The organism is Pseudomonas urmiensis (genome assembly GCF_014268815.2).
Lineage (GTDB): Bacteria > Pseudomonadota > Gammaproteobacteria > Pseudomonadales > Pseudomonadaceae > Aquipseudomonas > Aquipseudomonas urmiensis.
Genome location: NZ_JABWRE020000001.1, coordinates 1147461 through 1205131, shown reverse-complemented (window position 1 = coordinate 1205131; position 57671 = coordinate 1147461). Strand labels below are relative to the sequence as shown.

44 protein-coding genes, 2 tRNA genes, 3 rRNA genes and 1 pseudogene (2 of these 50 cut by a window edge) are annotated in these 57671 nt (G+C 60.2%); 20 read left to right on the top strand and 30 right to left on the bottom strand.

Translation table 11 applies throughout. The features are described 5' to 3' along the window. On the top strand, positions 1-116 hold the end of the coding sequence (locus HU737_RS05335; protein WP_186557174.1) for a LysR family transcriptional regulator. The gene continues 775 nt to the left of window position 1, outside the view; 116 of the gene's 891 nt are visible here — the last part of the coding sequence; its start codon lies off the left edge, out of view; the stop codon is at positions 114-116. A 105-nt stretch (positions 117-221) separates the two neighbouring features. On the opposite strand, the gene HU737_RS05330 is transcribed toward HU737_RS05335, so the two are convergent. From HU737_RS05330 to HU737_RS05320, 3 genes and pseudogenes are all read right to left on the bottom strand, one after another. Continuing rightward, on the bottom strand, positions 222-2657 hold the full coding sequence (locus HU737_RS05330; protein WP_186557175.1) for a TonB-dependent receptor: 2436 nt from the start codon (positions 2655-2657) through the stop codon (positions 222-224). A 114-nt stretch (positions 2658-2771) separates the two neighbouring features. Further along, a complete protein-coding gene (locus tag HU737_RS05325) occupies positions 2772-3653 on the bottom strand; it encodes a FecR family protein (protein WP_225915577.1) in 882 nt (293 codons plus the stop codon). Next, positions 3654-4164: pseudogene (locus HU737_RS05320) on the bottom strand (RNA polymerase sigma factor); the annotation flags it as partial. A 130-nt stretch (positions 4165-4294) separates the two neighbouring features. Between HU737_RS05320 and HU737_RS05315 the strand changes: the two are divergent. Continuing rightward, positions 4295-4783: an LEA/WHy family protein gene (locus HU737_RS05315; RefSeq protein ID WP_186557177.1), complete on the top strand. Its 489-nt coding sequence runs from the start codon at positions 4295-4297 to the stop codon at positions 4781-4783. 1 nt (position 4784) lies between these two features. Here the strand turns inward: HU737_RS05315 and HU737_RS05310 are convergent, their stop codons facing one another. Then, the gene (locus HU737_RS05310) at positions 4785-5048 is read right to left on the bottom strand and encodes a hypothetical protein (RefSeq protein ID WP_186557178.1); all 264 of its coding nucleotides are present in this window, start codon (positions 5046-5048) and stop codon (positions 4785-4787) included. A 131-nt stretch (positions 5049-5179) separates the two neighbouring features. Here HU737_RS05310 and HU737_RS05305 point away from each other — a divergent pair, with 131 nt between their 5' ends. Next, the gene (locus HU737_RS05305) at positions 5180-5500 is read left to right on the top strand and encodes an ElaB/YgaM/YqjD family protein (RefSeq protein ID WP_186557179.1); all 321 of its coding nucleotides are present in this window, start codon (positions 5180-5182) and stop codon (positions 5498-5500) included. Between the two features lie 31 nt (positions 5501-5531). Here HU737_RS05305 and HU737_RS05300 read toward each other — a convergent pair whose 3' ends face one another. After that, on the bottom strand, positions 5532-6149 hold the full coding sequence (locus HU737_RS05300) for a MiaE family protein (RefSeq protein ID WP_186557180.1): 618 nt from the start codon (positions 6147-6149) through the stop codon (positions 5532-5534). Between the two features lie 154 nt (positions 6150-6303). On the opposite strand from HU737_RS05300, the gene HU737_RS05295 reads away from it, so the two are divergent. Then, complete coding sequence (locus tag HU737_RS05295) at positions 6304-7167, top strand: universal stress protein (protein WP_186557181.1); 864 nt, start codon at positions 6304-6306, stop codon at positions 7165-7167. A gap of 81 nt (positions 7168-7248) precedes the next feature. On the opposite strand, the gene HU737_RS05290 is transcribed toward HU737_RS05295, so the two are convergent. The 6 genes from HU737_RS05290 to HU737_RS05265 form a co-directional block, all read right to left on the bottom strand. Continuing rightward, entirely contained in the window at positions 7249-8400 is a 1152-nt protein-coding gene (locus HU737_RS05290) for a DDE-type integrase/transposase/recombinase (RefSeq protein WP_186557779.1), read from the bottom strand. 201 nt (positions 8401-8601) lie between these two features. Beyond that, positions 8602-8717, bottom strand: a 5S ribosomal RNA gene (gene rrf / locus HU737_RS05285). A 129-nt stretch (positions 8718-8846) separates the two neighbouring features. Then, a 23S ribosomal RNA gene (locus tag HU737_RS05280) occupies positions 8847-11739 on the bottom strand. A gap of 238 nt (positions 11740-11977) precedes the next feature. Next, a tRNA-Ala gene (locus HU737_RS05275) sits at positions 11978-12053 on the bottom strand. A 125-nt stretch (positions 12054-12178) separates the two neighbouring features. Beyond that, positions 12179-12255 (bottom strand) — tRNA-Ile (locus tag HU737_RS05270). A gap of 79 nt (positions 12256-12334) precedes the next feature. Beyond that, positions 12335-13871, bottom strand: a 16S ribosomal RNA gene (locus HU737_RS05265). Together the 16S, 23S and 5S rRNA genes with 2 tRNA genes alongside form the textbook arrangement of a ribosomal RNA operon. 595 nt (positions 13872-14466) lie before the next feature. Between HU737_RS05265 and rhtA the strand changes: the two genes are divergently transcribed. Both rhtA and HU737_RS05255 read left to right on the top strand, forming a co-directional pair. Further along, positions 14467-15354: a threonine/homoserine exporter RhtA gene (gene rhtA / locus HU737_RS05260; RefSeq protein WP_186555785.1), complete on the top strand. Its 888-nt coding sequence runs from the start codon at positions 14467-14469 to the stop codon at positions 15352-15354. 192 nt (positions 15355-15546) lie between these two features. Then, on the top strand, positions 15547-15828 hold the full coding sequence (locus tag HU737_RS05255) for a hypothetical protein (protein ID WP_186555784.1): 282 nt from the start codon (positions 15547-15549) through the stop codon (positions 15826-15828). Between the two features lie 53 nt (positions 15829-15881). Here HU737_RS05255 and HU737_RS05250 read toward each other — a convergent pair whose 3' ends face one another. Beyond that, positions 15882-17690 carry an aminopeptidase P family protein gene (locus HU737_RS05250; RefSeq protein WP_186555783.1) on the bottom strand — a complete coding sequence of 603 codons (1809 nt, stop codon included), beginning with the start codon at positions 17688-17690 and terminating at the stop codon, positions 15882-15884. A gap of 172 nt (positions 17691-17862) precedes the next feature. Between HU737_RS05250 and HU737_RS05245 the strand changes: the two genes are divergently transcribed. Together HU737_RS05245 and HU737_RS05240 are read left to right on the top strand one after the other, a co-directional pair. Continuing rightward, a complete protein-coding gene (locus tag HU737_RS05245; protein WP_392465156.1) occupies positions 17863-18975 on the top strand; it encodes a DUF3182 family protein in 1113 nt (370 codons plus the stop codon). Further along, complete coding sequence (locus tag HU737_RS05240) at positions 18959-19729, top strand: alpha/beta hydrolase family protein (protein ID WP_186555781.1); 771 nt, start codon at positions 18959-18961, stop codon at positions 19727-19729. The genes HU737_RS05245 and HU737_RS05240 overlap by 17 nt, the downstream gene beginning before the upstream one ends. Here the strand turns inward: HU737_RS05240 and HU737_RS05235 are convergent. Further along, positions 19708-20088: an antibiotic biosynthesis monooxygenase gene (locus HU737_RS05235; RefSeq protein WP_186555780.1), complete on the bottom strand. Its 381-nt coding sequence runs from the start codon at positions 20086-20088 to the stop codon at positions 19708-19710. The two genes, HU737_RS05240 and HU737_RS05235, sit on opposite strands and share 22 nt — an antisense overlap. 86 nt (positions 20089-20174) lie before the next feature. Between HU737_RS05235 and soxR the strand changes: the two genes are divergently transcribed. Both soxR and HU737_RS05225 read left to right on the top strand, forming a co-directional pair. Beyond that, complete coding sequence (gene soxR / locus HU737_RS05230) at positions 20175-20645, top strand: redox-sensitive transcriptional activator SoxR (protein WP_186555779.1); 471 nt, start codon at positions 20175-20177, stop codon at positions 20643-20645. Positions 20646-20678: 33 nt separating this feature from the next. After that, positions 20679-21236: a cysteine hydrolase family protein gene (locus tag HU737_RS05225; RefSeq protein WP_186555778.1), complete on the top strand. Its 558-nt coding sequence runs from the start codon at positions 20679-20681 to the stop codon at positions 21234-21236. A gap of 3 nt (positions 21237-21239) precedes the next feature. On the opposite strand, the gene HU737_RS05220 is transcribed toward HU737_RS05225, so the two are convergent. After that, positions 21240-21803 carry a helix-turn-helix domain-containing protein gene (locus HU737_RS05220; RefSeq protein WP_186555777.1) on the bottom strand — a complete coding sequence of 188 codons (564 nt, stop codon included), beginning with the start codon at positions 21801-21803 and terminating at the stop codon, positions 21240-21242. A gap of 83 nt (positions 21804-21886) precedes the next feature. Between HU737_RS05220 and HU737_RS05215 the strand changes: the two genes are divergently transcribed. From HU737_RS05215 to HU737_RS05185, 7 genes are all read left to right on the top strand, one after another. Continuing rightward, complete coding sequence (locus HU737_RS05215; protein ID WP_186555776.1) at positions 21887-22846, top strand: DMT family transporter; 960 nt, start codon at positions 21887-21889, stop codon at positions 22844-22846. 149 nt (positions 22847-22995) lie between these two features. Continuing rightward, positions 22996-25926 (top strand): monovalent cation/H+ antiporter subunit A, encoded by a 2931-nt coding sequence (locus HU737_RS05210; protein ID WP_186555775.1) that lies wholly within the window; start codon positions 22996-22998, stop codon positions 25924-25926. Continuing rightward, positions 25926-26270 carry a Na+/H+ antiporter subunit C gene (locus HU737_RS05205; protein ID WP_186555774.1) on the top strand — a complete coding sequence of 115 codons (345 nt, stop codon included), beginning with the start codon at positions 25926-25928 and terminating at the stop codon, positions 26268-26270. Before HU737_RS05210 ends, HU737_RS05205 begins: the two co-directional genes overlap by 1 nt. Further along, positions 26267-27943, top strand: a complete 1677-nt coding sequence (locus HU737_RS05200) for a monovalent cation/H+ antiporter subunit D (protein WP_186555773.1) — start codon at positions 26267-26269, stop codon at positions 27941-27943. The genes HU737_RS05205 and HU737_RS05200 overlap by 4 nt, the downstream gene beginning before the upstream one ends. Further along, complete coding sequence (locus HU737_RS05195; protein WP_186555772.1) at positions 27940-28428, top strand: Na+/H+ antiporter subunit E; 489 nt, start codon at positions 27940-27942, stop codon at positions 28426-28428. The genes HU737_RS05200 and HU737_RS05195 overlap by 4 nt, the downstream gene beginning before the upstream one ends. Then, entirely contained in the window at positions 28425-28703 is a 279-nt protein-coding gene (locus tag HU737_RS05190) for a K+/H+ antiporter subunit F (RefSeq protein ID WP_186555771.1), read from the top strand. Before HU737_RS05195 ends, HU737_RS05190 begins: the two co-directional genes overlap by 4 nt. Further along, complete coding sequence (locus HU737_RS05185) at positions 28700-29065, top strand: Na+/H+ antiporter subunit G (RefSeq protein ID WP_186555770.1); 366 nt, start codon at positions 28700-28702, stop codon at positions 29063-29065. The genes HU737_RS05190 and HU737_RS05185 overlap by 4 nt, the downstream gene beginning before the upstream one ends. A gap of 22 nt (positions 29066-29087) precedes the next feature. On the opposite strand, the gene HU737_RS05180 is transcribed toward HU737_RS05185, so the two are convergent. Together HU737_RS05180 and HU737_RS05175 are read right to left on the bottom strand one after the other, a co-directional pair. Beyond that, positions 29088-29303 carry a hypothetical protein gene (locus HU737_RS05180; RefSeq protein WP_186555769.1) on the bottom strand — a complete coding sequence of 72 codons (216 nt, stop codon included), beginning with the start codon at positions 29301-29303 and terminating at the stop codon, positions 29088-29090. Then, entirely contained in the window at positions 29300-29770 is a 471-nt protein-coding gene (locus HU737_RS05175) for a hypothetical protein (RefSeq protein ID WP_186555768.1), read from the bottom strand. The genes HU737_RS05180 and HU737_RS05175 overlap by 4 nt, the downstream gene beginning before the upstream one ends. Positions 29771-29978: 208 nt before the next feature. On the opposite strand from HU737_RS05175, the gene HU737_RS05170 reads away from it, so the two are divergent. Beyond that, the gene (locus tag HU737_RS05170; protein ID WP_186555793.1) at positions 29979-30275 is read left to right on the top strand and encodes a hypothetical protein; all 297 of its coding nucleotides are present in this window, start codon (positions 29979-29981) and stop codon (positions 30273-30275) included. 8 nt (positions 30276-30283) lie between these two features. Here HU737_RS05170 and HU737_RS05165 read toward each other — a convergent pair whose 3' ends face one another. From HU737_RS05165 to exaC, 7 genes are all read right to left on the bottom strand, one after another. Then, on the bottom strand, positions 30284-30478 hold the full coding sequence (locus HU737_RS05165; RefSeq protein ID WP_186555767.1) for a hypothetical protein: 195 nt from the start codon (positions 30476-30478) through the stop codon (positions 30284-30286). A gap of 118 nt (positions 30479-30596) precedes the next feature. Continuing rightward, positions 30597-31823 (bottom strand): methyl-accepting chemotaxis protein, encoded by a 1227-nt coding sequence (locus HU737_RS05160; RefSeq protein WP_409456895.1) that lies wholly within the window; start codon positions 31821-31823, stop codon positions 30597-30599. 722 nt (positions 31824-32545) lie between these two features. Next, a complete protein-coding gene (locus HU737_RS05155; protein WP_186555765.1) occupies positions 32546-32950 on the bottom strand; it encodes a TraR/DksA family transcriptional regulator in 405 nt (134 codons plus the stop codon). A gap of 216 nt (positions 32951-33166) precedes the next feature. Then, complete coding sequence (locus HU737_RS05150; RefSeq protein ID WP_186555764.1) at positions 33167-34831, bottom strand: hybrid sensor histidine kinase/response regulator; 1665 nt, start codon at positions 34829-34831, stop codon at positions 33167-33169. Next, complete coding sequence (gene ercA / locus HU737_RS05145) at positions 34815-35978, bottom strand: alcohol dehydrogenase-like regulatory protein ErcA (protein WP_186555763.1); 1164 nt, start codon at positions 35976-35978, stop codon at positions 34815-34817. The genes HU737_RS05150 and ercA overlap by 17 nt, the downstream gene beginning before the upstream one ends. Before the next feature lie 108 nt (positions 35979-36086). Beyond that, positions 36087-36158 carry a pyrroloquinoline quinone precursor peptide PqqA gene (gene pqqA / locus HU737_RS05140; RefSeq protein WP_009394664.1) on the bottom strand — a complete coding sequence of 24 codons (72 nt, stop codon included), beginning with the start codon at positions 36156-36158 and terminating at the stop codon, positions 36087-36089. A gap of 104 nt (positions 36159-36262) precedes the next feature. Continuing rightward, complete coding sequence (gene exaC, locus HU737_RS05135; RefSeq protein WP_186555762.1) at positions 36263-37783, bottom strand: acetaldehyde dehydrogenase ExaC; 1521 nt, start codon at positions 37781-37783, stop codon at positions 36263-36265. 187 nt (positions 37784-37970) lie between these two features. On the opposite strand from exaC, the gene HU737_RS05130 reads away from it, so the two are divergent. Beyond that, the gene (locus tag HU737_RS05130) at positions 37971-42521 is read left to right on the top strand and encodes a DUF6543 domain-containing protein (protein WP_186555761.1); all 4551 of its coding nucleotides are present in this window, start codon (positions 37971-37973) and stop codon (positions 42519-42521) included. Between the two features lie 156 nt (positions 42522-42677). Continuing rightward, on the top strand, positions 42678-47219 hold the full coding sequence (locus HU737_RS05125; protein WP_186555760.1) for a DUF6543 domain-containing protein: 4542 nt from the start codon (positions 42678-42680) through the stop codon (positions 47217-47219). Positions 47220-47266: 47 nt separating this feature from the next. Here HU737_RS05125 and HU737_RS05120 read toward each other — a convergent pair whose 3' ends face one another. From HU737_RS05120 to HU737_RS05090, 7 genes are all read right to left on the bottom strand, one after another. After that, complete coding sequence (locus HU737_RS05120) at positions 47267-48040, bottom strand: enoyl-CoA hydratase (RefSeq protein ID WP_186555759.1); 774 nt, start codon at positions 48038-48040, stop codon at positions 47267-47269. 13 nt (positions 48041-48053) lie between these two features. After that, positions 48054-49181 (bottom strand): acyl-CoA dehydrogenase, encoded by a 1128-nt coding sequence (locus HU737_RS05115; protein WP_186555758.1) that lies wholly within the window; start codon positions 49179-49181, stop codon positions 48054-48056. Between the two features lie 8 nt (positions 49182-49189). Beyond that, a complete protein-coding gene (locus HU737_RS05110; protein ID WP_186555757.1) occupies positions 49190-50383 on the bottom strand; it encodes an acetyl-CoA C-acyltransferase in 1194 nt (397 codons plus the stop codon). A 12-nt stretch (positions 50384-50395) separates the two neighbouring features. Further along, the gene (locus tag HU737_RS05105) at positions 50396-51163 is read right to left on the bottom strand and encodes an SDR family NAD(P)-dependent oxidoreductase (protein ID WP_186555756.1); all 768 of its coding nucleotides are present in this window, start codon (positions 51161-51163) and stop codon (positions 50396-50398) included. A gap of 13 nt (positions 51164-51176) precedes the next feature. Continuing rightward, entirely contained in the window at positions 51177-52823 is a 1647-nt protein-coding gene (locus tag HU737_RS05100) for an acyl-CoA synthetase (RefSeq protein WP_186555755.1), read from the bottom strand. 128 nt (positions 52824-52951) lie between these two features. Beyond that, a complete protein-coding gene (locus HU737_RS05095) occupies positions 52952-57499 on the bottom strand; it encodes an NEL-type E3 ubiquitin ligase domain-containing protein (protein WP_186555754.1) in 4548 nt (1515 codons plus the stop codon). Between the two features lie 76 nt (positions 57500-57575). Beyond that, positions 57576-57671, bottom strand: the 3' portion of a protein-coding gene (locus HU737_RS05090) for an AraC family transcriptional regulator (protein WP_186555792.1). Its footprint extends 930 nt past the window's final position; 96 of the gene's 1026 nt are visible here — the last part of the coding sequence; its start codon lies off the right edge, out of view — the gene reads right to left on this strand; its stop codon occupies positions 57576-57578.

Below are 57671 nucleotides of genomic sequence, written 5' to 3'. Positions count from 1 at the left end.
CATTGGATTCGGGGTTGGATTTCGTCGTGCCGTTTACCCTGGCGCGTCATCGCGGGCAGGTGCCGGGGGACACGCAGGAAGCGTTTGTGCAGGATCTATTGGCGGCGTTCGCTTGAGACAGAGGTGTCAGTCGCCGTCATCGCCGGACAAGCCCTACAAGGTCAACTTCGATCCTGTAGCAGCGGGCTTGTCCCGGGATGACGATGCCCTGCCGATCCCTATCAGTAGGCCAAACTCCAGGTCAAGGTATAGGTCCGCCCACGGCCCTGATAGTCATACAGGTAGGCTGGTCCATAGGTCGGCGAATAGAACAGCGTCGCCCGCTGCCCCCAGACCGTGCTGTACTGCTTGTCGAACAGGTTCTGAATACCGGCGCTGAAGGTGCCAAAACCGGTGTCCTGACTGCCCAACAGGTCAAAGGTGGTATAGCCATCGATCTGCTGGTCCTGATCGTCTTTCAAAGTGAAGGCGTGGTTGGCTTGCAGCCGTGCGCTGCGCCCATCGCCCTTCCAGCCGACAAACGCCGTGGCCTTGGACAGCGAGGCGTAGCGGGCATCACGCTTGATCCAGTCGCCGTCCTGATCTTCCTCTTGCGACTTGACCACATGCACGGTGCCGCCGGTTTCCCAGCCACTCTGGAAATGACGGGTCAGAGCGCCTTCGAAACCAAAGTCGCGCTTCTTGAAGTCCACCACGTCAATGGTCAAGGTCGCAGGATCGGTGGTGATGGTCTTGTCGGTCCAGATGTAATACAGCGCAGCCTGGGCGTCCCAGTCCAGGTCGGCATAGCGCCATCCCAGTTCGACCTGACGGCTCTTGATCCCGGCCAGGGGGTTGTCGTCAACGCTCAGCCCTTGCTTGCCGTAGTACTTGGCCGGATCAGGCAGTTCGAAGCCTTCGCCGTAGTTGCTCCAGACCTGGTGGCCATTCTTGAAGTCGTAGATGGCGCCGAGGTTGAACAGGTTGACCTGATAGTCGTTGTTGCCGCCCGGCACCGTCTTGAAGTCGCTGACCTCAACGTCCATCTGCTGACGCCTGGCACCGCCAGACAGGGTCAGGTTGTCGGTCAGGCGCCAGTCGAGCTGCGCGTAGGCCGAGACGCCATCGACTCGATAGCTGGGATAGCGCGGCGCCTCGCTGAGTTTGTCCAGGTCAAGGCCGCCACTTTGCGAGGAAGTCAGTGGGTCGAAGGTGGTTTGCTGGGCGTTGAAGCGCTCGCGATCCAGGTCGACGCCATAGGTGAGCTTGAGCGTGTCCCACTGCTTGGCGAACAGCGCCTTGAGGCTGCTGACCTCAAAATTTTGCTGGGAGGCCGCAAAGTACACGCCGCGCGAACCTGGCACCCCACCACGGTTGTAGTAGGGGAACGGGTAGAAATTGTCGTCCTCCTTGCGGTAGGAGGCCTGCAGGTAGAAATCCTGACCGAGGACATCGCTGTGGTGGTAGTTTGCGTTGAGCAGCAGGCGCCGGGTCTGAGGTTGTAGATCAGAGGAGTAGCCGCCACGCAGCTGCGCATCTTCAAGGTCCGACGGCGCGTTGTGGTTGAGGTTGGGAAAATAGATACCTGTGCTGCCATGGTTGCCGGAATCGTAGTACTGGGCCAGCAAATCCAGGCTCTGCTCATCGGTGAGCTTCAGGCCGACGCTGCCCATGACGTCGATCGCCCGGTTGTACTGCAGGTCGGTCTGGGTGTTGTCGATGAAAATCTGATCGCCGGCGCCGTCGTAGAAGGCTTCGTTCTGCTCGGCGGAAATACCCAGGCGAGCGTTGATCCGCTCGTTGCCGCCACTGACCGACTGGGCTATGCGGGTGGCCAGGTCGTCACTGTTGTTGAAGCCACTGCTGGCGCCAATCTGGGTTTCGAAGCGGGCCGCTCCTGGCTCGCCCTTCTTGGTCACGATGTTGATGATGCCGCCCGTTGCACCGCCGCCATAGACCGCGTTGGCGCCGGACAGCACTTCGACCCGTTCGACGTTAAAGGGCGAGATGCTGTCGAATTGGCGCGAAAGCCCGCGCGAGCTGTTCTGGCTAACGCCATCGATCATCACCAGTACATCGCGACCGCGCATGTTCTGGCCATAGTTGGTCCGGCCTTCCGGCGCCAGGTCAAGGCCTGGCACCAATTTGCCGATGGCTTCCTTGAGGCTTACACCGCTGTCGAGCTGCTCGCGCAGTTGCTGCTGGTCGACCACCCAGACCGTTCCGGGGATTTCGCTGATGGCGGTGCTGGTACGCGAGGCGACGGTGACTTCGGTGGGCTTGAGGCTGACGCTCTGCGGCGCAGCATTGGCCTTACGCAAGGTCACCGTGCGCGCATCGCTGAATTGCCAGCTCATGCCGCTGCCGGCGAGTAACTGTTGCAGCGCCTGCTCGATGCTGTAGTTGCCTCGCAACGCAGGGCTTTGCAGCTCGGCGACGTCGCGGGTGGTGTACAGCAAGTGCAGACCGGCCTGGTCGGCGAAGCTGGTCAGCGCCTGATCCAGGGCCTGGGCGGGCAGATCCAGCTGGACATGACGCGCTGCGACCTGAGCGTCACCGGCGGCGTGCACCGCAGCGATGGGCAGCGGCCCGGCTAGCATGGCCAGGGCGCTGCAAGACAACAGGGCATGATTGAAACGACCGCCGCGGCGGTGCAGGGGTTTGAGCGTGGCCTTCACGAAAGGGCTTCCAGACAAGGCGTAAATGAGAATGGGTTGCTGATCAGTCCCACTACGACGTTCTGGCTTTCATCAACTTGCAGTGCGAGATGAAAAATATTTCGCTTTATCGCTTCAGTGGACCACGGCGAGCCACGGCAGGTAGGTGATTTTCAGGTTGTAGCGCTGCTCCAGGGTGCGCAATAGCGCTTCTGGCTCGTCGAGATCGAACACGCCGCTGACTTCAAGCGCAGCCAAGGTGTGATCGGAAATCAGGATGCGCCCATGCTGGTAACGCTCAAGCTCGCTGAGTACCTGGCCCAGGGGCTTGCCGTTGAAGATCAGCTTGCCACGCTGCCAGGCGGTCAGCGCCCGGGCATCATTGGCGACCGCCACCGCTTGCGTACCAACCCGTGCTTCACCCTCGGCAAGCACCACGCTAGGGCCACTGGCCAAACGCCGGACGCTGAACACCGCCTCGCGGCCCTGCACGGGCTCACCGCCGGCCTCGACTACGAACGGACGCAGGTCGCTTGCCGTTTCGAACAACGCCTCGCCCGCTTTGAGCACGACTTTGCGCTCGCTGTCGCTAAAGGCGAGCGACAAGGCGCTGCCACTGTTAAGCGTGACCCGTGAGCCGTCCGCCAGGGTGATGACCTGCCGCTGACCGATGCCAGTGTGGTAATCGGAGGTCCACACCGGCACTTGCTGCCAACCAATGATGCCCGCCACAGCGAGCACCGCGGATGCAGCGATTGCCAGTGGCCAACGCCGTATGCGCGGCGCAGGTTCAGCAACGAAGATTTGCGCAGCGTTGGTCTGCCCGATGTCTGCCCACAACGCCTCAGCTTCTCTCGCGGCCTCGGCATGCGCCGGGCTCAACTGACACCAGCGCTGGTAACGCGCCTGGTCAGCCGCGCTGGCATTGCCCGAATGCAGCAATACCTGCCAGTCGAGAGCATCATCGGAAAGATCGCTGAGCGGATGTAGCTCGGGCATGGCAGATAGGTCAGTCATGGTTGTGTTTGAGCCAGTCGCGGCAATGGCGCAGGGCTTGGCCGATGTATTTTGCCACCATGCTCTCGGAAACGCCCAACCGTTGTGCGATTTGCGCCTGAGTCAGGCCCTCGACGCGATTGAGCAGCAACGCCTGCCGCGCATTGCTCGACAGCTCAAGCAGGGCCTGGTCCAACATCTGCAGGCGTTCACTGGCCAGCAGCGCCGCTTCAGGTGGCGGCGCCGGGCACGGTAGCTCGCCAGCGGCTTCACTAGTCTGGTGATTGGCGGCGATGCGCTGTTCGCGACGCAGCGCATCGATAGCCAGGTTGCCAGCAACACGGAAGATGAAGCTGCGGGCGTGCAGCACCGGAATCGCTTGTTGCTCGATCTTCACCAGCTTCAAGTACGTCTCCTGAGCCACGTCAGCGGCGCGCTGGCGGTCGCTCATGCGGCGGGTCAGGAACTGCAACAGGTCGTCGTAGTGCTCCTGGAAACTTGCCAGCAGCCCAGACACGGGAGACGTCAGCATGAAGGGAGAAAGCCAGTAAGAAAAATTATCGGACGTTAATGAGAGTATCTTTCATTAAGCCCAACACTTTCAACGTCGGCGTGCATTTGCCACACTGGCCATTCACCTGTCATGCACAAGGCCCTTCCCCATGACGCTGCGCTTATCCCGTCACCTGCGGCTTTTGTTGGTCGCTCTGTTGGCCTGCACAGTTAATGCGTGCGCGCTGTTTCAGGCGCGCGACCCGTTGAACATCAGCGTGATCGGCATAGAACCGCTGCCCGGCCAGGAGTTGGAGCTGCGCATGGCCGTGAAGATTCGCGTGCAGAACCCGAACGAGACGCCGGTGGATTTCAACGGCATCGCGCTCAATCTGGAGGTCAACGATCAGCCCTTGGCCGCGGGCGTGAGCGATCAGCGCGGGCATATCGGCCGGTATGACGAGACTGTGATCGTGGTGCCGGTCAGCGTCACCGCGTTCGCTTTCCTGCGCCAGGCCTATGGCTTGAGCCAGGTGCAGTCGCTGCAGGGCCTGCCCTATGTGCTGCGCGGCAAGTTGGCCGGCGGTCCGCTGGGGACGGTGCGTTTCACTGACAAGGGCAAGCTCGACCTGCCCCAGGCCAGCAGCGCGAACTGGTAGATCAGCGGTTGCTGTTGGCGGCGGCCATCATCTTGTTGACTTCGCTGCGCACCATATTGGCGAAATCGGCCGGAGTCATGGCATCCAGTTCGGCACGCACCCATTCGGCCCACTTGCCTTTGCGCCGGGATTTTTCGGCGATCAACCGCCCGGCCTCGGCCTTGGCCTTGCCCAGGTTGCTTTGCCAATACTCGAACAGCCGCGCTTTCTCGCCTTCGATCTGCGCCCGTTCCTCAAAGCTTCTGTTGGCCAGATTGAAACTCATGAAGGTCTACCCTACCGCTTGGAATTGGGCGCTATCTTACACTGATGCAGCGCCCGCCCGGAACGTTGGCGCAACTTTCCAGCCTCTGCGGCATCCATTGCTTTAACCCACCCATCGACGAGGACGTGTTCATGGCCAGGAAAACTGCCACGCAAACCGATAGCGATCAGATCAAGGACCAGGTGTTCAGCGAATTGCAGTCGTTGATCGAAGAATCCGAAAGGCTGCTCGAACAAAGTGCGACCCTGGTGGGCGAAGAAGCCGACACCCTGCGCGCGCAGATCAGTCTGAAACTGCGCCAAGCACGCCAGGCGGCGGGCTCAGTGCGCGACAAAGCGCAACCGGTGGTGGATGCCACGCAGGATTATATCGGCGGCCATCCCTGGCAGACGGTGGCAGTCTCGGCCGGCTTCGGCCTGGTGATTGGCCTGCTACTGGGCCGCCGTCACTAGCCTCGTTCGATCCGCTGGCGCCAGATCAGGCTCAGGCCGCCTGGGCCAGCGGAATGCCGCTGTGAAAGCGCAACTCCTGATCTGGGGAGGTGATCAACTCAGCCTCAGCTTCACGCACTAACGCCACGACGCGAGCGATGTCGGCCTCGTCGCCGTACTGGCGGGCGAGCTTGAGATAGCCCAGAAAATGCCGTGCTTCGCTATTGAGTAGACCGTGATAGAAGGTCCCAAGCTCTTCATCGAGGTGCGGCACCAGGGCGGCGAATCGCTCGCAGCTGCGCGCTTCGATAAACGCGCCTACCACCAAGGTGTCCACCAGCTTGACCGGCTCATGGGCGCGCACCAGGCGGCGTAGACCCGAGGCATAGCGCCCTGCCGAAACCGGACGCAATGGCACGCCACGGCGCTTCATCAGGCGCAGCACCTGTTCATGGTGGACCAATTCTTCACGAGCCAATCGCGACATCATGTTGATCAGATCAAGGTGGGTGTTGTACTTGGCAATCAGGCTCAAGGCGGTGCTCGCTGCCTTGAACTCACAGTTTTTGTGATCGATCAGCAAGGTCTCCTGGTCGGCGAGCGCCGCTTCGATCCAGGCGTCAGGGGTGCGGCAACCGAGAAAGGCGTCGACTTCGGGAATCAGGGACATAGGCTCACAATCACGCAACAACGGCAGGGCCGGCGATTATACCGGGGGTGGCGGCGATCGCCAGCGACTATGCTTGATACACGTCAAGCGGCATTGATAGGGACGCCGACTATAGTCAGGCACAGGCCAAACAATCCGAGGGGAGCCCATGTCCATGCAACAGGTCCGTAGCATCCTGGTCGTACTTGATCCCGATCACGCCCATAGCCGCGCCCTGACCCGGGCGAAACTGATCGCAGGCGTTACCGGCGCCCGCTTGCACCTGCTGATGTGCGACAAGAAGCACGATCACAGTGCGCTGCTAAGTCTACTGGCGAGCCAACTACATGATGACGGCTACGACAACGTGACTCATGAACAGGCCTGGCACGACACTTTGCACGAGTCGATCATCGCTGTGCAGCAAGCCGAAGGGTGTGATCTGGTGATCAAGGAGCATCGGCCAGACAACCCGCTGAAAAAGGCATTGCTGACGCCCAGCGACTGGAAACTGCTGCGCCAGTGCCCGTCTGCGGTACTGATGGTCAAGAGTGAGCGGCCTTGGACTGGCGGGGTGATCCTCGCGGCAGTGGATGTAGGCAATCATGACGAGGCGCACCGCCTGCTGCATACCAACATCATTGACCATGGCTATGCCATCGCTGCGCTGGCGAAGGGTGAACTGCATGTGATCAGCGCCCACCCCTCCCCCATGCTCTCAGCGGCAGACCCGGTTTATCAGAACTCGGATACCATTGAGCAGCGCTATCGTGAGGCTTGCAAGGCTTTCCAGGCTGAGTTCGATATCAGTGATGAGCGCTTGCACATCGCTGAGGGGCCAGCGGATGTGTTGATTCCCTATACCGAGAAGCACTGTGATGCGGTGGTGACGGTGATTGGTACGGTTGCACGGACGGGCATCTCCGGGGCCTTGATCGGCAATACGGCGGAGGTTGTGCTTGATTCGCTGGAGGGGGATGTTCTGGTGCTTAAAAGTGAAGAGGCCAGGGAGCACTTGGAAGAACTAGCGCGGGGCTGAGCCCTCTTTGTTGTGTCAGTTGCCATGTCTTCGCGGTGTACGACCGGGGACATCCTTTACACCGTAAACCGGGGACATGGTTTACACATTTGAGGCTTGGACGCGGCTCTCGCCCCGCCCAAGCCTCCCCAGGAGATGGTCACACAGAAACACATCCCAAATATCATCTTCTACTTCTTTCAGGCCTATTTGCTCGCCAGCAAGAGCCTCGCTGATGAACAGCAGCTTACCTTTCCATTTGATCGAACCATTTTGTCGGACGCTCCGAACCGTCATTTCGGCGGGGTACTCCACAACCGGCAGGCATCCTGGATAAGGTCGATTGGACGGCACGTACAGCTCATACGGGCGCTTCATCCCCAGTGCCTCATGCGGGCGCACGTAATTGAATTCATGGCGAAAGTGCTCCAGCAGCAATTGCTGGTCAACCAAGTTGCTCCCCAATGGCAGCTCAAGCTTCAAGCTGCGATGCATCCGCTCGTGGCGGCCATTCTGATCAGGGCGACCAGGCATGGTGCGTTCGGGATAGATGCCCAGGCGGATTAGCCAAACAGCGATGGTGGACATCCTGGCCAAGCCCGTCGAAGCAAATGGACTGCCGTTATCAGACCGGAGTACGTCCGGCATCCCGTGCTCTTGAAAAAGCCATTCCAGCGTCTGCTTGACCGGTTGGGTCATGATGTTTTTGTGGGCTCTGCAGGCCAGGATGAGGCGCGAAGCGTGATCGGTAACCGTCAAGGGGTAGCACCACTGGCCGTTAAGCATCTTGAACTGGCCTTTATAGTCGATGCACCAGGTCTGGTTCGGCTCGTTGGCCTCGCGCATTTTTGTGGGGCCTTTGGCGTATCGCCGTTTTGGCCCGCGTTTGTGGACTCTACCCATCCGGTCCAACCACTGGCCAGCCGTGCTTGGGGATGGCCAGTCGATTGAAGGGTCTTCGAGGCGCAGCAACTCGATAAGCTTCTTCGGCCCCCACTTATCGTGCGCATCTTTCATCGCAGCAATGCGGGCCAATAGCTCAACATTGGTCTTATTCGGACTGTTATGGGGACGCCGGGAAGCATCAGAGAGAGCGTCAAAACCGCCTGCGCAATAGCGAGATATCCACTTATCGACGGTGGGGCGACTGACGTTGTAGCGGCGGGAAAGCTGGCTTTTGGTGTAGTCACCGGAAAGCCACTCGCTGACCAATCTGACTCGTTGATCCATTGGGGACTCTTGATTCCAGGGCATGATCAGATACCTCCTGATCATGCGTATTAGCCTGTAAACCATGTCCCCGGTTTGAAATGTAAACGATGTCTCCGGTTTGTACCGCGGGCAAGCCCGCTCCTACAGGGGGCGTGGCAAGCCCGTATTAGGCGCGGCGATATAGCAAGTCTGGAAAGACAAAACCCCTACCTGCTCGCGCAGATAGGGGTTTTGCGAAATGAATCTTGACGATGACCTACTCTCACATGGGGAAACCCCACACTACCATCGGCGATGCATCGTTTCACTACTGAGTTCGGGATGGGATCAGGTGGTTCCAATGCTCTATGGTCGTCAAGAAATTCTGTAGCCAGAATGTCCAGATGGACAGCCCAGCGAATTCGGATATGCGATAGTTGTGAGTACGAACTTTCGGGTCTTTCGTCTTCACCACCGCAATTCGCGCTAGCAAATTGCTTGGGTGTTATATGGTCAAGCCTCACGGGCAATTAGTATTGGTTAGCTCAACGCCTCACAGCGCTTACACACCCAACCTATCAACGTCGTAGTCTTCGACGGCCCTTTAGGGGATTCAAGATCCCAGTGAGATCTCATCTTGAGGCAAGTTTCCCGCTTAGATGCTTTCAGCGGTTATCTCTTCCGAACATAGCTACCCGGCAATGCCACTGGCGTGACAACCGGAACACCAGAGGTTCGTCCACTCCGGTCCTCTCGTACTAGGAGCAGCCCCTCTCAAATCTCAAACGTCCACGGCAGATAGGGACCGAACTGTCTCACGACGTTCTAAACCCAGCTCGCGTACCACTTTAAATGGCGAACAGCCATACCCTTGGGACCGGCTTCAGCCCCAGGATGTGATGAGCCGACATCGAGGTGCCAAACACCGCCGTCGATATGAACTCTTGGGCGGTATCAGCCTGTTATCCCCGGAGTACCTTTTATCCGTTGAGCGATGGCCCTTCCATACAGAACCACCGGATCACTAAGACCTACTTTCGTACCTGCTCGACGTGTGGGTCTCGCAGTCAAGCGCGCTTTTGCCTTTATACTCTACGACCGATTTCCGACCGGTCTGAGCGCACCTTCGTACTCCTCCGTTACTCTTTGGGAGGAGACCGCCCCAGTCAAACTACCCACCATACACTGTCCTCGATCCGGATAACGGACCTGAGTTAGAACCTCAAAGTTGCCAGGGTGGTATTTCAAGGATGGCTCCATGAGAACTGGCGTCCCCACTTCAAAGCCTCCCACCTATCCTACACAAGCAAATTCAAAGTCCAGTGCAAAGCTATAGTAAAGGTTCACGGGGTCTTTCCGTCTAGCCGCGGATACACTGCATCTTCACAGCGATTTCAATTTCACTGAGTCTCGGGTGGAGACAGCGCCGCCATCGTTACGCCATTCGTGCAGGTCGGAACTTACCCGACAAGGAATTTCGCTACCTTAGGACCGTTATAGTTACGGCCGCCGTTTACCGGGGCTTCGATCAAGAGCTTCGCTTGCGCTAACCCCATCAATTAACCTTCCGGCACCGGGCAGGCGTCACACCCTATACGTCCACTTTCGTGTTTGCAGAGTGCTGTGTTTTTAATAAACAGTCGCAGCGGCCTGGTATCTTCGACCAGCAAAAGCTTACGGGGCAAGCCCTTCACCTTCGCCGGCGCACCTTCTCCCGAAGTTACGGTGCCATTTTGCCTAGTTCCTTCACCCGAGTTCTCTCAAGCGCCTTGGTATTCTCTACCTAACCACCTGTGTCGGTTTGGGGTACGGTTCCCGATTGTCTGAAGCTTAGGAGCTTTTCTTGGAAGCATGGCATCAACCACTTCGTCGCCTAAAGGCAACTCGTCATCAGCTCTCGGCCTTGAGATCCCGGATTTGCCTAAGATCTCAGCCTACCACCTTAAACTTGGACAACCAACGCCAAGCTGGCCTAGCCTTCTCCGTCCCTCCATCGCAACAATCGGAAGTACAGGAATATTAACCTGTTTTCCATCGACTACGCTTTTCAGCCTCGCCTTAGGGACCGACTAACCCTGCGTCGATTAACGTTGCGCAGGAAACCTTGGTCTTTCGGCGTGCGAGTTTTTCACTCGCATTGTCGTTACTCATGTCAGCATTCGCACTTCTGATACCTCCAGCAAGCTTCTCAACTCACCTTCACAGGCTTACAGAACGCTCCTCTACCGCATCACCAAAAGGTGATACCCGTAGCTTCGGTGCATGGTTTGAGCCCCGTTACATCTTCCGCGCAGGCCGACTCGACTAGTGAGCTATTACGCTTTCTTTAAAGGGTGGCTGCTTCTAAGCCAACCTCCTAGCTGTCTAAGCCTTCCCACATCGTTTCCCACTTAACCATGACTTTGGGACCTTAGCTGACGGTCTGGGTTGTTTCCCTTTTCACGACGGACGTTAGCACCCGCCGTGTGTCTCCCATGCTCGGCACTTGTAGGTATTCGGAGTTTGCATCGGTTTGGTAAGTCGGGATGACCCCCTAGCCGAAACAGTGCTCTACCCCCTACAGTGATACATGAGGCGCTACCTAAATAGCTTTCGAGGAGAACCAGCTATCTCCGAGCTTGATTAGCCTTTCACTCCGATCCACAGGTCATCCGCTAACTTTTCAACGGTAGTCGGTTCGGTCCTCCAGTCAGTGTTACCTAACCTTCAACCTGCCCATGGATAGATCGCCCGGTTTCGGGTCTATACCCAGCGACTAAACGCCCTATTAAGACTCGCTTTCGCTACGCCTCCCCTATTCGGTTAAGCTCGCCACTGAATATAAGTCGCTGACCCATTATACAAAAGGTACGCAGTCACCTAACAAAGTAGGCTCCCACTGCTTGTACGCATACGGTTTCAGGTTCTATTTCACTCCCCTCTCCGGGGTTCTTTTCGCCTTTCCCTCACGGTACTGGTTCACTATCGGTCAGTCAGTAGTATTTAGCCTTGGAGGATGGTCCCCCCATGTTCAGACAAAGTTTCTCGTGCTCCGTCCTACTCGATTTCATTGATAAGAGATTTTCGTGTACGGGGCTATCACCCACTATGGCCGCACTTTCCAGAGCGTTCCACTAATCTCAAACCAACTTAAGGGCTGGTCCCCGTTCGCTCGCCACTACTAAGGGAATCTCGGTTGATTTCTTTTCCTCAGGGTACTTAGATGTTTCAGTTCCCCTGGTTCGCCTCTTGCACCTATGTATTCAGTACAAGATACTCAGCTTATGCTGAGTGGGTTCCCCCATTCAGAGATCTCTGGATCACAGTCTGTTTGCCGACTCCCCAAAGCTTATCGCAGGCTACCACGTCTTTCATCGCCTCTGACTGCCAAGGCATCCACCGTATGCGCTTCTTCACTTGACCATATAACCCCAAGCAATCTGGTTATACTGTGAAGACGACATTCGCCGAAAATTCGTTCGCTCTTGCGAGCATTCACAAATTTTACCTTAGCCTGATCCACTGCCAGTGAAAGCAGCGTTCAGTCTATTTCTATCACATATCCGAATTTTTAAAGAACGATCTGACAAAAGTCAGAAATCAACATTCACATTGGAATGCTCATTTCTAAGTTCTAGCAGTGCTGCGAAACCTGAAAGAGTGGTGGAGCCAAGCGGGATCGAACCGCTGACCTCCTGCGTGCAAGGCAGGCGCTCTCCCAGCTGAGCTATGGCCCCGTATTACCTAGGCTGCACCAAGTAATTGGTAGGTCTGGGCAGATTTGAACTGCAGAAGAGCCGTCCTCACCACTCTTTATCCAGGAGCAGGGGGCGCGCTCGACGTTTCCAGCATTACCAATAAATGGTAGGTCTGGGCAGATTTGAACTGCCGACCTCACCCTTATCAGGGGTGCGCTCTAACCAACTGAGCTACAGACCTATAAACAGGTCGCATCGTCTTTATACAAGTGAATCAAGCAATTCGTGTGGGAGCTCATCAGCAGGCTGATGTCTTCGATTAAGGAGGTGATCCAGCCGCAGGTTCCCCTACGGCTACCTTGTTACGACTTCACCCCAGTCATGAATCACACCGTGGTAACCGTCCTCCCGAAGGTTAGACTAGCTACTTCTGGTGCAACCCACTCCCATGGTGTGACGGGCGGTGTGTACAAGGCCCGGGAACGTATTCACCGCGACATTCTGATTCGCGATTACTAGCGATTCCGACTTCACGCAGTCGAGTTGCAGACTGCGATCCGGACTACGATCGGTTTTGTGAGATTAGCTCCACCTCGCGGCTTGGCAACCCTCTGTACCGACCATTGTAGCACGTGTGTAGCCCAGGCCGTAAGGGCCATGATGACTTGACGTCATCCCCACCTTCCTCCGGTTTGTCACCGGCAGTCTCCTTAGAGTGCCCACCATAACGTGCTGGTAACTAAGGACAAGGGTTGCGCTCGTTACGGGACTTAACCCAACATCTCACGACACGAGCTGACGACAGCCATGCAGCACCTGTGTCAGAGTTCCCGAAGGCACCAATCCATCTCTAGAAAGTTCTCTGCATGTCAAGGCCTGGTAAGGTTCTTCGCGTTGCTTCGAATTAAACCACATGCTCCACCGCTTGTGCGGGCCCCCGTCAATTCATTTGAGTTTTAACCTTGCGGCCGTACTCCCCAGGCGGTCAACTTAATGCGTTAGCTGCGCCACTAAAATCTCAAGGATTCCAACGGCTAGTTGACATCGTTTACGGCGTGGACTACCAGGGTATCTAATCCTGTTTGCTCCCCACGCTTTCGCACCTCAGTGTCAGTATCAGTCCAGGTGGTCGCCTTCGCCACTGGTGTTCCTTCCTATATCTACGCATTTCACCGCTACACAGGAAATTCCACCACCCTCTACCGTACTCTAGCTTGCCAGTTTTGGATGCAGTTCCCAGGTTGAGCCCGGGGCTTTCACATCCAACTTAACAAACCACCTACGCGCGCTTTACGCCCAGTAATTCCGATTAACGCTTGCACCCTCTGTATTACCGCGGCTGCTGGCACAGAGTTAGCCGGTGCTTATTCTGTCGGTAACGTCAAAACAGCAAGGTATTATCTTACTGCCCTTCCTCCCAACTTAAAGTGCTTTACAATCCGAAGACCTTCTTCACACACGCGGCATGGCTGGATCAGGCTTTCGCCCATTGTCCAATATTCCCCACTGCTGCCTCCCGTAGGAGTCTGGACCGTGTCTCAGTTCCAGTGTGACTGATCATCCTCTCAGACCAGTTACGGATCGTCGCCTTGGTGAGCCATTACCTCACCAACTAGCTAATCCGACCTAGGCTCATCTGATAGCGCAAGGCCCGAAGGTCCCCTGCTTTCTCCCGTAGGACGTATGCGGTATTAGCGTTCCTTTCGAAACGTTGTCCCCCACTACCAGGCAGATTCCTAGGCATTACTCACCCGTCCGCCGCTGAATCGAAGAGCAAGCTCTTCTCATCCGCTCGACTTGCATGTGTTAGGCCTGCCGCCAGCGTTCAATCTGAGCCATGATCAAACTCTTCAGTTCAATACTGCTTGGGTTTTTAAGAAACCCTAAACTTGGCTCAGCAATCTCAAATGACTACTATGATTGCTCATGTGGCCACTTGTGATGCTGATAATCTTGGCGACTATCAAACCGTACTCACAAGCACCCACACGAATTGCTTGATTCAATTTGTTAAAGAGCGTTTGGTTAAGAGCTTTTCGTCTCAACCGAGGCGCGCATTCTACGCTTTCCTCTGTGTCTGTCAAGCGTTTATTTCGAAGTATTTTGCGAGAAACTCGTTCAACTTCAAACACTTGACTCGCTTGCGATCTCTCGTAGCGGGAGGCGAATTCTACAGCGTTACAAGCTGCTGTCAACTACCTTTTTCACCGCTGCCGATCAGAAGATCGAAGCACCTCCAGTACTGCCTGAAACATCTAACTCGTTGATACTCAAGGAGTTTTCCGTTCAAACTACGCTGGAAGTGGGGCGCATTATAAGGGGATCTGAGAGGGCGTCAACCCTTAATTTCAATAAACCTCAATTAATGTTCAAAGTGCCGCTTGCGGTCCCTTGCAGCTATTGCGCACTATAGTGCTCAACCGCACGATCACCCATGGATCACCCCCTAGACATGAGCACTCAACCCCGCAGCCTGGCCACCACCCTATTCCCCATTGGCCTGCTATTAATAGCCATGGCGTCGATCCAGTCCGGCGCCTCCCTAGCCAAGAGCATGTTCCCCATGGTCGGCGCGCAAGGCACCACAACCCTGCGCCTGGTATTTGCCAGCATCATCATGCTGCTTCTATTGCGCCCCTGGCGGGCACGCATGAACAGCAGTACCTGGCGCAGCGTGATCATCTACGGCATGGCCTTGGGCGGAATGAACTTCCTCTTCTATATGTCGCTGCGCACGGTGCCGCTCGGCATTGCCGTCGCGCTGGAGTTTACCGGGCCCTTGGCGGTTGCGATTCTCGCCTCACGCCGGGCCATCGACTTTGTCTGGATCGCATTGGCCATCGTCGGCCTACTGCTGTTGATACCGGTCGGCCAAACCGGCAGCGCCATTGACCTGGTAGGCGCCGGCTACGCGCTTGGCGCCGGAGTGTGCTGGGCGTTGTATATCCTTTATGGACAGAAGGCCGGAGCCGAAAATGGTATTCAGACCGCAGCCCTGGGCGTAGTGATCGCGGCACTGTTCGTTGCCCCCATCGGCGTTGTGCACGCGGGCAGCGCTTTGCTCAGTCCGGCGTTGATTCCCCTGGCACTGGGCGTGGCTATCCTCTCGACCGCCCTGCCCTACAGCCTGGAAATGGTCGCCCTGACGCGGATGCCAGCGCGCACCTTCGGTACCTTGATGAGCATCGAGCCGGCATTCGGTGCACTGTCGGGCCTGCTGTTCCTGGGCGAGGTACTCAGCGTTGCCCAGTGGCTGGCCATCGCCGCCATCATCACCGCATCGGTTGGCGCCACGTTGTCGATGCGCAAGGAAACCACGCCACCGGTAGCCGCCGACTGACATGAGAAATATTTCCATTTGAGACAGCGTTAGCGGTTGTACCCATCCGCCCGGCTGATTAAGCTGTCACCAAATCATAATATTTACGCTATCTACTGTGCCGAACACGGACGCTGGGGAAATTTCAGGAAGAAATCGACGCGATGACGACGGGGGCAGGCAATGTGGTCGCTCCTGCATTTAAGGACAGGAATGAAACGTATTTTGCTCATCCTGGCCATCTTGGCCATTGCTGGGTGTGCCGCTACCGCCAAAACCGAGGTGAAGCGGGGGAAAAAGGGACTGCATATCAATTGCTCCGGCCTCTCCTCCTCCTGGGAAAAGTGCAACAGCAAGGCAGCCACCTCTTGCGGCAGTCGAGGCTATAAAGTCATAGCCCGCTCCGGTGACACTGACGAAGAGCCCGGCGACTACTTGTTCGGGATCAACCCCGCCGGCTACACCAGCCGCAGCATGATCGTGATCTGCAAGTAGCAACGCAAAAGGGCAGCCGACGGGCTGCCCTTTTTATTGCACGCGCAAGCTGCTCAGATCGCTGCGGTGCGCGCCTGCAGCCAGGCCAGTGCCTCACCCTGCAATAGAGGGGTCAACCGCTCACGTACCTCGGCGTGATAGCTGTTGAACCAACGCAGCTCCTCTTGGCTGAGCATCTCGGGCAGCAGGCAACGGCTATCGATTGGACACAGGGTCAAGGTTTCAAAGGCCAGGAAATCGCCAAAGGCGCTTTTGCCCACCTCGCGATTGACCACCAGGTTCTCGATCCGCACGCCCCACTCACCTGGCCGATAGGTTCCCGGCTCGATCGAGCTGATCATGCCCGCCTGCATCGCGGTTTGTGGCGTGGTCGCCGCCTGGTAGGCGATGACCTGCGGCCCCTCATGCACATTCATGAAATAGCCCACACCATGGCCGGTGCCATGACCATAGTCGACCTGGTCAGCCCAAATCGGCGCGCGGGCGATGGCATCGAGCAGCGGCGAGAGGATACCGCGCGGGAAGGTCGCCCGCGACAGCGCGATCATGCCCTTGAGCACCCGCGTGCAATCCTGGCGCTGCTCAATAGTCGGACTACCAATCGGCACCATCCGCGTAATGTCAGTGGTGCCCCCCAGATACTGGCCGCCCGAATCGATCAGCAGCAAGCCATCACCTTCGATCAGCGCATGCGATTGCTCGGTGGCGCGGTAGTGCGGCATCGCCCCATTGCCATTGAACGCAGCGATGGTGGAGAAACTCAGTGAGACAAAGTCTGGTCGCCGGGCACGGGCGGCGGTCAGGCGCTCATCGATAGTCAGTTCGGTAATGGGTTCCTTGCCCAGGGTCGCTTCGAACCAGGCGAAGAACTCGCAGAGTGCAGCACCATCCTGCTCCATGGCCTTGCGGATATGCACCAGGTCCTGCTCGCCCTTGCGAGACTTGCTCAAGGTCGTCGGGTTGACCCCTTCAAGCAATGACACCTGCGCATCGAGCTTATCCAGCAACCCGCAGGTAACTCGCGTCGGATCGACCAGCAGCCGGCTGCCTTTGCCGATAGCCGCCAACGCCGCCCCGATCTGCTCATAGCCCAGCACTTCAATGCCGTCGACCGACAACACCTGACGCAGATGCGGATCAATCTTCTCCAGCCCGACGAACAACGTCGCCTGCTCCTGGCTGATCAAGGCAAAGGAGACGAACACCGGATTGTAGGAAACATCGCTACCGCGCAGGTTGAACAACCAGGCAATGTCGTCAAGGGTGGCAATGAAGTGCCAGTGCGCGCCCTTATCCCGCATGGTCTGGCGCAGATCCGCCAGCTTCTGCGCGCGATTGACCGTGGCATGCGGTGGCAAGTGCTGATAGACAGGATTGCCAGGCAGCGCCGGGCGGCCCTCCCACACGTGCTCAAGCAGGTCCTTGTCGGTCTTGAGCTGCGCCCCTCGCGCTTGAAGGTTCTGCGCCAATTGGCGAGAAGCACTCAGCGCCAGCACCGCACCATCCACTGCCACGCAGCCTTGCTGCTTGATGTTTTCCCCTAGCCACTCCAACGCGCCAGGCCGGCCGGGCAGCATTTTCATCAGTTCGATACCACTGCCGGCGAGCTCGTTCTGCGCCTGCTCCCAATAGCGGCTGTCGACCCACAGCCCGGCGAAATCCGCCATTACTACCAGGGTCCCGACCGACCCATGAAAACCGGACAACCACTCGCGCCCTTGCCAATGGCCCGGCAGATATTCCGACAGATGCGGATCGGCAGAAGGCACCAGCAAGGCGTCCACCCCTTCCTTGGCCATGACCTCACGCAGGCGTGCGAGGCGCGCTGGCACGCTTTGCTGAATCGGGGACTGACTGTTCATGCGCACTCCTGCGATAACTTCTTCGACATTCAATGGCCTCGATAATGGAACAGCTGCCAGCTCGCCGCAATCGGCACGATGCCGTTATCCCCGCCACCGTCGATCAATCTTGCTGAACTTCGCCGCCGCTGCGGCTTCACATTTCATACACGCCCAGCGGACGAGATTGCACATGCCCTGTTCTCCACAACCGCACAGCGCCGTAGTACTGCTCGACACCCGCGAGCACACCCCTGAGCACGAGCACGCCACCCATCTGCAGCTGGCCGAGCACCTGGCCAAGCTGCTGGGCATAAACTGTACACAGCCTGATCAGCCACCAACCGCAGCTGATCGCTACTACTACCTCCCTACCGAAACCCTGATCGATCCGCAGCGCTACCGCGGTATGGGTATCAACAGCGAGCAGGACCTGTTCGGCGGCATGGTCAGCCATCCTTATATAGCTACCAAGGCGATCTCCCATCCGTTGCCCGCCAATGGCAGTTTTCCACCGGGCTGGACCGACGCCTTCGCCCAGCAGGCCAGTGATGCGCTGCTCAAGGGTTATACCGTGTTCAGCAAGGACGACGCCCGGCGTGCGGCGCAGCTGCTGCTACCTGAGGGGGCGGTGCGGATCAAGCCCGTGTTGGCAACCGCAGGTCGTGGCCAGGAAGTCATCGAACAGATCGATCAGCTGGAACCGTTACTGGCTGAAATGGATGACCAGACATTGAGCCTTTGCGGACTGGTCCTGGAGGAAAATCTCACTGATGTGCAAACCTTCAGCGTCGGCCAGGTGCGAGTGGCCGGCTTGACCTGCAGCTATCACGGCACCCAGCGCCTGACCCATGACCACCAAGGTATCGAGGTATACGGCGGATCGGATCTGCTGGTGGTACGGGGTGACTACCAGGCCCTGCTGCAATTGCCACTGGAAGACCCGGTTCGCTTGGCAGTCAATCAAGCCATGGCCTATGAACAAGCCGCTGAGCAGCACTTCCCAGGCTTTCTTGCCTCGCGGCGCAATTACGACATCGCGCGCGGGCTGGATCAGCACAACCATATGCGCAGCGGTGTGCTCGAACAATCCTGGCGACTAGGCGGCGCCAGCAGTGCCGAAGTACTGGCCTTGCGGGCGTTCGCCGATGACCCGACCCTGCAACGGGTGCAAGCCTCGAGTCACGAAGTGTTCGGCACCACGACGCTGCCCGCAGACGCCACTCTCTTCTATCAGGGGAACGACAGTGAACTCGGACAATTCAGCAAATACGCACGGATCCGCGAGCATGGCCATTCAGAGTGAGACCGTCGAATTGCAGGTCCAAGGCGAAACCATCGCCGGAACCTTGGTCAGCCCTGGCAGCAAGATGCCAGGCATTCTGTTCGTCCACGGCTGGGGTGGCAGCCAGCAGCGCGACCTGGCCCGGGCGCGGCAGATCACCGGCTTAGGTTGCGTCTGCATGACCTTTGATCTGCGCGGCCATGAAAAAACCGAAAGCCAGCGCCTGACCGTCACCCGCGAGCAAAACCTGGATGACCTGTTGGCCGCCTATGATCGGCTGGTCAGCCATCCTGCAGTAGACCCTGGCGCAATTGCCATCATCGGCAGCAGTTACGGCGGCTACCTGGCGACCCTACTGACCTTGCGGCGCCCAGTGAAATGGCTGGCCATGCGCGTGCCGGCGCTGTACTGGGACGATGAGTTCAACATCCCCAAGCAGGCGCTCGACCGCCAGCGCCTGAATGCCTACCGCCAACGCAGCCTAGGCCCGGCCGACAACCGTGCCCTGGCCGCCTGCGCGGAGTTTGCCGGCGACGTGCTGTTGGTTGAGTCCGAGCAGGACGACTATGTCCCACACAGCACCTTGATGAGCTACCGCTCAGCGTTCGTCAGCGCCCACTCCCTGACCCATCGCACTGTCGATGGCGCCGACCATGCGTTGTCCAGTGAGGAAAGCCAGAAGGCCTACAGCGCGATCCTCGCTGCATGGATCAGCGAAATGGTCATCGGCGCGCGCCTGGACCGCTACCCGCATTACGCGCCCTGGTACGCCTGAGGCTCGCCAACCTCGCAGTGCAAGCCGCCATCGGCGCCGCGCACCAGACTGCGCAAGGTCTGATAAGCCGCGAAATTCACCCCCTTGGCCTGATGCTGGCAGAGCAGGTCAAGGAACGGCTCCTCGACAAAGCACGCGCTTGCCGCAGCCCATTCATAACGCGATTGCCATTGCAGGTATTGCAGCACGCGGCTGCCATCGTCGCTGGCCTGGATGCTCACACCCAGCAAGCCTTCGCAGCGCGAGGCCAGCTGCTCACTGCGCAGCACCAACGCTTGAGCCAGTGCGGCCTGACGCGCCGCTGGCACTTCGTATTCGATCATCTGGGTGAACCACAGGGCATTAGGGTTTGCCGTCATGGGCTGTCTCCTTGTAGCGGATACTTGCAGCAATGATGGCCGGCAGGGTAAAACCTCCAGTTAACTCAAGGTCAAGGACTATTTTCATGCCGAGCAAATCGCCCAACAGCGAAGAACGCCTGCTCAGCGTCGGCCAGCTCGCCAGTCGCAGCGGGGTAGCGGTCACCGCCCTGCACTTCTACGAAACCAAAGGCTTGATCCACAGCACTCGTAATGCGGGCAATCAGCGCCGCTATCCACGGGCGATGCTGCGCCGGGTGGCGGTGATCAAAATGGCCCAGCGCTTGGGCATCCCGCTGGCCGACATCGCCCAGGCCTTGGCCAGCCTGCCACAAGACCACACCCCCAGCGCCGAAGACTGGCAGCGACTGTCCGCACGCTGGCGCCAAGACCTGGACCAGCGCATCGAAGCGCTGACCCTGCTGCGCGACCAGCTCGATGGCTGCATTGGTTGCGGCTGCATGTCACTCAAGGAGTGCCCGCTGCGCAATCACCATGATCGTATGGCCGAGGAAGGCCCCGGTCCTCACCTGCCCGTGGCAAACGACTACGCTTGACTGACATTCGCCAAGACCCCACAGGAGGCAGCAATGAGCAACCAGGCTTTAATCATCATCGATATCCAGAACGATTACTTCGCAGGGGGCAAATGGACCTTGGAAGGCGCCGACGCGGCAGCTGACAATGCCGCCCGGCTGCTGGCCGCCGCCCGCGAGCGCGGTGACCTAGTGGTGCATGTACGTCATGAGTTCGAATCTGCCGACGCACCGTTTTTCACTCCCGCATCCGAAGGGGCGCAGATACATCACAAAGTGACCCCGCTCGAAGGCGAGCCGGTGGTGCTCAAGCACCAGGTAAATGCTTTTCGCGATACCAACCTCAAGGCCGTGCTAGATCAACGTGGTATCGACAAACTGACCATTGTCGGCAGCATGAGCCACATGTGTATCGACGCCGCCACCCGCGCTGCGGCTGATTTCGGCTACCAAGTCTCAGTCGCCCACGATGCCTGCGCCACCCTGCCCCTGGACTTCACCGACCAGCAAGTGCCTGCGGCGCAGGTCCACGCAGCGGCGATGGCCGCCTTGGCATTTGCCTATGCCGAGGTCGAAAGTACCGACAAGCTGCTGGACAGCTACCAACGCTAAACCTCAGATCACCACATTGCGCACGAAGCGCACAGGTAAGTCACCTTCGTTGCGGTAGGCATAGGTGCAGTCGCTGGGAAAGACATGGAAGTCACCCGCGCCAAGCACGTGGACCTGCCCTTCGATGATCAAGGTCAGACGGCCCTCGGCGACGTAGATCTGCTCGCTCCAGCCCTGGGCGTCGGCTTCGCTGGCGTAGCATTCGCCTGGGGCCAAGGTCCATTCCCACAGTTCGACCTCGCGCCGGGCGGGGCTGGTGCCGAGCAACACGGCTTTGCTACCGGCACGCTCGCCGGCCCAGGCCAACTCGTCGATTCGGCTTGGGTCGCGCTTGTCCGGCGCCTGGATCAAAGTGCTGAAGGCCACCCCAAGGGCTTCGGCGATCAGATCCAAGGTGGTCAGGCTGACGTTCTTTTCACCCGCCTCGATAGCCACCAGCATCCGCCGACTGACCCCGGAACGCTCAGCCAAGGCGGCCTGGCTCAAGCTAGCAGCAGCGCGCAGTTGACGAACATTCTGACTGACATGCTGTAACACCGAGGCTCGGTGCGCAGAATTTTTGTGCACTATATTGCTCACTCATCTAGGTTGCGCAGTATACTGCCCACTTTGCGGCGATTGTGCGCCGCCTCCGCCGAGTGTGCAAGACCATGAGCCAAGCCCCCAGCAGCCCACACACCTGCGTTTCCTTGCGCCTGAGTAAAGCCGAGTTGGTGTTGGTGTTCATCACCATGCTGTGGGGCGGCACCTTCCTGATCGTGCACAACGTCATGACCGTCAGCGGGCCGATGTTCTTCGTCGGCCTGCGTTTTGCTGCGGCCGCCTTGTTCGTTGGGCTGGTGTCGGCGCGCGCACTGTCAGGGCTGACCTTCACCGAGCTCAAGGCCGGGGTGCTGATCGGGGTGACGATCATGCTCGGCTACGGTTTGCAGACCATGGGCCTGCAGACCATCAGCAGCAGTCAATCGGCGTTCATCACAGCCCTTTACGTGCCGTTCGTGCCGCTGCTCCAATGGCTGGTGCTGGGCCGTCGCCCTGGACTGATGCCAAGCATTGGCATCTGCCTGGCGTTTGTGGGCCTGATGCTGCTCGCCGGCCCCACCGGTGGCAGCCTGCACTTCAGCGAAGGCGAACTGGTAACGCTGGTCAGCGCGGTGGCGATTGCCGGTGAAATCATCCTGATCAGTCGATACGCCGGCCAAGTCGACGTGCGCCGGGTCACGGTGGTGCAACTGGCTACCGCCTCGGCCTTGTCGTTCCTGATGATCGTGCCGACCCAAGAACATCTGCCGGACTTCTCCTGGCTGTTGCTGACCAGCGCGCTTGGGCTGGGCTTGATGAGTGCGATCATCCAGGTGGCGATGAACTGGGCACAGAAATCGGTTTCGCCCACCCGGGCAACCCTGATCTACGCAGGTGAGCCGGTCTGGGCCGGGATAGTCGGACGCCTTGCCGGCGAGCGGCTCCCGGGCGTAGCGTTGCTCGGCGGCCTGCTGATCGTGGTCGCGGTTATCGTCAGTGAGCTAAAAATACGCCGCACGCGCGACCCAGTGCAGCAGCAAGCCGAAGACCTGCATCAAGCCCAAGGCGAACGCGAAACAGGACAATAAAGCGGCAAACAGCAGCTATGCTTTGAAAAAAACTGTTATAAAAAAACAGCGTGTCACACCCCTTTTGTATGATTCTGCGACAGCTTGCGTGTTGGTGATCACCTTCCCGGCACGTATTATCCTTGGAAACTTCTCCAGATTAGGTCGCTATGTCATTGATAGTGCTATTGCTTCTGCCGTTCCTGGGCAGTTGCCTGGCAGCCGTCCTGCCGCACAACGCGCGAAATGCCGAGTCCATTCTCGCCGGGCTTGTGGCGTTGGTCGGCACCGTCCAGGTGGCACTGATGTACCCGCAAATTGCCGACGGCGGGGTGATTCGCGAAGAATTTCTCTGGTTGCCTAGCCTGGGCTTGAACCTGGTGCTGCGCATGGACGGCTTTGCCTGGCTGTTCTCGCTGCTGGTACTGGGCATCGGCACGCTGGTGTCACTGTACGCCCGTTACTACATGTCGCCGCAAGATCCGGTGCCGCGTTTCTTCGCGTTTTTCCTGGCCTTCATGGGCGCAATGCTCGGCCTGGTGATCTCTGGCAATCTAATCCAGCTGGTGTTCTTCTGGGAGCTGACCAGCCTGTTCTCGTTCTTGCTAATCGGCTACTGGCACCACCGCGCCGACGCCCGCCGCGGCGCCTACATGGCGTTGATGGTCACCGGCGCGGGCGGGCTGTGCCTGTTGGTAGGGGCCCTGCTGCTTGGCCATGTGGTCGGCAGCTATGACCTGGACAAGGTCCTCGCCTCCGGCGAGGCGGTACGGCAGCACGCCCTGTATCCGGTGTTGCTGCCGCTGATCCTGATTGGCGCGCTGAGCAAAAGTGCGCAGTTCCCCTTCCAGTTCTGGCTGCCACATGCCATGGCAGCACCCACCCCGGTATCGGCCTATCTGCACTCGGCCACCATGGTCAAGGCGGGGGTATTCCTATTGGCCCGGCTGTGGCCAACCCTGGCGGGTAGCGAAGAATGGTTCTGGATCGTCGGCGGCGCTGGGGCGATCACCCTGCTGCTGGGCGCCTTTGCCGCGATGTTTCAGAACGACCTCAAAGGCTTGCTGGCCTACTCGACCATCAGTCACTTGGGCCTGATTACCCTGCTATTGGGTTTGAACAGCCCACTGGCCGCAGTCGCCGCCGTGTTCCATATCCTCAACCACGCCACCTTCAAGGCGTCGCTGTTCATGGCGGCCGGGATCATCGACCACGAAAGCGGCACCCGTGACATTCGTCGCCTCAGCGGGCTGATCCGGCTGGTGCCGTACACCGCCACCCTGGCCATGGTCGCCAGCGCCTCGATGGCAGGCGTACCGCTGATGAACGGCTTCCTTTCCAAGGAAATGTTCTTCGCCGAAACCGTGTTCATCAGTTCCACCGCCTGGGTCGAGGCCGCCCTGCCTGTGATCGCCACCCTGGCTGGCACCTTCAGCGTCGCCTATGCGCTGCGCTTCACCGTCGATGTGTTTTTCGGCCCAACTGCCCAAGACCTGCCGCATACTCCGCACGAACCCCCGCGCTGGATGCGCGCGCCGGTCGAACTGCTGGTGCTGACCTGCCTGGTGGTGGGCATCTTTCCCGCTCAATCGGTTGGTCCGCTGCTCGCTGCGGCAGCGTTGCCAGTGGTCGGCGGTACCTTGCCGGAATACAGCCTGGCGATCTGGCATGGCTGGAATGCACCGCTGATCATGAGCCTGATCGCCATGTGCGGCGGTGTGGTGCTCTACCTGCTGCTGCGCAAGCAACTGCGTCGGGGCCGCTTCCCTTATCCGCCGCTGATCGAGCGCTTCAATGGCAAGCGCCTGTTCGAGCACGGTTTGGTGCGCCTGATGTTGCTGGCGCGCCGCGTTGAAGGGGTACTCACCACCCGCCGCCTGCAAAAACAACTGTTCATGCTGGTCCTGGCGGCGTTTATCGCCGGCCTCATGCCAGTGCTGTATACCGGCCTGACCTGGGGTGATCGACCGAAAATCCCAGGTTCCGGAGTGTTCGTCGCGCTTTGGCTGATTGCCATTGCCTGCGCCATCGGCGCCGCCTGGCAAGCCAAGTACCACCGTCTGGCTGCGCTGATCATGGTCAGCGTCTGCGGCCTGATGACTTGCATCACCTTTGTCTGGTTCTCCGCGCCTGACCTGGCCCTGACCCAACTGGCAGTAGAAGTGGTCACCACCGTGCTGATCCTGCTTGGCCTGCGCTGGCTACCGCGCCGGATCGAAGGAGTGTCGCCGCTTCCTGGCAGCCAGGAGCGCGCGCGCCTGCGGCGCCTGCGCGACTTGCTGCTGGCGGTACTGGTCGGTGGTGGCATGGCGCTGCTGTCCTACGCCATGCTGACCCGGCCAACGCCCAACGACATTTCCTCGTTCTACCTCAGCCGCGCCCTGCCGCAAGGCGGCGGTACCAATGTGGTCAATGTGATGCTGGTGGACTTCCGCGGTTTCGACACCCTCGGCGAGATCACCGTCCTGGTCGCTGTGGCCTTGACCGTCTTTGCCCTGCTGCGTCGCTTCCGCCCGCCGAAAGAGAGCATGCAGTTGCCTGCCCAGCAACGCCAATTGGCGCCGGACGTGGTCACCGACCTGATCAACCCGCGGCACGCCACCGATACCGCTCTGGGCTTCATGATGGTCCCGGCTGCGCTGGTGCGCCTGCTGCTGCCAATCGCCCTGCTGGTGTCGATGTACCTGTTCATGCGCGGTCACAACCAACCGGGAGGCGGCTTCGTCGCCGGCTTGGTGATGTCGGTGGCGTTCATCCTGCAGTACATGGTCGCCGGCACCCAATGGGTCGAGGCGCAGATGAGCCTGCGACCGCTGCGCTGGATGGGCACCGGCCTGCTTTGCGCGACCCTGACCGGTGCCGGCGCGATGCTGCTGGGCTACCCGTTCCTGACCACCCATACCGCCCACCTGCACCTGCCTTTGCTGGGTGATGTGCACGTGGCCAGCGCGCTGTTCTTCGACATCGGCGTATACACCGTGGTGGTGGGCTCGACCCTGCTGATCCTGACCGCGCTGGCGCACCAATCGGTCCGCGCCTATCGCCCCAGCAGCCCGCAGAGAACCAACCCACAGCAATCCAGCCAAGCAGGAGCCGCCTGATGGAAGAAGTCATAGCAGTAGCCATCGGTGTCCTGGCCGCCTCCGGCGTCTGGCTGATCCTGCGTCCACGGACCTACCAGGTGATCATGGGCCTGTGCCTGCTCTCCTATGGGGTCAACCTGTTCATCTTCAGCATGGGCAGCCTGTTCATCGGTAAGGAGCCGATCATCAAGGATGGCGTACCGCAAGACCTGCTCAACTACACCGACCCGCTGCCCCAGGCACTGGTGCTCACCGCGATCGTCATCAGCTTTGCCATGACTGCACTGTTCCTGGTAGTGCTGCTGGCCTCGCGCGGCCTGACCGGCACCGACCACGTCGATGGCCGGGAGCGTGACGAATGAGCTGGATGAATCAACTGATCATCGCGCCGATCCTGCTACCGCTGGTGACTGCCTCGCTAATGCTGTTGCTCGGTGAGAAACGTCGGCGCCTCAAGGGCCATCTGAACCTGCTGTCGAGCATCATTGGCCTGGCGATTGCCATCACCCTGCTCACCTGGGTGCGCACTCAAGGTCAGGCCGAGTCGATTGGCGTGTACCTGCCCGGCAACTGGCCGGCGCCCTTTGGCATCGTACTGGTAGTCGATCACCTCTCGGCGCTGATGCTGACCCTCACCGGTATCGTCGGAGTCAGTGCGCTGCTGTTCGCCCGCGCCCGTTGGGATGGCGCCGGGGCCAGCTTCCATGCGCTGTTCCAGATCCAGCTGATGGGCTTGTATGGGGCCTTCTTGACCGCCGACCTGTTCAACCTGTTCGTGTTCTTCGAAGTGTTGCTGGCGGCCTCTTACGGCTTGCTGCTGCACGGCTCGGGGCGCGCACGGGTCAAGGCAGGGCTGCATTACATCGCGATCAACCTGTTCGCTTCCTCGCTGTTTCTGGTCGGCGCAGCCATGCTGTATGGGGTCACCGGCACGCTGAACATGGCCGACCTGGCGTTGAAGATCCCCCTGGTACCGGAGGCTGACCGGGGCCTGCTGCATGCGGGCGCGGCGATCCTGGCGATGGCGTTCCTGGCCAAGGCCGGTATCTGGCCGCTGAACTTCTGGCTGGTGCCCGCCTATGCCTCGGCCAGCGCGCCGGTGGCGGCGCTGTTCGCGATCATGACCAAGGTTGGCCTGTACGCAGTGCTGCGCCTATGGACGTTGCTGTTTTCCGGCCAGGCCGGTGCTTCGGCGCACTTTGGTGGGCAATGGCTGATCTACGGCGGCCTGGCAACCCTGGCAGTGGCGGCAGTGTGCATTCTCGCTGCCCAGCGCCTGGAGCGCATGGCGGCACTGAGCATTCTGGTTTCGGCCGGCACGCTGATGGCCGCAGTGGGCTTTGGCCAGCCGATCCTCACCGGCAGCGCGCTGTTCTACCTGGTCAGCTCGACCCTGGCACTGTGCGCGTTGTTCTTGCTGGCCGAGCTGGTCGAACGTTCACGCTCGGCCAATGAAGCACCGCTGGATGATGACGAAGGCATGCCTTCGCCGTTGGAGTCACTGCACCCGCCCAAGGGCATCAACCTGGACGACGAGCAGAAGGCGGTGATCGGCCAGATCATCCCCTGGACCATGGCCTTCCTGGGCTTGAGTTTCATTGCCTGCGCCTTGCTGATCATTGGCATGCCGCCGCTGTCTGGCTTTATTGGCAAACTGGGCCTGATCAGCGCGCTGTTCAATCCGCTCGGCCTGGGCACCGCCCCCGAGCAGCCGTTGTCCGCCGCTGGCTGGGCGCTGGTAACGCTGTTGATCTTGTCGGGCATGGCCTCGCTGATCGCCTTCGGCCGTGTCGGTATCCAGCGCTTCTGGAAGCCTGAAGAGCGCCCTTCGCCACTGCTGCGACGCTATGAGTGCCTGCCGATCGTGATCCTGCTCGGCTTGTGCATCATCTTGAGCTTCAGGGCCGAGCCACTGCTGCGTTACACCCAGGATACCGCCGCGAGCCTGCAAGCGCCTGATGCCTATATCGAAGCGGTGATGGCTACCCGGCCGGTCCCAGGCCCCACCACCTTTGACGTACAGGTGCAGCCATGAGCCGAGTCTTTCCCGCACCGCTGCTGTCCGTTGCACTGTTCGTTCTGTGGCTGCTGCTGAACCTGTCACTGAGCCCTGGCAATCTGCTACTGGGCGCTCTGCTGGGCATTCTCGCGCCGATCCTGATGGCGCCGTTGCGCCCTCAGCACGCACACGTGCGCAGGCCGTGGGTGATCGCCAAGCTGATCGGCCGCGTTGGCCTGGATGTGATCATTTCGAACCTGCTGGTAGCGCGTAGCGTGCTGCGTGCCGGCAGCCGTCCGCCACGCTCGGCGTTCGTCCACATTCCCTTGGCCTTGCGCGATGCCCACGGCCTGGCGGCCTTATCGATGATCACCACGGTGGTCCCCGGTACGGTCTGGTCGGAGCTGGCGCTGGACCGCAGTGTCCTGCTGCTGCATGTGTTCGACCTGGACGATGAAGCGGACTTCATCGAACACTTCAAGCACACCTATGAACGCCCGCTGATGGAGATTTTCGAATGACAGGCCTGCTCGCCAACGCCATTCTCGCCAGCCTGTTCATCTTCGCCATCGCCATGGCCCTGGCGCTGGTCAGGCTGTTTCGCGGCCCGTCCGCCCAGGATCGGGTGCTGGCGCTGGACTACCTGTACATCCTGGCCATGCTGATGATGCTGGTGCTGGGCATTCGCTACGCCAGTGATACCTATTTCGAAGGCGCACTACTAATCGCCCTGTTCGGCTTCGTCGGCTCCTTCGCCCTGGCCAAATTTCTCTTGCGCGGTGAGGTGATCGAATGACCGAAGCCCTTGAACTGCCATTGTGGCTGGAGCTGGTCACTGCCGCCCTGCTGCTGACCGCCAGCCTGTTCGCCCTGATCGGTGCCCTGGGGCTGGTGCGCATGAAAGACTACTTCCAACGCATGCACCCGCCTGCGCTGGCTTCGACCATCGGCGCCTGGTGCGTTAGCCTGGCGTCGATTGTGTACTTCTCATGGGTCAAGCAAGGGCCGGTGCTGCATGCCTGGCTGATTCCAATCTTGCTGTCGATCACCGTGCCGGTGACTACACTGCTGCTCGCCAGAGCGGCCTTGTTTCGCAAGCGCATGTCGGGTGAGTCGGTGCCAGAAGAAGTCAGCAGCGGCCGCGATCGCGGCAACTGAACCGGCCTCAGCTACGCCCCCACTAGCCTGGATCCTGGCTCAGCCTTTCTAGCTCACGTCGCACCATCGCGGCGTACGGCGCAGGGCTGAGCCGGTACAGCTCACCCGCCACCCAGCCTAACCAGGCACCGCCCAGCTCATCTTTGCGCGCCAACAGTTGCTCGGCTTGCGCCGTAGCGCGGGCTTGATGCTGAGTGTGAAACTGCGCCCGTCCAGCAGGCGGGCCTTCAGTGCTCACTCGCTAGCCTTGAACGTGGTGAGTTCGCCCTTGCGCCATTTGGCGACTTTGCCGGTTACCGCTTTGAGCATCTTGCCCAGGCCTTCCTGCACTTGCTGCTGTGCGGCGAACACCAGCATTACCCCGTGACCGTTGCGGAACACGATGCCATCACCTTCCGGGACCGAGACAAAGGCATAGTCGCCCTGGCCATAGACATTGAGCTTGATTTCACGAAAACGCAGTTCCAGCTTGCCACCCTCACGACTGGGCAATACTGCCGCGCGAAAGTGATCACCAACCTTGAGTTCCAGGCGTGGCTTGTCATCGACCACCAGAGCGCTTTCAGTGTCGATCTCAGCCATGTACAGGCCTTCAGGACTTTGCTCGGTGACATAGACAAACCGCCCTTGGAACAGCTTGACCAACTTGGCCCGCAAATCACCCAAGGCAAACAATGCGTGGGTATCGAGTGTACTGACTGCCAATGAAGAGTTCCTCAAACCGGTTACATGCGCACCCCTTCGGAACCCCGGAGCGGCGCGGTCATTTCTAAACGATGCTTAAAAGATTATTAAAACCATGCACGATGGGTCTGTGAACATTGGCGATACGTCGCGCAGGAATTATTACTCCAGCTCGCCAGCCAAAGCGTCACAACCTGATAACGGCAGTTTTCCCCATTAGGGAAGCGTAATGTCTGACAACAGCAATGCCAGAAAAGATGCAATAGATAACAGCAGGCCCCCACAGAATGGGCCTCAGCATTCATCAGCGCATTACAAGGGACGAAATATGCACGAAAACACCGAAATCCGTCGAGAGGTGAAAGAAATTTCTTACCTCTATCGGGACAAAAAAGAGCCGCGTTTCGTGGTAATCCCGGCCGGTATCGCCTTTTTTCATGTTACCGAAAGCTCAACTGGGCGAGTCAAGGGCTTCAGGCGGCGTCACCAGGATGCCTGTGAACTGGCTCGCCATCTTGAACGATGAGGCAACCCTCAGGCTGCCTGCCCCTTGGCTAGCTGAGCCATCCAGGCGGCCTGACACTCGAGCGCTTCGCCGCGGCTGGCGAACGCCGTACCACGCCGCTCGCCATTGACCAACACCACCCAACACACCCTACGCCCCATGGCCTTGAAGGTAGCAGGCACCCCGGAGCCTATCATTACGGCAACATCGACTCGGCTATGCATAATCCCCTCCGGAATTTAATTAGCAACCTAACGATATAGCTATGATACGCCCGCTCGGGGCTGAATAAAAGCACTCGCCCGTACTGCTGTTTTGCGCCAACAGCAATAAACCCAGGGTTCAATCGAGCCCAGGCTCGGGTCGATAACCCAGGCGCAAACCACCCCAGTGCCGGCCTTTGACGAATACCGGTACCGACAGATCGTGCATCAGCTCAGCAGTATCGCGGCTGTAGGTCTGCAACAGCAGGCGCTGCTGATGACTGCCGCAGCGTATGCCAGTGCGGTCATCGAACAGCCGTTTGCTGCGATTGTGCGCGGTGTCATGGGCCTCATCACCGGTGAGCGGCAGGCTGAACGCCGCATTGTGGGTGGGCACGTAACCTTCTGGGGTGCAGGCGATGGCATAGACCATGCCCTCGTGTTGGGTCAGCAGCGGCTCCTGGATGCCTGGCAGCACACTGTCGGTGTACTGATCAAAACGCGTGTTGAAACGCGGTGGGCGCATGCCGGGGATAGGCTGATAGCGGCGATCGAACAAATCATCCAGGCTGATGAGACCTTGCTCGATATCCTGCTCGAAACGCTCGCCAATCGCCTGTGCCCCCCGCATAGCCAAGTCGAAAATGCGCTGGTGATAGTCATCCAGACCGACTTCGGCCAGGCGTTCGCTGAGCGCTTCGGCCTGGCTCTCCATCTGCACCGCTGCCTGGGCCAGGCGCTGGGTCTGCTGGTCACTGAGTTCAAGGTCGGCGCGCACCTGCCCCACCGCTTGAAACAAGTTGTCCAGTTGCACTTGGTTGACTGCGGTACCCTCGGCGATCTCACCCACTTGGTGCTCCACGCTGGCGGCAAGCTGGGCAATCTGAGTCAGCTGCTCGCCAGTATCTTCGACCTGCTCCAGGCCGCTACTCAGATCGCCGGCCAAGTTGCGGATCTGCTCGACCACCTGGGCGGTACGCGCCTGAATATCGGCCACCATCTCTCCCACTTCGCCGGTAGCTGCCGCAGTACGCCCCGCCAGCCCCCGCACCTCGTCGGCGACGACCGCGAAGCCACGCCCATGCTCACCCGCACGGGCGGCCTCGATGGCGGCGTTGAGCGCCAGCAAGTTGGTCTGGCTGGCGATGGCCTGAATCACCAGGGTGACCCGGGCGATGTCCTCGCTGCGCTGATGCAACGCTTCGATCAACTCGCGGCTGGCGGTTGCGCGAGTGCTGAGCTGATGCATGCGCTGGATCGAGTCGGCCAGTACCTCGCGACCCGCAGCGCTGCTGACATGCGCAGTACGTGCGGCGTCCAGGGCTTGCTGGCTGAGCTGGGCGGTGGCCTTCTCGGTACCGATCATGATCTGCGCACTGTCGACGATTCGCGAGGCGGCGCCCAACTGCGACTGCAAGCGCGTGGCCAGCTGCTGTACCGAAAACGCCATGGCAGCGGCGGACAGCGCGTTATGCGTGGTATTGCGCGCCAAGCTCTGGGTCAGATCGTGGGGCATGGGTAATGGCTGCTCGGCGACGTCGGCAGCCGCTGGCTTACGGCGCCAGAGCGGGATCCACAGCACCAACAACGCCAAGGGTAACGCCAGATAGAACGGCAGTTGAGCAAAGGCCATCGCGGCCAGCACAACGCCCAGCGCCAGGCCTTGCAACAGGGCGACGGTGACAGGGATTCGGCCAGGTGTCGGCTGGAGTGATTGGCTGGCGGGCAGAGATCCTTCTCGCATCATCTTCGTGGTCATCCGTGTGTCGTTATTATGCGGCCATTAAACGCCACTATTAGGCCATTATCTATGGCTCTTTAGGAGGTAAGGGGCTAGGGGTTGACGCAGGACAAGCTTATGGATGGCTCAGGATATAGCGCTGCGCTGAAGATGGCTCCGCTAGCGCGGCGCTTCGCGGGCAAGCCCGCTCCTACAGGGCCCGCGTGGTTTGGTGAGTCAGCGCAGTGCCTGTGGGAGCGGGCTTGCCCGCGAAGGGGCCGGCAGCGGGGACGTAAAGACCATGGACGGGCAAGAAAACGCAAAAAGCCCCAGGGATCGCTCCGTGGGGCCATGCGACAAACGCTGGATCAGATCTGGCGCTGGTGGCGGCCGATCTGCTCGTGGCGCTCTTGGGCTTCGATGCAGTACTTGGTGGTCGGGCTGATCAGCAAGCGCTGCAGGCCAATTGGCTCGCCGCTGTCTTCGCACCAGCCAAAGCTGTCGTCACCAATACGGCCCAGGGCCATCTCCAGCTGCGGCAGCAGGCGCTGGTCGCGCTCGATGCCGTTGACCAGCCAGTGACGCTCTTCCTCGACCGATGCCACGTCAGCTGGGTCCGAAGGGGTATCCAGGCTTTCAATGGTAATGCGGCTCTGCTCGATGCGCTCGTGGGTATCTACCTTCATCGCTTGCAGCAGCTGGGTGAAGAACTCCAGCTGTTCAGCGTTCATGTAGTCATCGGCCGACATGGCCAGCAACTGTTCCTTGGTCATCGATTTCTCTATGAAAAAATGTGCATTTGGGCGATTCAAATGTCGCCCACGCCAGTGCGAGGGCAACGGAATTCTTCAAGCGCCAACCGGCACTCTTTTACAGGGGGCGGCAGTCTAAGGCGACACGTCGCACGGGGCAACAGGGATTAGGCTGCAATTGTCCGAAATGACGCGGAATCCGCCCATCGGCCAGATATCTCCTACCTATGCCAGGCCCTACCCTAACAATTGGCTCAAGACCGCACGCAATTTGCCCGGTTTGACCGGTTTGTTCAGCAGAGGTGCCTTGAGCCGCTGCATGGCGCGCCGACTTTGCTCGCTGCGATCGGCGGTGATCATCACTGCCGGGATGGCGCAGGCGAAGTGCGACCTCAAGTCGCGGACCACATCGCAGCCGGTCAGGCCATGGTCAAGGTGAAAGTCCGCCAGCACCAGTTCTGGGGGGCGATCCTGCAACACCTGCAACGATTCGTCCAGATCTCCCGCAGTAACCACCTCGCATCCCCATTGGGCGAGCAGCGCAGCCATGCTCTGGCGGATGCTCAACTCATTGTCCAGTACCAGCAGGCGTCGCCCAGGCAGCGGGTCGCCGACACGGGCCTGAGGCAGGGACAGGCTGCCCTGGGCGGGCTGCTCATTGGATAACGGCACTTCAATACTGAACACCGAGCCGCGCCCCGGCCAAGACCGGACATCGATGCGGCAATCCAGGATCCGCGCAATGCGCTCGACGATCGCCAAGCCCAAACCCACGCCTTTGCGGTCGACAGCGCGGCCGACATCGAGCTGGTTGAATTCCAGGAAGATCGATTGCAGCCGATCCGCAGCAATACCCCGGCCACTGTCCCAAACCTCGATGCGCAGCCGCTCACCGCGCTGGCGCCAGCCCATCAGCACCCGACCGTGCTCGGTATAACGACAGGCATTGCTCAAGAAATTACGCAGGATGCGCGTCAGCAGACGCATATCGGTACGCACCACACGCTGGCCACCCCGCACCCGCAAGGCCAGCCCTGCTGCCTCGGCCACCGACTGGAATTCCGAATCCAGGGGCAGCAGCAGATCGTCCAGGCGGTAATAGTCCAGGTCAGGCTTGATCGCCGCCTGATCCAGGCGGGAGATGTCGAGCAGGTCGGTGAGCAGGTCTTCGGCGCCTTCCAGCGCCTGGTGCGCCCGCTCGACCAGCAATCCTTCTGCCTGGGCCAAGGGCCGCTCGCGCAGGGTCGAGATCAGCAGCCGGGCAGCATTGAGCGGTTGCAGCAGGTCATGACTGGCGGCGGCCAGGTACTTGTCCTTGCTCAGGTTGGCCGCTTGCGCAGCGTCACGTGCCTCGATCAGTTCGTTGGTGCGTTCGGCGACCCGCAGCTCAAGCTGGTCGTTGAGTTGCTGCAAATGGGCCTGGGCCTGCTTGCGCTCGGTGATATCTGCGACAAACCCTTCTACTACGCCCACCTCATCCGGACGCAGCAGCAGGTTCATCAACACATCGATGCTGCTGCCGTCACGCCGGCGCAAGCGGGTCTCATAGCCCAGCAGGGCATGCTCGCGCTGCAGCACCTGGACAATCTCCTGCAGCTCATCAGTGCCACGGTCGAATAACAAGCTGGCCAGGTCGCTGCGCGAGAACAGCAACGCCTGCGGCTGATCGAAGCCGAGCATGCGCGCCAAGGCAGGGTTAGCCGCCCGCATGCCTTGCTCCAAGCTGGCCTGGAAGATCCCATGTACCGCGTGCTCGAACAGCCACTTGTAGCGATTGCGCTCTGCCTCCAACTCCTCCAGGCGCACCGCCAGTTCCGGATAATGGCTCTTGCGCACGGTGTGGTTGGACAACCCCAGCAGCCCAGCCAGGGCATCGGCGCTGGGCTCAGAGGGCCTCGCCATACACCACCTCGACATCACGCAGGCTGGAGTTCCTCGGGTTGGTGAGGATGCACGGGTCATCCATGGCGTGACGCGACAAAAACGGGATATCGCTGCTACCCACCCCGTGCAAGCCAAGCGTTTCATGGAAACCCACCGCATGCTTGAGGGCGATCAGATGCTCGACCAAGCGCTTGCGTACCTGCTCATGGTTCAGGCCACGGCAATCGATACCCAAGGTTTGGGCGATCACCTTGAAGCGATCTGGCGCGGCGCTGTAGTTGAACGCCACCACATGCTCGACCAGCACCGCATTGCACAGCCCATGCGGCAGATCGAGAAAGCCGCCCAGGCTATGCGACATCGCATGCACCGCACCGAGGATGGCATTGGAAAACGCCAGGCCCGCCTGCATGCTGCCCAGCATGACTTTTTCGCGCAGGGCGATATTGTTGGGGCTGGCGATCATCTGCACCAGGTTGCCATTGATCAGGCGCATCGCCTCCAGTGCATGCGGGTCGGTCAGCGGCCCGTGGCCGGTAGAGACGAACGCCTCGATGGCATGCACCAGGGCATCGATGCCGGTGCAGGCAGACAGGAACGGATCCATGCTCAAGGTGGTTTCGGGGTCGATCAACGACACATCCGGCACCACTGCCTTGCTGACGATGGAAAACTTCATCCGCTGTTGCTGGTTGGAAATGATCACGAACTGCGAAACATCGGCAGAGGTGCCCGCCGTGGTGGGGATCAGGATCAGCGGCGGGCTCGGCACGCGAATGGTGTCGACCCCTTCGAACTCAAGAATGTGCCGGCCGTGGGCGACTACGATGCCAATACCCTTGGCGCAGTCCATCGGGCTACCGCCGCCGACGGCGACGATCACATCGCACTGTTCGCTGCGGTAACGCTCGGCGCCGGCCATCACCTCTTCGACCCGCGGATTGGGCGAGACGTCGGTGTACAGGCAGTAGTCGATGCCCTGCCCTTGCAGACTGGCTTCGATATCGGCCACCCATCCGGCAGCCACCACACCCGGGTCGCTGACCAGCAGCACCTTGCGCGCACCGAACGTGCGGGCGTAGTTGGCGACATGGTGCCTGCAACCGGCACCAAAGATGATTTCGGGGGAAACGAACTTGCGCAACTGGCTCAGATTCGGGCTCATGCAACGCCTATTGTTCTTGTCGTAGTGTTCCTGAGCCTAAAGCATCCAGCAGGGTTTGTAATCCAGGTGAGCGCCGGCCGCCGCACACAGCGACCGGCGCCTGGAGGATCAACGGTTGGCGAAGTACATGGTCACTTCGAAACCGATACGCAGATCAGTGAACGCGGGCTTTTTCCACATAGGTTCATCCTCTTATGGCACCACGAGATTGCGGTGCGTTTATTGATACACCGTTTCCGGTGCACTGCCATTGCTACTTTAGGACCGGTTACTACCCATACCGATCAAAAGAAGCCCAGGGGATTGATGTCGTAACTGACCAGCAGGTTCTTGGTCTGCTGGTAGTGGTCGAGCATCATCTTGTGGGTTTCACGGCCTACGCCGGATTTCTTGTAGCCGCCGAAAGCAGCGTGGGCCGGATACAGATGGTAGCAGTTGGTCCACACTCGGCCAGCCTTGATCCCCCGCCCCATGCGATAGGCGCGATTGATGTCGCGGGTCCACACCCCGGCCCCGAGGCCAAACTCGGTATCGTTGGCAATCGCCAGCGCCTCGGCCTCATCCTTGAAGGTGGTGATGCTGACCACCGGCCCGAAGATTTCCTCCTGGAACACGCGCATCTGGTTATTGCCCTTGAGCAGGGTCGGCTGGATGTAATAACCGCTGGCAAGCTCACCCTCAAGTCGCTCGGCCTGGCCGCCAGTCAGCAGCTCAGCGCCCTCCTGCTCGGCAATTTCAAGGTAGGAGAGAATCTTGTCGAACTGCTGCTCGGAGGCCTGGGCGCCGACCATGGTCGCGGTGTCCAGCGGGTTGCCGCGCTTGATCTGTTTGATCTTTTCCAGCACCACCTGGATGAATTGCGGGTAGATCGACTCCTGCACCAGCGCCCGCGACGGACAGGTACACACCTCGCCCTGGTTGAAGAACGCCAGCACCAGCCCTTCGGCGGCCTTGTCGATAAAGGCAGGTTCGGCTTGCAGGATGTCCTCAAAGAAGATGTTCGGCGACTTGCCGCCCAGCTCCACCGTGGAAGGAATGATGTTTTCGGCTGCGCATTTCATGATGTGCGAGCCTACCGGGGTGGAGCCGGTAAAGGCGATCTTGGCGATGCGTTTGCTGGTGGCCAGCGCCTCGCCCGCTTCACGGCCCAAACCATGGACGATGTTGAATACGCCGGCAGGCAGCAGATCGCCGACCAGTTCGGCCAGCAGGGTGATCGATTGCGGGGTCTGCTCGGCCGGCTTGAGCACCACGCAGTTACCCGCGGCCAAGGCTGGCGCGAGCTTCCAGGCGGCCATCAGCAGTGGGAAGTTCCACGGAATGATCTGCCCAACCACCCCCAACGGTTCGTGGAAGTGATAAGCCACAGTGCCGTCATTGATCTCGGCAGCGCCGCCTTCCTGGGCGCGGATGCAGCCGGCGAAGTAACGAAAGTGATCCGCCGCCAGCGGCACATCGGCATTGAGCGTCTCGCGGATGGCCTTGCCGTTGTCCCAGGTTTCGGTGATCGCCAGCTTCTCAAGGTTGGCCTCGATGCGATCGGCGATCTTCAGCAAGATCAGCGAGCGCTCCTGCACCGAAGTGCGGCCCCAGGCATCGGCAGCGGCGTGTGCGGCATCCAGTGCACGCTCGATATCAGCGGCGCCGGAACGGGGGAACTCGGCGATCGGCTGGCCATTGACCGGTGATGAATTGGTGAAGTATTCACCGGCAACCGGCGCAACGAACTCACCGCCGATGTAGTTGCCATAGCGCAATCTGAACTGAACGAGGGCACCGGGGGTGCCGGGTGCGGCGTAGATCATGGGAAGAGCCTCGGCTGGACTGGGCCTGTCGCGCTGACAGGCGGTGTCTGGATTCTAGGGACGCCGGCCGCGCCGACGAATCAGCCGATGGGCGCACTTGACTGGTTCCTTGGTATCAACCGGTTAACACCCATCCACCCAAGCTCAAAGGCTTGATGCAGGTCCATCAACAACCGCTGGAACCCTCATGGATCTGCATCAACGCCTTGCCCAATACAGCGGCCTGGATTGCCAGGTTGCCAAACGCTTCAGTACACGCCCGGCCCTGATCGAAGTCGCTAGCGCGATCTTGCGCGAGCAGTGGTCGGCACGTCGCCTCAGCGCCGAGCATGATCCGCTGAGCCTTTACCTGGTCAGTCAGGCATCGGCAGGACGAGCCTGGATCCGCCCGCTGGCGCAGGTGTTGGTCGAACGCTACTGCCTGCGGCGCACACTCAACCTGGTCAACGGCGAAGACAGCCTTTGCACGCGCCAGGACGGTGACCCAAGCGCCAAGGTCATTATCGACCTGCACGGGGTCGAACTGCTGATCAACCAGTGCGCGCCATTCTTGCTGGAAACCTACAAGCAGGCCCTGGCCAGTTACTGGAGCCGCTTCGATCGCAACGGCCAGACGCCTTGGGGATGGTATGCGCAGTACCTGCAAGGACAGTTCAAACTGAGCGTTGACGCAACACAGCAGGATGCCACCTCGTCGCCAATTGCCATCAGCATTGCCCGCCTGGTGCAACAGTACCCAGACCACAGCCAGCGCCAGCTGCGACCCGAGGCCAACGCCTTGAAAGTTTCCCAGCTGGCAGTCGACTTTTCGCCCTTAGGCTTCATCGACGCGGACCTGGCCAGCGCCGTACTGATCGAAAACGCCAATGCCAGCCCAGGGCAATCCGTCCACCTGCTGTTCACCCTGGGTTCGATTCTGTATCCGGTCACCTCGCGTCAAGCAATGCTCAAGGCCATCGCCAGACACTGGCCGGTCGAGGTAGCAGAACTGTCGCCACAAGTGACCATTACACCTTCGCTGGGGCAGGTGTTCGAAGAACAGGCCGCTGCCATGCTGGATCAACAATTACGCCTGATCGATCAATTGGCACCGCGCTACCAATCCAGTTATGACGCACTCACCCTGGGGCTTGACCTGGACCGCCTGACGGCCATGCTCGACTTGTGCAATGGCACCGAGGCGCAGCAACGCCAAGCGCTGATCAATCGTTTGCCAGACTGGTTGCGCAATGCTCCAGCTAGCCAACTGATTCGCTACAGCACCCTGCTGCTCGACGTGGCGCAGGATTATCAGCACGCCAACGGCAAGTTCTGGTTGCACGATGTCGACACCGCGGAACAATTCGCCAATCGAACGATGTCCGCGCGCTTTGCCCTCGACCACCCTGGCAGCACGCTCGACCCTGAGCAGGTCAAGGTGGTCAACTACCAGACCATCGCCGCCGCCACCCCGGCGCAAGGCGCGCCACTGGCCACAGGAGAGGTACGCAGGGTCGAGCTGTCGTTGGCGCAGTTGGCCATCGGTAACCTCGGCCTGCTCAAACCTGGCCGAGTGGAATTGCGCTCTAACAACGACCAGGTGCTGCCAAGCTGGATGAGCGAGGCCTACCTGCGCACCCTCATCAGCCAGCTCGATATCGCCACCCGTTATCCGCAATTGCTGGCAACGCTACTGCTCAATGACCCTGCCAGCCGCCAGGAACGCGAACGCCTGCTGGGCAACCAGTTGCGCTCGCAACTGCCAAGCCTGGCCTTGGAGTTGCACCTGCGCGGGCAAAGTATCAGCGCAGATGCCGCCGAGCGCATCGCTCAAGTTTTCGCCCCGGTAGGAGTTGATGAGGCGCCGAACTGGGTACTACGCCCGCTAGGCTTCATCAAGGAGGCCGGCGCCAGCCCGGACCGACCGTTGAACGTCTGGTTGATCGAAGCCAGGCAACCCGGCCAGACACCTTGCCTGCTGTATCGACCGCTACACCCCCAGCCGTTGCTGGAGTTTGCCGACCGCATGGCCCTGTTCGTCGCCATCAGCAGCCCTGGCGAACTGCAAGACGACCTACTCCAACGGCTGCCGGCGGAGGATCGCAAATATTATGCCCATGGCGGTTTTCTCGAACCGCACCTGTTTTACCCGCTGACAGACACCAGCGCAGTACCGTTCAGTACACCGGCGCCGGTCCGCCTGACAGTGGATGACCCCGTGACGCATCCTGAACAGGCCCTTTATCAAGCCTGCGTGGACGAATCCATCCAACGTTTTCGCGAGCATTCCAGCACCAGTGCGCAAAGCCGCTGGAACAGCTGGAAAGAGCTCGGCTGGCTACTGTTCAATACCCTCTTGCCGCTGGCCGGGGAAACCTTGGGCCGCGCGGCCTGGCTGGTGCAGATGGAAGTCGCCCTGGCTGATTACGTCAACCTCGAACCACAAAGCGACCCGAGCCATCAGCGTCTGGCGCTGGTCAATCTGCTGATCAATGTCGCCACCCTGCTGTTCTCCCATTCGGTACTGCGCCTGCGTCTGGAAGAAGACCCGCCACCACGCTTGCCTGTCAGTGAGCCAGCGCTTGCCAACCCGCCTGCGGCCATTGAACAGACTTCACCCCTGCCGGCAGTGCTGGACTTCAACTGGTCCCGCCCGCATCAGGGGCTTTCCCCAACTCAACGCACAGCCCTGCAACAGCTGCAGAGCCCTCTGACCTACCGCGATCTGGGTCCAGCCGTCAGTCATGGCCCGCTACAGGGGTTGTACCTGCACCGGGGCAGCTTCTGGGTAGTCCTTGAAGGCAAGGTCTACGGGGTCATTCTGGACGCTGAACAGGAGCAGGTGCGTATCGTCGGACAAACCTCTGCGCAAGCGCTTGGCCCCTGGCTACAACGCGACCCGGCTGGGCGCTGGCAATTGGACCTGGGCCTGCGCCTGCGCGGCGGTATGCCGCTAGCAGAGCGCCTGCGCCAGCGCAATCAACGCATCGCGCAACAGTGCCAGGCCATCGATAAGCAACTGGACGACGATATGGCCGCCACGGTGCTGATGGACAAGATGTTGAAGGTGGCCACCGACCTTGCAACCACCTGCGCTGCCAACAACGCTCTGACCAGCAGCCTGGAGACCACCCGCAACGTCTCGGCCTTCTGGTCCGAGCATGTGCGCCATGCCGATGCACGCAATGCCCTCGCTCCGCTGCGTGATTATGCAACCCTGCGCGCCCATGGCTTGCGTCAAGACAGCCTGTGCCTGCAGGTCATCGAATTGATCTTGCGCAAACTCTGGCGACCGAAGAGGGAGCAACTGCTTGGCTTTGCCCGGCGCCAACAAGCCGGTGAAGAGCTGACCGCCACTGAACTTGGTCAGGCGGGCGATTGCCTCACTGAAATGATGCCGTTGCTGGAAGAGCGGATCAGTAACCTCGATGCACTGGGCGTTCGCCAGCAGGAGTTAGGCAAGATGGCCAGCCGCACCCGTTCCGATATCGCCGAAGCTCATCGTCAAGCTTGCCACGTCAACGCAGGCCCCGAAAAAGCCCTGTCACTGCGCTTTCTACGGCTGGAGGCGTTGGTCAATCGCATGATTCTGGTACACAGTGTGATCAACTACGACGCCGCCTTTTGGCTGCAGCGCTGCTGGACCAACTTGCAGCTGGGCATCTCCCAGCGACTGAAACTGTTCGAGCGCACTGACCTGAGCGAGGAGGTGCAAGTCCGATTGCTGCGCAGCATCGACCAACAGTTTCGCGCCGCCAAACGGCAACTGGGAAACCTAACCGTTCTGTACAAGGATGCGCCGCCAGCCATTGCAACCCTGGGGCAACTGAACAAAGCGCTAGAGTCGATCCTGGAAAAACTCGGTCAAGACTTGGGTGAACTGCCCAACTACCCGCCGACCAACAGCCTGGCGCAACTGCGTCACCAATTACCCGGTCTGATCGAAACCAGCGAGCATGGACTGTTACTCGGCGATCCAAGCGCCGAAGACAGCAATGTCGTGGACATTGCCGGCCTTGAAGGCCAAGGCCCCACACAGACTTACCGGCTGGAGCAAGGTGCCTGGCGCGAAGTGACCGCGCCTGTCGCACCAACGCCAGACAATCGCCAACCACTGGCGCAGTTGCTCACACAAAGCACCAGCCTAATGGCCGATGCGCGCCAGCAAGTAGCCAAGCTTGAGTTGCCCAGCGCCAGCAACTACCTGCCAGTCGAGCTCGAAGAGTTGGTACAGCATCAGCGCGACAGGTTACGCAGCCACGTCGCTGCCATCGAACAACGCCTGACCGAGCACAATCAAGTCGACGAGGCGCACCAGGGCCTAAGCGCCACCCAAGTGACCAAAGCGCTAGACCGCCTGGCCAGCCAATTCGAGCAACAGGCGCTCGCCCTGCGCACACGTGCAGCACTGGCTCAGCCGCCTCGCATGGCCGAAGTGCAATATCTGGTCGACCACGGCCAGGTGACGATAAGGCGCATTCCCGGGCGTAGACACTTGGCCAAGATCAAGGGCAGGCCTGACGACTTTCTCGACGAGTACGCCATCGAACACCAGGAGCGCACCCTGTGGTATGCGCATTTTCACTACGCAGCCAACAGCACGGCCAAACCGCAGTTCACCGCCGGCCATTTGAAAACTGCAGCACAGCGGCATATCGCCGGGCAGCAGGGCAAAGATCCGGCCACCGGCAGGCAGGTTGCCGTGTACCGCGCACCGATAACATCTGCTGCGGCGCAGAAGTACTTCTTCGACACGTGATTCTCAGGCAGGGCGTGCCAGCGCCCTGCCCTTGCTCAGAAGCGGCCGGTGCAAGCGAAGCCATTCGCAGGTCCCCAAGCACGTGGTAAGTGACTACCGCCGCCACCGGCCGCAGCAACGCTTTACTGCAGCTCCACTTCAACGGGAGCTTCGCTCATGGGTCTGATAACCCAACAGCTAATCAACAAAAGTGACTTTGGCTGCACGCTGACCGAGCTATTCAGCGACTGTCCGACCTTGCCTGATGTAGCCACGACCCTGCTGGTCGAGCAGTGGCGGGCTCGCCGCTTAGGCAGTCAATCCCCAGCGCAGTTGCTGCTGCGCAGCAGCATGCCTAGCGCGAGCCAGGACTTTATCCGACCGCTGCATCAACTGCTGATCGAGCGCTACTGCAACCGTGCGTCTATACACCTGGACAGCGCCCAGGATGAATTGATCGAAACCGCCAATGACATCAATACAGTCGCAGTGGATCTATCCGCGCTGGAGCGTCTGATCAATGACTGCGGGCCAGTGTTGATCGATCATTACAAGCAAGCCTTGGTCGACTACTGGAACCGCGCAGACAGCCATGGCACAACGCCTTGGCAACGCTACAGCGGCTACTTGCGCCAGCAGCTGCTGACCAGCATCGGACACGCCCGCCGTTCGCTGTCGCCGCAAGCAATAGAAATGGCAGTCGCACTGGCGGCATATCCTTGCGCTGAGTCCCGCCAACTCGCCCACTCTCGCGCCCTGCGCCTGTCAGTACTTTCGGTCAGGCTCAGTCCGGGGCAGCGCCTGGGCGAGTTGGCCAGCGCATTGGTCATCGAGCCGAGCAGCCACTCTGAAGGCCGCCAATCCGCGCTGCTGTACAGCTTGAGTGGCCGACTGCTGGAGTTTGAGTCGATGCAGGCCCTACTCGACAGCCTCGGCCGGCATTGGCCTGAGCTGACCATCAAACATCCCCAGTTGTATCTCAGGTCGGTGCCAGGCCATGCCCTCGATGCTCAGGCAAGCCATATGTTCGAGCAACAACTGCATTGCATCGACACTGTTGCTGAGCAGTGTGACCAGCGTGACGCGGTGCAGCGCCTGAACTTGAGCCTGACCTACCTGACCTCGATGCTGGACTTGTGTCCGGATCAGGAGCAGCTAGGGCTGGAGGAACTTGCCAAACAGTTTCCCGACTGGCTGCGCAATGCCAGCGAAGCGTCGCGTGATCAGTACGCAGGGCTACTGGTCGACATCGGCCAGGCCTACGATAGCGCCAAGGGTGGGTTCTGGCTCGACGGTGTCGATGACGCCGAGTTGTTTGCCTACACCCGCCTGAGTGAACGCCTGTTGCGCGACCACCCCGACAATACCCTGCAGCCGTGGAACCTGCAGGTGATCAATCACCAGACCGTCGCTGCAGCCCTGCCCAACGGTAACTTCGATGGCAACGTAACGCCCGTCACCTACACCCTGGCGCAGCTGGCGATCGGCAACCTGGGCTTGCTCAAGGCAGGTCGAGTCGAGCTCAAGGACAAGTCAGGGCAGGCTTTGCCGAGCTGGATGAACGAAGCCTACCTGCGCACGCTGATCACCGAGCTGGACATCGGCAAGGCCTACCCCGACATGCTGCAGCGCAGCCTGCTCGATGACGACAGGGAAAAGTCCAGGCGCAAGCACCTGCTCTCGCAGCAACTGCGCGCCCAATTACCAGCTGCTGCGCTGGAGTTGCACCTGCAGCAGAATAAACTCACGCTCGATGGTGTCAGGGTCGTGCGCAGGTTGTTCGCCCCACTGCCGACTCAAACAGCAGTGCCGTTGATCCAACCGTTAGGTTTTCTAAGTGAGCCTGACGTGCCAGCCGATCTGGCGCGCAATGCCTGGCTGATCGAGCCAGACCCAAGCGATGGCGCCACCCTGTGCCTGCTCTACCGGCCGTTGCATGCCCAGCCCCTGCTGGAGTTCTCCGGACGTGAGGCATTGCTAGCGGCGTTGGCAGCTAAAGGTGATTTACAGACCGATATACTTGATCGCCTGGCAGAATCGGTGCAGTCCATCTATGCCAATGGCGGCTTCCTTGAGCCAAACCTGCCGCACCTGCGCCTGACCAACTTCATCCTCCCCTATGCCTACCAGCGGCCAGGCCCGGTCACCCTGGCGCAAAGCGCAACTGCAGGCGAGCTTGCCGAGGCGATCTACCAAGGCTGCGTGGCCGAGACCATCGAGCATTTCAAACGCCACGCCAGCACCTCAGCACAAACCCAGCGCCAGCAATGGCAACAGTTGGGCTGGCTGTTACTCAATCTGGTACTGCCGCTAACTGGCGGTATTGTGGCGGCGACCGTGTGGGTAGTGCAGGTCGGCGTGGCCCTGCGTCAGTACCTGCAAACCGACGCCAAGCGCACACCCAGTCAGCATCGCGTTGCGCTGGTCAACTTGCTGGTCAATGTGGCACTGGCAATATTTGCCTCCACGAGGCCAAGCCTGCGCCTGAAAAGCTCACCCGACCCTGCACTGAGTGAACCTGAGCCCAACGCCCTCGCACCAGTGACGGTGACCGCTCAAGCGGCCGACCAGGCAGTCCATCAGCCACTGGCGATGGACTGGGCGCATACCGACTCGATCCTCGACAAGCCGCAACGCGAAGCCTTGGCTCGCCTGCGCGCAGGCCGCAACCGTGAAGCGTTGGGCGAGCCAATCGAGTCGGGACACTGGGCTGGCCTGTATCAAACCGACGATGAGCACTGGGTGGTGCTAGGCCGTGACGTCTACCGGGTCAGCCTCGACGAAGATCTGCAACGGCCACGTATCATTGGCGCGACCGATGAGCAAGCGCTGGGGCCGTGGCTACATCGCAACAGCAGCGGGCATTGGCAGCCAGATCTGCGTTTGCGCCTGCGCGGTGGTATGCCGCGTAGCACTAGCGGCCGTGCCCGTCTACAGCAGAGCAGGCTTACCCTGGAGACGTTGAGAGCCACACTCGATCGCGACCTGGCTACCGGCCGCGATTACATCATGCGTCTAAACGTACTCCAAGACCTGCTAAAAGCCGACGAGCGCGAATCGTCCCTTCGCCGCAATCTGGCCTCAATAGACACCATCGCTCAGTTCTGGGACAAACATGTGGCGGATATCAAGCGCTATATCGACCTGCAGCCTGGCGCACGCTTGCAATCACGCCTGTCGCTGACATTGTTCCAACAGTTCGCCAGCAAAGTTGTGCGCCATTCGGCACTGAGCACGTTGATCGACCTGAAGATGGTCGAGTCCGCGTTGCAGCACCTGGAGCACCCCCACGACCTGGCCGCAGCGCTTGAGCGGCTGGAAGAAACACCCGAGCTGACCAACCAACTGGTGAGTAACGGTGACCGCCTGCGCGATACCCTGACCGAGCTGGAGCGCCTGGCAAGTCGTTACCACGAAGGGACCGAGAAATGGCTGGCCACCGCGCGCGAATGCTTGAAGGTCCCGATTGACCAAGTGACCTTGTCCTCACGCCTACGCCGCATCGACAGCGCCTGGCGCCGGCTGCTGATGCAGCCCGAGCTGTCCGACCGGGCGTATTACCTGCTGCGCCGTGGCTGGAAGAACCTGGACCTGGCAATCAGCCAACGCCTGCGGCTGTTCGCGATGCCCCAGGCCAGCGAAGAGCTCAGCGCCCGCTTGCTGCATGACATGCATAGCAAGCTCGGCGTGGTGCAAAGTGCCCTGGACAACCTCAAGGCGGAAATACTCGACAAGCCAGCTGCCCAGTCAATTCTTGCGCAATTGCAAGATGACGTCCGCTTTGCCTCCACCAATGTGAACAGTGAGCTTGAAGACTATCCGCCGCTCAGCACCGTGGAACAGCTGCGTCAAAAGACCCCTGGCCTGATCGAAACCACTAGCCACGGGCTGCTGTTGGGGCAGCCGCGAGCAAGCGACGCCTCTTTGGTCGACATCCTCGATGAGCACCAACGGCCGCTGATGACCTTCCACAACGAGCTGGGCGAATGGGTACAGTCCAAGGAACCTGAACCTGAGACAGGCACGGCCCCGGTGACACCAGTACCGGCGCAGCGCCTGGGCGAGCTGTTCGGTAATGCCGAGGAAATGATGAGTGGGGCCCAGCAAATGCTGAGCTTCATGCAATCCAAAGCCGCGGAAAACTTTCTGCCGGTGGAGATCGAAGAGTTGCTCGAACTCAAGCGCGAACCGGTGGCACGCCTGGAGTCGACATTACGTCAGCGCCTGGCCGATGAGCCTGGGCTGGCGCCTGCTGACCTCAGCAGCTATACCCAGCGCCTGGATACCCTAGCTGAGCAACTGAACGCGCTGCTCAGGCGCAGCGAAGAAATCTGCACCAAGGCCATTGTCAGGCATAAACCACAGATGTCTGGGCTGCGCTACCTGATCGACCGCCAACAGGTACGCATCCAGCTGGTCAAACGGCGCAAGGAGCTGTCTGCTGTGCAAGGTCGGCCGCAGGATTACCTGGACGAATACGAGATCCTGCGCGACGGCAGGCCACTGTGGTACGCCCATTTTCACTACCGCAGCCGTCTGGATGAAAACCCAGACTATGTCGCCGGCCACTTGAAAACTGCTGCTCAGCGCAGCATCCGCGGGCAAACGCTCACCGACCTGAACACGCAAAAGGTCGAGTTCGTGTACCGTGCGCCGATCACCCGAGCCGAAGCGGTACGCTACTTCTTCGCGCCTCACGCGGATGCCAGCAACCTATAAAAACCTGTAGCTGACGGGCGTTGCCAGGCAACGCCCTTCACCTATAATCAACGATCCTTGAACTGCGCCTCGCGCTTGGCAACGAAGGCCGCCATGCCTTCTTTCTGGTCTTCGGTGGCGAAGGCGGCGTGGAATACCCGGCGCTCGAAGCGCACCCCTTCGCTCAAGGTCACTTCGAAGGCGCGGTTGACGCTTTCCTTGACCATCATGCTGACCGGGATCGATTTGCTGGCGATAGTCGCGGCCACTTTCAACGCTTCTTCGAGCAGCTCTGCCTGCGGCACCACGCGCGCCACCAGGCCAGCGCGCTCGGCCTCTTCGGCGCCCATCAGGCGACCGGTCAGGCACAACTCCATGGCCTTGGCCTTGCCCACCGCACGGGTCAGGCGCTGGGTGCCGCCCATACCCGGCAACACGCCAAGGTTGACTTCCGGCTGACCGAACTTGGCATTGTCAGCGGCCAAGATGAAGTCGCACATCATCGCCAGTTCACAGCCGCCGCCCAAGGCAAAGCCAGATACCGCAGCGATGATCGGCTTGCGCCGATTGGCGATGCGGTCGGCGTCGCTGAACAGGTCATCGACGTAGATCTGCGGGTAAGTCAGGTCAGCCATTTCCTTGATGTCGGCGCCAGCGGCGAACGCCTTGGCAGAGCCGGTCAGCACCACACAGCCGATGTTCGGATCCTTCTCCAGCTGGTCCAACGCCTGGTTGATCTCACTGACGATCTGCGCGTTCAGTGCGTTCAACGCCTGCGGGCGGTTGAGGGTGATCAGGCCGACTTTGCCGTGGATATCCAACAGGATGGTTTCAAATGACATGCAGGCTGCTCCTTCAAAGATTGCGCGCAATGACCATGCGCTGAATGTCGCTGGTGCCTTCGTAGATCTGGCAAACCCGCACATCGCGGTAGATGCGCTCCAGCGGGAAGTCGCTCAGATAGCCATAACCGCCCAGGGTCTGCAAGGCATCCGAACAGACCTTTTCGGCCATTTCCGAGGCGAACAGCTTGGCCATCGAGGCTTCTACCAGCGCTGGGCGCCCGGCGTCGCGCAAGGCCGCAGCGTGCAGCACCATCTGCCGGGCGACGGCAATGCGCGTAGCCATGTCGGCCAAGCGGAAGGCCACCGCCTGGTGCTCGATCAATTTTTTGCCAAAGCTCTGGCGCTCGTTGGCGTAATCACGCGCCACTTCGAATGCGGCGCGAGCCATGCCGACCGATTGCGAGGCGATACCGATGCGCCCGCCCTCAAGGTTGGCCAGCGCGATCTTGTAGCCCTCGCCCTCCTCGCCCAGGCGATTGGCCAATGGCACGCGCACATCATCGAAGACGATCTGACAGGTATCGGAGGCGTGCTGACCGAGTTTGTCTTCAACCCGCGCCACCTGATAACCGGGTGAATCGGTGGGCACGATGAATGCGCTGATGCCGCGTTTGCCCGCTTCAGGGTCGGTCACGGCGAAGACGATCACCACCCCAGCGTTCTGCCCGGAGGTGATGAACTGCTTGCTACCGTTGAGCACGTAATGCTCGCCATCGCGCCGCGCCCGCGTCTTCAGGCTGCTGGCGTCGGAGCCGGCCTGTGGCTCGGTGAGGGCGAACGCGCCAAGCATCGCGCCACTGGCCAGCGGCGCGAGGAACTGCTGCTTTTGCTGCTCTGTGCCAAATTTGAGAATCGGCACGCAGCCCACCGAGTTATGCACACTCATGATGGTCGAGCAGGCGCCATCGCCCGCAGCGATCTCTTCCAAGGCCATGGCGTAAGCCACATAACCGGTGTCGCTGCCACCATATTGCTCTGGCACCAGCATGCCAAACAGGCCCAGCCCGGCCATCTCGTCGATCGCCTCGCGGGGGAAGCGATGTTCCTTGTCCCATTGCTCGGCGAAAGGCTTCAGACGCTCCTGGGCAAAATCACGTACAGCGTCGGCAATCTGTTGTTGTTCGTCAGTGACCAGCATGTTTCACCTCAGTACAGGCATTCGACCGCGATGGCGGTCGCTTCACCGCCGCCGATACAGATCGCCGCGATGCCACGGCGCAGGTTGTTCTGGCGCAGCGCCGACAGCAGGGTGACCAGGATGCGCGCACCAGACGCGCCAATCGGGTGGCCCAGGGCGCAGGCGCCGCCATGGATATTGACCTTGGCGTGCGGCAGGTCCAGGTGCTTCATGGCCGCCAGGGTGACCACGGCGAAGGCTTCGTTGATCTCGAATAGATCGACCTCGGCCAGGGTCCAGCCGGTGCGCTTGATCAGCTTGTCGATGGCGCCGATTGGCGCGGTGGGGAACAGCGCCGGAGTGTCGGCAAAGGCCGCATGGCCATGGATCACCGCCAGCGGTTTGAGGCCACGTTGTTCAGCCTGAGAGCGGCGCATCAGCACCAATGCTGCGGCGCCATCGGAAATCGAACTGGAGTTGGCCGCAGTGACCGTACCGCCTTCGCGGAACGCCGGACGCAGTTGCGCGATTTTGTCCAGGCGCGCCTTGGGCGGCTGCTCGTCATCACTGACCAAACGTTTCTGCTTGCCCTCAGTGACTTCCACTGGAACGATTTCAGCAGCGAAACGACCATTCTGGATAGCCTGTTGAGCGCGGGTCAGCGACTCAATGGCAAAGGCATCCTGCGCTTGCCGGCTGAACCCACCACTTTGCGCGCAATCCTCGGCGAAGGTGCCCATCAGCCGGCCTTTGTCGTAGGCGTCTTCCAGACCATCCAGGAACATGTGGTCGATGATCTTGCCGTGCCCCATGCGATAGCCGCCGCGGGCCTTGTCCAGCAGGTACGGGGCATTGGTCATGCTTTCCATGCCGCCAGCCACCACCACCTCGGCGCTGCCTGCCAGCAGCAGATCATGAGCCATGATCGCCGCCTGCATGCCTGAGCCGCACATCTTGTTCAAGGTGGTGCAAGTAGTGCCTTTATCCAGGCCTGCGCCCAGTGCCGCCTGGCGCGCCGGCGCCTGGCCGAGGCCTGCCGGCAGCACGCAACCGAACAGCACCTGCTCGACGCTGGCGGCATCGATGCCTGCGCGCTCGACAGCGGCCCGAATCGCCGCAGCACCCAGCTGCGGCGCGCTCAGGCTTTTCAGGTCGCCCTGCAGGCCGCCCATGGGCGTGCGCACGGCACTGACGATAACAATCGGATCGTTGGCGAGGGTCATGAGCAATTCTCCTTACTTGGCAGCCATGCGCAGGGCACCGTCGAGGCGGATCACCTCGCCGTTGAGCATGCTGTTTTCAATGATATGGCGAGCCAGCGCTGCATACTCGTCAGGGCGACCCAGGCGTGGCGGGAACGGCACCCCGGCGGCCAGCGAGTCGCGTACTTCCTGGGTCATGCCGGCCATCATCGGGGTTTCGAAGATGCCCGGGGCGATGGTCATCACGCGGATGCCAAAGCGCGCCAACTCGCGCGCCGCTGGCAGGGTCAGGCTGGCGATGGCGCCCTTGGAGGCGGCGTAGGCGGCCTGGCCGATCTGGCCGTCGTAGGCGGCAATCGAAGCGGTGTTGATGATCACCCCGCGCTCGCCATCTTCACCCGCCTCGCCCTCGGCCATGGCCGCAGCGGCCAGGCGCAGCAGGTTGAAGCTGCCAATCAGGTTGACGTTGATCACCTTGGCGAAGCTGTCCAGGCCATGCGGCCCGTGCTTACCGAGAACCTTCTCTGCTCCGACGATACCGGCGCAATTGATCAGCCCGTGGAGGCTGCCAAAGGCGCTGACGGCAGCGTCCACCGCAGCCTTGGCGGCCTGTTCGTCGCTGATGTCGGCGACCGCGTAGCGCGCCTGCTCACCCAGCGCCTGGGCCTTGGCCGCTACCGCTTCGGCGTTGAGATCGACCAGCATTACCTTGGCGCCGGCTTCGATCAGCATCTGTGCGGTCGCCGCGCCCAGCCCGGAAGCTGCGCCGCTGACGATGAAGTGTTTGTTGGCAATGTGCATGATGAGGTTTCCTTCAGGCGCTGGCGGTTGCTGCCAGGGCTGCTTGTTGTTTGGCGATTTCCTGGTTGCGCAGGATGAAGCGTTGCAGCTTGCCGCTCGGGGTCTTGGGCAGCTCGCTGACGAATTCGATTTCACGCGGGTAGGCATGGGCATACAAGCGCTGGCGCACGTGCTGGCGCAGGGTCTCTTCCAGTTCAGGGCTACCCTGCACGCCGCTGGCCAGCACCACGAAAGCCTTGATCAGCTCGGTGCGCTCCGGGTCGGGCTTGCCAACCACTGCGGCCTCGATCACTGCCGGGTGTTCGATCAGCGCGCTTTCGACATCGAACGGACCCACCCGATAACCGGAAGTGGTGATGACATCGTCACTGCGCCCGACGAAGCTGATACTGCCGTCAGTATTGAGCTCGACCGTGTCGCCACTGAGGTAGTACTTACCGACGAAACTTTTGGTCGGCAAGCCGTGATAGCCGCCGAACCAGCACAACGGCGACTGCTCGCGGTCCACCGCAAGGATGCCGGGCACGCCGGCAGGCAGTTCGTTGTGGTGCTCATCAAGCACGACGATGCGGTGGCCGGGAATGGCAAAGCCTGCAGAGCCCAGGTGTACCGGATGGGCCAGGCCATGGTGGTTGCACAGGACCATACCCAGTTCGGTCTGCCCATAGTGATCGTGAATGGTCACGTCGAGCTCATCGGCGAACCAGCGGATAACCTCGGGATTGAGCGGCTCGCCAGCACTGCTGACCACCCGCAGACGACCCTTGATCGGCGCGGAGAACTCGCGCCCAGCGGCGATCAGCAAGCGATAAGCGGTGGGCGAGCCGGCCAGGTTGGTGATGCCGAGCTTGTTGATGATCCGCGCACAGCTCTCGACGCTGAACGGCCCATCATAGAAGGTGGTGGCGTGGCCCAGCGCCAGCGGCCCGGTGACCGCGTAATACAGGCCATAAGCCCAGCCTGGGTCGGCCAGGTTCCAGAAGTTATCCTCAGGGCGCAGCTCGATGGCATCGCGCATGTAGCCCTGGAAGGCAACGATGGCGCGCAGCGGCACCTCCAGCGGCTTGGCCGGGCCGGTGGTGCCGGAGGTGAACATCAACAGGAACGGATCATCGCCACGACGCAGCACTGGCTCGCACTCAGGCTCGGCCGTCGCCAGCAGTTGCTGGAAATCAGCATCGCCGGCACGCGCATTGACGCTGATGATCGACGGGCAGTCAGCCACCTCATCGAGTTTGGCCCGGTTGTTGGCATCGGTGATGACCACCTTGGCCTGCGACTGCTCCAGTCGGTGCTCGATCGCCTTGGGCCCGAACGCGGTGAACAGCGGCTGATAGACCGCGCCCAGGCGCCAGGTGGCCAGAATCGTGATCAGCAGCTCAGGGGTGCGTGGCATCAGCCCTGCGACCCGGTCACCGGCAATGACGCCCTGGGCCTTGAGTACGTTGGCAAAGCGCGCAGCCTGCGCCTGCAGTTGCTCGAAACTAAAGCGCTGGCCATTGCCATCGCGATCTTCGTAGATCAGGGCAAGGGAGTTGCTGCCGGTGTGTCGATCACAGCATTCGACACAAGCATTGAGGGCGTTCAGATTGCCGTGCAAGGCCGCCTCTGCGGCCTTGGCGTGTTCGAACGAACGGACGGCCTCGGCGTAATCGCGCATCGTCAGACTCCTGGTTTCTTATTGTTGGAGTAGCACCATCGGTCTGACGATGTTGTCGCCGCACGCCGTTCGCAGCAATGGCCAAACCGCTCAATCGGGATGAGCGGTTTGGCCGCTATGACGCAGGTTCAATCGGCTGGATGCCAGCTACGCATGACCTCGCTGGTCAGTTTCAAAATCAGGTCAGCCTCGGCCTGTTTGAACGCCTTGGCGATTTCATCACTGCGTTTGAGCAGCTCACCTTCCGGTAAAACTTGCAGTGCCTCTTGCTGAATCCAGAACGGCTGCGCGACCTGCTCGAACTGCGCTGCGTGTTCGCGGCGCAAGTAATCGATCCAGAAATCCCGCTGGCTGATGTAGCTAACCAAATCATTGGTGGCTGACGCCCATCTCACCTGTGCGGCGGCGTTGCTTAACTGCTGCTGAGTCACTCCGGCAATCTGCCCGAACTGCATCGTGCGCGGCTGGCCCGGTAGGTTCAAGGTACGGGCCAGACCAATGCGATAAGCCAAGCTGACTTCAATTTCATCCACCCGCTCACGCCCACGCGTGGCGGCGTCTTGCTCTGACAAGCCAGTACTACGCAGCCTATCGGTTTCCATGGTGATGCGCCGTTCGATGTCCAAATGGGCAATACGCTCGACTTCGTCCAGCCGGAACAGACCCCGCGCCAACTCCAGCAACGATAGCTGTTCACTCGCCGAGCTCGCCTGGGCCACCAGCATGCGAATCTCTAATCTGCTGAAACACGAGATCAAGCGATCCACACACCCCCGCGCGGCGGCCAGCTCAAATACTTCGGCGCGTAACACGCTGTTATCGCTGATCGCCGCAAGCAAGGCCCACACCCGCCGACTCAGGTCCTGACGGGCATGCTGAAAATCGCTGGTATCCGTCAATAGATCGAGCAGGCGGAAGAACTCTTCACTGTTGGCCTCTGCACGCAGGGCATCCCAGCGTGCTTTGCCCTCTGCGCGCTGGGCCTCTTGCAAGGATGCAAGCCATGTCTGCCTGACTTGCGAAGGCTCAACAACGGCAGGCTGCACTATCTGTGGCGCAGGCTCAGGGGCGTACAGGCGCTCGCGAACATCGACCGCCAGCGGGTTGTTGCGCAGTTCCAAGGCTTGTCGGGTTTGCGCAGAGGCCGTAAGCAAGGTTTCCGGCACCTGAGCGATCTGGTTATCACGAAGATCGGCCAACTCAAGCATCCCACACCACTCCAGCCCCTCGGGTACACTTTGCAGACGCGTCTGGCGCAAGCTGAGTTCGCGCAGACGTGATAGCTGACGAAACTGCAGACTGATTGCACCCAGTGGATTGAAACTCAGGTCCAAGGTTTGCAGCCTATGCAGCTCACGAATGGTATCGGCAGACGTCTGGGTCATGCGAATCCGATTGCGCGCCATGCGCAGCTCCACCAGGCTGGTCAACTGCGCGATATCATCAGGGATGCCAGTTAGCGCGTTACTGTTCAGATTGAGCCATCGCACACGAGAGAAGCAACGCAAGAATCCAGTAGGAATGGTCTGAAGATTCAACCCCACCATAATCAGGTCTGTCACGTGGCCAAAGTCGGTATTGGCCGGCAAGGTCGGGAGACTTGCGATATCCAACCCAATCAGGCTCAGGCGAACACCGGCCAATTGCCCGGCTCCGTTGAGCAACCGTTGCCCCTGAAGCTGCCAACTACGGCGTAATTCAGTCGCAACGTGTCGGCGTCGGGTGTACCGATTGGTAGCACGCTCTTGCTGCACCCATTCCTCCAGCGATTGGTCAAGCTGGCGGTACTCCTGGAACTGCTGAGTCAAGTTGAGATAGGCGGTCTCAGGATTTTCCAACAGCAGTGCCACGAAGCGATCAAGGTCACGGTCGTTGAAGCTCGGATAAAGTGTACGCGCAGAGCGCATTAGCAGACGCCGCGAAGGATGCCCACCCTCGCCGCGACCACTGAGCAAATACCCAAGCCGCCCATCGGCCAGTCGCTGCATAGGGCTGTGCCATGGTTTGATCTTTGCCATCCCTACCAACTGCGCAAGCGCCGGATTCCCCGAGGGCAGCCAGCTGCGCAGATCATTGATGATGCGCTCACGGGCCGTGGCCCCCTGCCATTTTAGGCGCGTGCAATCAGCAGCGGACAGAAGCGCAGCCAACGCCTCTGGCAAGCCTTCGGGCTCACTCAATTGCAGTGGGTGTTTAAATCCATCCCGGTTGTAGCAAAGAAAACGCCCTGCGCGTCGCACCAAAATCGCACTGACCTTGCGCGGGTCGTTGTCCGGATACAATCTGGCCAGTAACGGTCCGGTATCGGATTTGTCCCGCAATTCCAGATCTTCTGGCCCGGTCAAGGCGCCATACTGACGCAACAGAGCGAACGCCAGTTGTACGGTCCCTGGTTGATAGCTGGCGTCCAGGTACAAGCCTTCACGCATGCGCGTCAGTTGCGCCAACTGCAAGTGCGCACGCGCCTGCTCGGCAACCGCCAGAGGGACGCGGTGTTGCGTGAGCATGCACTGGCGCTGCTCATCGGTGGCAAGCTTGAGCACGTCCAGTGCGTAGGCGCTTGGTAATCCTTTGAAATGTTTCTGGATCAGGCTCAGCAGCGGGTCTTGTGGCAGGTACTTGACGCTAAAATGCTCGAACAGTCGCTCGCCAAGCTCAGCATCATTGTCGAGAAAATCAGCCTTCTGCTCCTCGACCGACAACGCATCGAGCTTCAAATAGTCGCTGCACCAGCCAAACAGCTCCAGGTCATAATCTTGGCCGTCGGCCAACTGCTTGAAGAACGCTTGGACCCGTGCATCCACGGCAAACCGCTCCAGGGTATCGCGCAGAGTAATCGGCATTGGCCGGTTTTCTACCAATAAGCCGCGCAAGTAGTCTTGATCGACATCGGCGACTTTCAAAATGTGCTCGACACGTGCTGCCGACAAGCTAGCGGCGGGCGGCCATAGACGCCCCAGCAACAAACCTTCACCCTGCCAGGCAAGCGGTTGCTCGCTCGTCAAGCGCCAGCATCGCTCGCCGTTGAACTCAAGCAAAGGCCCAAAACTGGCCTCACCTTGGGGGTGGACTAACTGCCAAGCACTGCGCTTGGGCACAGGCCTGACCCTATAGTAGGTATCACCATTTCGCCACCAATGGCCTGTTTGATTGGCCAGCAGGCCGTTATCGAGTGCCATCAGGTCGTCGGGCGGAGCAAGGACGGCATACGGGCCTAGATCGCCCGACCACAGTCGCGGCCGACCCGCGTCGTTCTCTATCGGCAGCAGTTGGTCAACCACAGCGCTGCGCTTGAAAGCGCGCCCAACCAACGTCGCGCCGCCCGCCACTGCAGCCGCCACCACCACGGTCTCGGCAACCCCGAGCAAGTGCTCGATAGCTTCGTGCTGATGCCCTTGGCTCCAGTCCCAAACACCTTCACAGAACTGTGACACGGTCTGCCCAACCAAGTCGGCAGCCAGCAGTGCACCGACAACCGGGACGAAAAGGCCGGCTAGGTTGAGTAGGTTCCCCCCGACCATTTGCAAGTTGCGCAACTGGTCGGCGCTGGCACGGGCATTGATCTGCGCGGTCGGTACCGCAAGAAAACGCGCATTGTCTCGGATGCGTTGCACCTGTTGCTCGGCCAAGGTCTTGAACAGCGGGTCGTGGATTACCTCGCAGGAAGCCGTAGCATCCGTCTGTGGATCCTTTAGACGAAGCTGCAACAATCCCAAGAAGCTTGCACGCTCCGATAGGTCAATTCGCCGACTGAATCGCTGTTGGTAACCCTCTTCACGCAGCAGTGTGCCAAGAGCCAGGCTAGCTTCACGCCAAGAGGTGAAGGCCCGCAGCGATTGCTGGCTATCACCAGGTAAGTACAGGATCACCCCCTCCACGCTGATCTGCGGCACACGTCCTGGAATGGGCACGATCCCTTGCCGCTCGAACGCTAGAGCCCCTTCGACACGACAGTCCAAGACTTTCAGGGCTCCGGCATGTACCCGGTCGCTTTTCGCATGGGTGGCAGGTTGCCCGTTGACTACCCGACGTAGCATATCGATGTCGGCTGAAGACAACTGCTTCTTCAAGAACGCAACCTCGATTGCCAACGCCAGTTGCAGGCGTTTGTCCTCGCTCAGCGCAGTGAGTAAGCCTGGGGTGAAAACGGTTTTCAGATGCTGCTGGTACTGCCCACCGACATCTACTTTCCGACAAAGATTGACCAACTCCGTGCTGTCGTTGGTCAGCACCTGCTCCGCCTCACCGGTCGAGCTATCGGCTGGATAAACCAGGGCAGTCTGCTCAAAAAACGCTTCACCCTGTTTGAAATTCTGCAGAAAGACCTGCACAGCTGGCGTACGCACGAAATACGATCGGTACTCTTGCGGGCCGCTTGCATCCGCGCTCAGATGACGCCGCTCCTCACGCCACTGGGCCTTGTCGAGGTCGACCGACAGCGATAAGGAGGAGGAACGCAACGCCTGCTGTAATAGCGGCCTGGCGAAGCTGTTCGGGGGCTGCAGCGCGGCTAGTGCCGAGTGAACCTGTTGTTGGCTGCGCACATGATTGTCAAAGCTGCTGCGCAGCGCCTGAAACTGATTGAAGCTGGCCTTTTTGAGCCAATCGGGCAGCGTATGGACGATGAATGCATCAGTTGCCCGTTGAAATTGGGTATCGGTGTTGTTCTGTTCCATGATCAGCACTGTTCGGTTGATGAACCACCTAGAGTGCGGTGCTTCAACATCCTCGATCAGCGGGAAAGCACACCGCCTAGGGCAGCTCGTCCCCACGGCTATGGACCAGGCTCCGATAGTGCCCTGGGTTGCAGCCGAACCACTTGCGAAACGCCTTGTAGAACGAGCTGCT

What these genes read in the sequence shown, in the direction of transcription:
- HU737_RS05150 (WP_186555764.1), bottom strand. Translation starts at nt 34,831, where the DNA reads ATGGCGAGGCCCTCTGAGCCCAGCGCCGATGCCCTGGCTGGGCTGCTG.
- HU737_RS05205 (WP_186555774.1), top strand. Translation starts at nt 25,926, where the DNA reads ATGGAAGAAGTCATAGCAGTAGCCATCGGTGTCCTGGCCGCCTCCGGC.
- rhtA (WP_186555785.1), top strand. Translation starts at nt 14,467, where the DNA reads ATGAGCACTCAACCCCGCAGCCTGGCCACCACCCTATTCCCCATTGGC.
- HU737_RS05255 (WP_186555784.1), top strand. Translation starts at nt 15,547, where the DNA reads ATGAAACGTATTTTGCTCATCCTGGCCATCTTGGCCATTGCTGGGTGT.
- HU737_RS05245 (WP_392465156.1), top strand. Translation starts at nt 17,863, where the DNA reads ATGCCCTGTTCTCCACAACCGCACAGCGCCGTAGTACTGCTCGACACC.
- HU737_RS05100 (WP_186555755.1), bottom strand. Translation starts at nt 52,823, where the DNA reads ATGCGCGATTACGCCGAGGCCGTCCGTTCGTTCGAACACGCCAAGGCC.
- HU737_RS05225 (WP_186555778.1), top strand. Translation starts at nt 20,679, where the DNA reads ATGAGCAACCAGGCTTTAATCATCATCGATATCCAGAACGATTACTTC.
- HU737_RS05190 (WP_186555771.1), top strand. Translation starts at nt 28,425, where the DNA reads ATGACAGGCCTGCTCGCCAACGCCATTCTCGCCAGCCTGTTCATCTTC.
- HU737_RS05105 (WP_186555756.1), bottom strand. Translation starts at nt 51,163, where the DNA reads ATGCACATTGCCAACAAACACTTCATCGTCAGCGGCGCAGCTTCCGGG.
- HU737_RS05210 (WP_186555775.1), top strand. Translation starts at nt 22,996, where the DNA reads ATGTCATTGATAGTGCTATTGCTTCTGCCGTTCCTGGGCAGTTGCCTG.
- HU737_RS05165 (WP_186555767.1), bottom strand. Translation starts at nt 30,478, where the DNA reads ATGCATAGCCGAGTCGATGTTGCCGTAATGATAGGCTCCGGGGTGCCT.
- HU737_RS05235 (WP_186555780.1), bottom strand. Translation starts at nt 20,088, where the DNA reads ATGACGGCAAACCCTAATGCCCTGTGGTTCACCCAGATGATCGAATAC.
- HU737_RS05110 (WP_186555757.1), bottom strand. Translation starts at nt 50,383, where the DNA reads ATGACCCTCGCCAACGATCCGATTGTTATCGTCAGTGCCGTGCGCACG.
- HU737_RS05115 (WP_186555758.1), bottom strand. Translation starts at nt 49,181, where the DNA reads ATGCTGGTCACTGACGAACAACAACAGATTGCCGACGCTGTACGTGAT.
- HU737_RS05185 (WP_186555770.1), top strand. Translation starts at nt 28,700, where the DNA reads ATGACCGAAGCCCTTGAACTGCCATTGTGGCTGGAGCTGGTCACTGCC.
- HU737_RS05160 (WP_409456895.1), bottom strand. Translation starts at nt 31,823, where the DNA reads ATGATCGGTACCGAGAAGGCCACCGCCCAGCTCAGCCAGCAAGCCCTG.
- HU737_RS05195 (WP_186555772.1), top strand. Translation starts at nt 27,940, where the DNA reads ATGAGCCGAGTCTTTCCCGCACCGCTGCTGTCCGTTGCACTGTTCGTT.
- HU737_RS05170 (WP_186555793.1), top strand. Translation starts at nt 29,979, where the DNA reads ATGTCTGACAACAGCAATGCCAGAAAAGATGCAATAGATAACAGCAGG.
- ercA (WP_186555763.1), bottom strand. Translation starts at nt 35,978, where the DNA reads ATGAGCCCGAATCTGAGCCAGTTGCGCAAGTTCGTTTCCCCCGAAATC.
- HU737_RS05325 (WP_225915577.1), bottom strand. Translation starts at nt 3,653, where the DNA reads ATGACTGACCTATCTGCCATGCCCGAGCTACATCCGCTCAGCGATCTT.
- HU737_RS05295 (WP_186557181.1), top strand. Translation starts at nt 6,304, where the DNA reads ATGCAACAGGTCCGTAGCATCCTGGTCGTACTTGATCCCGATCACGCC.
- HU737_RS05315 (WP_186557177.1), top strand. Translation starts at nt 4,295, where the DNA reads ATGACGCTGCGCTTATCCCGTCACCTGCGGCTTTTGTTGGTCGCTCTG.
- soxR (WP_186555779.1), top strand. Translation starts at nt 20,175, where the DNA reads ATGCCGAGCAAATCGCCCAACAGCGAAGAACGCCTGCTCAGCGTCGGC.
- HU737_RS05215 (WP_186555776.1), top strand. Translation starts at nt 21,887, where the DNA reads ATGAGCCAAGCCCCCAGCAGCCCACACACCTGCGTTTCCTTGCGCCTG.
- HU737_RS05125 (WP_186555760.1), top strand. Translation starts at nt 42,678, where the DNA reads ATGGGTCTGATAACCCAACAGCTAATCAACAAAAGTGACTTTGGCTGC.
- HU737_RS05120 (WP_186555759.1), bottom strand. Translation starts at nt 48,040, where the DNA reads ATGTCATTTGAAACCATCCTGTTGGATATCCACGGCAAAGTCGGCCTG.
- HU737_RS05240 (WP_186555781.1), top strand. Translation starts at nt 18,959, where the DNA reads ATGGCCATTCAGAGTGAGACCGTCGAATTGCAGGTCCAAGGCGAAACC.
- HU737_RS05155 (WP_186555765.1), bottom strand. Translation starts at nt 32,950, where the DNA reads ATGACCAAGGAACAGTTGCTGGCCATGTCGGCCGATGACTACATGAAC.
- HU737_RS05300 (WP_186557180.1), bottom strand. Translation starts at nt 6,149, where the DNA reads ATGTCCCTGATTCCCGAAGTCGACGCCTTTCTCGGTTGCCGCACCCCT.
- HU737_RS05290 (WP_186557779.1), bottom strand. Translation starts at nt 8,400, where the DNA reads ATGCCCTGGAATCAAGAGTCCCCAATGGATCAACGAGTCAGATTGGTC.
- HU737_RS05200 (WP_186555773.1), top strand. Translation starts at nt 26,267, where the DNA reads ATGAGCTGGATGAATCAACTGATCATCGCGCCGATCCTGCTACCGCTG.
- HU737_RS05250 (WP_186555783.1), bottom strand. Translation starts at nt 17,690, where the DNA reads ATGAACAGTCAGTCCCCGATTCAGCAAAGCGTGCCAGCGCGCCTCGCA.
- HU737_RS05305 (WP_186557179.1), top strand. Translation starts at nt 5,180, where the DNA reads ATGGCCAGGAAAACTGCCACGCAAACCGATAGCGATCAGATCAAGGAC.
- HU737_RS05130 (WP_186555761.1), top strand. Translation starts at nt 37,971, where the DNA reads ATGGATCTGCATCAACGCCTTGCCCAATACAGCGGCCTGGATTGCCAG.
- HU737_RS05310 (WP_186557178.1), bottom strand. Translation starts at nt 5,048, where the DNA reads ATGAGTTTCAATCTGGCCAACAGAAGCTTTGAGGAACGGGCGCAGATC.
- HU737_RS05095 (WP_186555754.1), bottom strand. Translation starts at nt 57,499, where the DNA reads ATGGAACAGAACAACACCGATACCCAATTTCAACGGGCAACTGATGCA.
- exaC (WP_186555762.1), bottom strand. Translation starts at nt 37,783, where the DNA reads ATGATCTACGCCGCACCCGGCACCCCCGGTGCCCTCGTTCAGTTCAGA.